The organism is Micromonospora sp. NPDC049081, from assembly GCF_040648835.1.
GTDB lineage: Bacteria > Actinomycetota > Actinomycetes > Mycobacteriales > Micromonosporaceae > Micromonospora > Micromonospora antibiotica.
Genome location: NZ_JBEZEK010000014.1, coordinates 1 through 57,671, shown reverse-complemented (window position 1 = coordinate 57,671; position 57,671 = coordinate 1). Strand labels below are relative to the sequence as shown.

Sequence of the window (57,671 nt, the reverse complement as noted above, 5' to 3'; positions counted from 1 at the left end):
CACCGGCGACCTGCGCGAAGGCATACAGAAGATCAAGGACGCGACCCCGGCCGGGATTCTCCTCGGCAGCGTCGGTCTCGCGGCCGAGCTGGACCGGCTGGACCTGATCGACGAGTACCGGATGCTCGTCCACCCCCGGATCGCCGGCCACGGCCCGACGCTGTACGAGAGCGGGCTGCCCGGCACGCGCCGGCTCGAGTTGATCTCGGCGCAGCCGCTCCGCAACGGCGCGGTGGCCATGCACTACCGCCGCGCCGGCTGATCACCGCAGTCCACGGGACCGTCCACGGCCACCGTCGCGTGGACGGCTCTCCTTGCGCCCCCGTCGTCTCGGCCCCGCGCCGCGACGACGGGGGCTTTTCGCGGTTCGAGCGAAAGTCCGCTGTGGTTCGACAGAAGGCATGGACAGCGGGATCGAAACAGCTTAATGTCTTCGCCATCACGGAAGTGTTTCAGCGAGGTGAACCGGCGGCGCGGTGACCCATCGCCCCCTCCCCCGCTACGGCATCCGGCGCGACGGCGCGCGCCCCGCCCTGGCAAACGCAGGTCAGGAAGGGACGGACAGCCAGTGTCCGCACACGATGGCGCAATCGGCCGGCGAACGGCGTCGGTCAGCTCCGCACTACTACTCGTGGCCACCGCCGGGCTGATCGCCCTCGGCAGCCCGACCCCCGCCCAGGCCCACATCATCAACCCCACCGACTTCCAGCAGGTCACTCTCGCCAAGGGCGAGCCCGAGGTCGGCGAGCCGATGACCATCGCGGTGCTGCCCGACCGGTCGGTGCTGCACACCGCCCGCAACGGCACGCTGCGGCGCACCGACGCCGCCGGCACCACCACCGTGGTGGGCACGATCCCCGTCTACACCCACGACGAGGAGGGCCTCCAAGGCGTCGGGGTGGACCCGAACTTCACCACCAACCGGCACGTCTACCTGTACTACGCCCCGCCGCTGTCCACCCCCGCCGGGGACGCCCCGGCCACCGGCACGGACTTCTCCGCCTGGCAGGGCGTGAACCGGCTGTCCCGGTTCACCCTCAACGCCAACTGGACGCTGAACACGTCCAGCCAGGTCACCATCCTGGACGTGCCGGCCGACCGGGGCATCTGCTGCCACGTCGGCGGGGACATCGACTTCGACGCGGCCGGGAACCTGTACCTGTCGACCGGCGACGACAGCAACCCGTTCGACTCCGCCGGGTACGCGCCGATCGACGAACGGACCAACCGTAACCCCGCGTACGACGCGCAGCGCAGCGCGGCCAACAGCAACGACCTGCGCGGCAAGATCCTGCGGATCAAAGTGAACGCGGACGGCAGCTACTCGGTCCCGGCCGGGAACATGTTCACCCCGGGCACCGCGCGGACCCGCCCGGAGATCTACGCGATGGGGTTCCGCAACCCGTTCCGGATGAGCGTGGACAGGGCCACCGGGGTCGTCTACGTCGGCGACTACGGCCCGGACGCCGGCACCACCGGCGCGCGCGGCCCCAGCGGGCAGGTCGAGTTCAACCGGGTGACCGGGCCGGGCAACTACGGCTGGCCGTACTGCACCGGCACCAACACCGCCGCCGAGACGTACGCGGAGTGGGACTTCGCCGCCGGCACCGCAGGGGCCAAGTACAACTGCACCGGCGGGCCGACCAACAACTCGTTCCGCAACACCGGCCTGCCCACCCTGCCAGGGGCGCAGCCGGCCTGGATCCGGTACGCCGGTGACGCCGGCACCCCGGCGGAGTTCGGCGGCGGCTCCGAGTCGCCGATGGCCGGTCCGGTCTACCGCTACAGCGCGTCGAACCCGTCCACCACGAAGTTCCCGCAGTCCTTCGACGGCCAGTTCTTCGCCACCGAGCTGGGCCGGGGCTGGATCAAACCGATCCACGTCAACGCCGACGGCTCCCGGGGCGCCATCGACGCCTCGTTCCCCTGGAACGGCAAGCAGGTCATGGACTCCGCGTTCGGCCCGGACGGCGCGCTGTACGTCCTCGACTACGGCACCGGCTACTTCAACGGTGACGCCAACTCGGCCCTGTACCGGTACGACTACGTCGGCGGTGGCAACCGCGCGCCGACGGCCGTCGCCGCCGCCGACCGGACCTCCGGGGCGGCCCCGTTGGCGGTGAACTTCTCGTCGGCCGGGTCCTCGGACCCGGAGGGCGGGGCGTTGAGCTACTCGTGGGCGTTCGGTGACGGCACCACCTCCACGGCGGCCAACCCCAGCAAGACGTTCACCGCCAACGGCACCTACAACGTCACCCTGACCGTCCGGGACCCGCAGGGCGCGACCGGCACGGCCAGCGTGCAGATCGGCGTCGGCAACACCGCCCCGACGGTCACCATCACCGGCCCGGCGAACGGTTCGCTGTTCTCCTACGGCGACACGGTGCCGTTCAGCATCACCGTCACCGATCCCGAGGACGGCACCATCGACTGCGCCAGGGTCAGGATGACCTACGTGCTCGGCCACGACCAGCACGGTCACCAGATCACCGCGAAGAACGGCTGCTCCGGCACGATCACCATCCCGGTCGACGGCGAGCACGACGACGCGGCGAACATCTTCGCGGTCTTCGACGCCGAGTACACCGACGCCGGTGGGCTGACCACCCACCGGCAGCACACCCTCCAGCCGCGCAAGCGCCAGGCCGAGCACTTCAAGACCTCGTCCGGGATCACCGTCTACGACAAGACCCCCGCCGAGGGCGGCCGGACCGTCGGCAGCATCGACAACGGCGACTGGATCGCGTTCGAGCCGTACCGGCTGGACAAGGCCACCTCGTTCAGCGCCCGGGTCTCCTCCAACGGTGTCGGCGGCACCGTTCAGGTGCGGACGGGTTCGCCCACCGGCACGGTGCTGGGTCAGGCGACCGTCCCGGTCACCGGCGGCTGGGAGACCTTCACCACCGTCACCGGCACCCTCTCCGGTGCACCGGCCAGCACCGGCACGCTCTATCTCACCTTCGCCGGGGGCACCGGGGCGCTGTTCGACCTCGACACGTTCACGTTCGTCACCGGCGGCACCCCCGGTACCGGCCCGATCGTCGGGCTCGGCGGCAAGTGCCTGGACGTCCGCAACGCCGCCACCGCCGACGGCACCCAGATCCAGATCTACACCTGCAACGGCACCGCCGCCCAGACCTGGTCGGTCACCCCGAACAGCACCGTCAAGGCACTGGGCAAGTGCCTGGACATCTCCGGCGGGGGCACCGCCGACGGCACCAAGATCCAACTCTGGACCTGCAACGGCACCGCGGCACAGAACTGGTCGGCGCAGGCCGACGGCACGCTGCGCAACCCGCAGTCGGGCAAGTGCCTGGACGTGTCCGACAACAGCGCCACCGACGGCCAGGCCGTCCACCTGTGGACCTGCCTGGCCGCCGCCAACCAGAAGTGGACCCTGCCGTAACACCGCCCGCCGGGGCACCTCACGGGGTGCCCCGGCACCACCCTCCACCCCCGTCCGGGAGAGTGACATGCGCAGACTCCTTCGATCCGTCCTCGGCGCGGTGACCGCCGCCGCCGCAGTGCTTGCCGTCCCGACGTCGGCCGGCGCGGCCGACGCCCCGTACGACGTGCTGGTGTTCTCCAAGACCGCCGGGTTCCGGCACGACTCGATCGCCGTCGGCACCCAGGCGATCCGGGAACTCGGTACGGCGAACGGTTTCACCGTGACCGCGACCGAGGACGCGTCCCGGTTCACCACTGCGAACCTGGCCCAGTACGAGGCGGTGGTCTTCCTCAACACCACCGGTGACGTCCTGGACGCCGCGCAGCAGTCCGCCTTCGAGTCGTACGTCAACGGCGGCGGCGGGTACGTCGGCGTCCACGCCGCCGCCGACACCGAGTACGGCTGGTCCTACTACGGCAGCCTGGTGGGCGGCTATTTCGCCTCCCACCCGGCCATCCAGCAGGCGAGCGTCCGCGTCGAGAACCGGGCCCACCCGGCTACCGGGCACCTGCCGCAGACCTGGACCCGCACCGACGAGTGGTACAACTACCAGACCAACCCGCGCGCGGGTGCCCGGGTCCTCGCCACCCTGGACGAGTCGTCGTACTCGGGCGGCTCGATGGGCGGTGACCATCCGATCTCCTGGTGCAAGACGGTCAACTCCGGCCGGTCGTTCTACACCGGCCTGGGGCACACCCAGGGGTCGTACGCGGAGGCGGCGTTCCGCAGCCACCTGCTCGGCGGCATCCGCTACGCGGCCGGTCGGGCGAAGGCCGACTGCCGTCCGGAGACCGGCTACGTCACCCTCTACGACGGGTCCACCACCGGCTGGTCGCAGGCCGGTCCGGGCAGCTTCGGCAACGCCGACGCGACTCTCACCTCCGTCGGCGGCATGGGCCTGTACTGGTACAGCGCCAAGCAGTTCACCAACTACTCGCTGAAGCTGGACTGGCGGATGGCCGGCGACGACAACTCGGGCGTCTTCATCGGCTTCCCGCCGTCGACCGACCCCTGGTCGGCGGTGGACAACGGGTACGAGATCCAGATCGACGCCACCGACGCCACCGACCGCACCACCGGCGCGGTCTACACCTTCCAGTCCGCCGACCTGGCCGCCCGCGACGCCGCCCTGAACCCGCCGGGAGAGTGGAACACCTACGAGTTGCTGGTCGAGGGGGAACGCCTCCAGGTATTCCTCAACGGGCGGAGGATCAACGACTTCACCAACACCGACCCGGCCCGCTCCCTCGCCGGCCACGTCGGGCTCCAGAACCACGGTACGGGCGACGACGTGTCGTTCCGCAACGTCCGGATCAAGGAGTTGGGCGGTACCCCGGGCGGCATCACCACCGTGCAGGCCGAGGCGTTCGGTTCGGCCAGCGGGGTCAGCGCGTTCACCAAGGCCGGGGCCAACGGGGGGCAGACCCTCGGCTACGTCGACCCGGGTGACTGGGCCGCGTACCCGGGGCTGGACCTGACCGGGGTCACCTCGCTGCGGGCCCGGGTGGTCTCCGGTGGCTCGGGCGGCACCATCGGCATCCGGACCGGCTCGGCCACCGGCCCGCTGCTCGGCCAGGTGGCGGTGCCCAACACCGGTGGCTGGACCACGTACGCCGACGTGAGCACCGCCCTGGCCGGGGTGCCCACCGGTGCGCAGACCGTGTACCTGACCTTCACCGGTTCCGGGGCCGGGTTGTTCGACGTGGACGACTTCACCCTGGTCCGGGGCGGCGGCACCCCCGGCACCCCGGGCACCGGGCCGATCGTCGGGCTGGCCGGCAAGTGCCTGGACGTCCGCAACGCGGCCACCGCCGACGGTACGCAGATCCAGATCTGGACCTGCAACGGCAGCGCCGCCCAGACCTGGTCGGTCACCCCGAACAGCACCGTGAAGGCACTGGGCAAGTGCCTGGACGTCTCCGGCGGAGGTTCCGCCGACGGCACCAAGATCCAACTCTGGACCTGCAACGGCAGCGGCGCACAGAACTGGTCCGCCCAGGCCGACGGCACCCTGCGCAACCCCCAGTCCGGCAAGTGCCTCGACGTGTCCAACAACAGCGCCACCGACGGCCAGGCCGTCCACCTCTGGACCTGCCTGGCCGCCGCCAACCAGAAGTGGACCCTCCCGTGACCCGGTAGACGTCCACCCGTGCCCCCGCTGCCGGTCCGGCAGCGGGGGCACGTCAGGTCCGACGGTGGCGTTCACCGCCGCCGCGATTCGCGGACACCCCGTGGTTCCCGGGTGACGGCCGGCCCCGCGCCACGGACCTGCACCGCGACGCGGATGGCCGGCCGCTCGCGTCGGGCCGACGAGACAGGAATCTCCGCCAGCACCCTGTCCCGGCTCGAAGCGGGCCTACGACGCCCCACCCTCGAACAGCTGCTCCCGCTCGCCCGCGCGCCAGCAGCTCCGGGCCTGTCGAGTTCCTCAGCCTCGTCGGCAGACAGGGCGAACGCGCCCACGTACGCGCCGTACCCCGGTCGGGCACGCCGCAGTGAGAACGACGGCACTCAGGCCACGACCGGGACCGCCGGCGAGAGTCGAGGGGAGCACGGGGGCTGAATACCAGATCCTCCGCTTGCGCGGAGTTCCCGAATCGAACGGAATAGCAGGAAGCACCCGCATGGCCTCGACTTCGCCGCTCACTCAGGGATCAACTCGCTGAGTCGGTCGAGAGTATATGTCTCCGATCCGTCCGGCAGACCCTCCGGTGCGTCGATGCCGACGAAGGTGACCGGCTGGTCCGGCAGTCGGCCGTCCCACGCCGTCACCTCGGCTCGCGCGCGCCACCGGTCCACGAGGTAGGACACGGTGAGGTACCGCCGCTCCATCAGCGCTCGTACCCGATCGGCCGTGGTGAAGGTGTTCCCCTCCACCCGGTTGAACGACGGCCATCCCCGCAGGTACAGGTGCAGCCACACCGCCTGCCAGCCACGCTCGTTCCTGGCGAACACCATCGGCAGCGCGACCCGCCCCTGGCCGCGCAGGTGCGAGCGCGCCCGGACGGTCCGGGCGTCGAACGGCGCACCGCCCTGGTCCCGCGCCCGGGTCTGGTACCCGAACATCGACTCGGCGACCTCCTCGAACGACTCACCCGCATAGATGTTGACCTGCGGAACCACGTAGTGCCCGGCGGCCGTCAGGGGCACGTCGACGAACTCGGTCGCACCGTCCTTCGCGTCGGTGACGTCACCGGAGTGCACCACGCCGTCGTGCCGGTAGTTGGTCCACGACACCTGACCCGCACCGTGGAACTCGTCGTCGAGCAGCAGCACCGACAGGTCGTAGTCGGTGCGGCGGCTGGTCTGACGCCAGTAGGTGAAAAAGCGCAGCAACTCACCGGACACCGACGCCCGCGAACCCCTCGGCATGACCGCGAAACCGGCCTCGGTCGCCTTGCCGGACAACGGCAGTGCGACGTCGAGCACCTCCGGATCCACCACCAGCGGCCGGTGCGACGCCGGCAGGCGAGCGCTGATCTCGGCGTCGAGTAGCGACGACAACTCGGCCACCAGGCCCGCCGGCAGCGGCGGCCGCTCGTCGGGACCGACCCACGCGGTACGTGAGCGGCTGGCATACATCCGGGCCGAGGCGGGCGTCAACCGGTTGTCGATGTGTTCCCGCAGCGAGAGCAGCACCCGGCCCGACGCCGAGCCGAGCGCACCCGTGACCGCGTCGACGACGGTGGTGCGTTCCGACGGTGACGCCAGCCGCAGCAGCCGGTCGGCAGATCGCAGGAGCAGGCCCGGCGCAGCCGACAGCACCGATGCGGCCGGACCGACGGCACCCGCGCGGATCGCCGCCTCCGCACGGCCGGCGAGGTTGGGCACCCGCCGCTCACCACGGGCGACCGTGAACACCTCCTGCGCGTGCGGCCACTGGGCGTACTCGTGCGGGTGCAGTCGTTCCCCGAGCCGCTTCCAGCGCTCCGCGTAGCGTCCGACGTCACCGAGCTTGCCCGCGTTGGCGGCGACGACCTCGTTCAGCGCGGCCATCAGCATCCGCCGCTCGGGACGTCGGAAGGCACGGAAGCGGGTGGGTGCGGCCAGCGAGACGTCCCCGCCGGAAACCTGGCAGGCGAGGCGTAGCACGTCGGTCGTCGTGTCGACGCCGACCAGCGGCCGGCCGAGGACGAGTCGGATCCCGTTGAGGACGGCACGGTTCTCCCGTACCGGGATCTCGGCCGGCTGCGCGCCGTCCGCGCAGGCCACCGCCAGCTCGCTGAGGATCATGAGGTCGGTCTCGCCGTGCGGCGTCGGGCTGCCGGCCAGGGCCAGATAGAGCCGTGCCGCCTCCACGTCGGTGGTGTCCCCGAGGTGCAGCAGGGTCACCCGGTCACCGGACCCGGTGACCAGCGTGTCGTGCGCGGCCAGCAGCTCCGCGTAGGTGTGCTGGTAGGTGCCGTAGCCCGGCAGGTCGAGCAGGTTCACCCCACCCGGGGCGACCGTGGCCCGCAGCTGCGCGTCGGTCGCCGTGCCCCCGCCGGGGAACACGGCCGCCCGCAGCCGGTCGGCCCAGAACTCGACGGTGTCCGGCACGTCGTGCGGGAATCCGATGAAGTAGGCGTTGTGCCGGACGTGGTCCCCGACCAGTTCGCGCACCGCCGAGACGACGGTGGCGGCGAGATCCGTCGCCGGCGCGGGAGCCAGGGCACCGATGTGCTCCAGCAGGGCCCGCGAAGCCGAGAATCCGACGTCGAGCAGCGCCGCGTCCAACTGCCGGGCCACCGAGGTGCCGTCACCGGGCGCGGCGGTGCTCGCCGGCACGCGCAGGGTCCTCTGGATGATCAGCTGTTCGAGCACGTGTTCCTCCGTTCCGGGCACCTCGGACGAGATTGGCGGCCTGTCGCCGTAGCACGGTGGGTCGCCGGGGACTCGAACCCCGAACCTTCCGATCCAACAGGGAGAAGGAAGCGCATCCATCGCCGCGCGAGCGGAGGGCGGACGCGCTACCAGTCGGATGCTCTAGCCAGTTGAGCTAGCGACCCAGATGTCGATCATCCATCAGCAGGGTCGCCACGGCTACCGGGATTCGCCGGCACCACCGGTGGGCGGGGATGGGCCGTCCGCCCACGCTGCCGTCGGCCCGGAGGCCGCCACGCTGCGGTCTCGGGGTGGCCGCCCGGTTGCCGGGTGGGGGTCGAGGAGCCCGGCGCGGCGGTGGTGATCCGCCGGCCCCCGGTCACCGGGTCGCGGCCGGCTCGGGGAGTTCCGTCAGGTGCAGGATCCGGCGCGGGAAGAACACGACGAACGCCAGGATCGACGCCCCCGCCGCCACCCACAGGGCGGGGCGTAGACCGATGACGGTGGCCAGTCCGCCTCCGACGGGGCCACCGAGCGCGGCGACGCCGAGCATCAGCATGCGCATGACCGCGTTCATCCGGGCCATCAGCGTGTCGGGGGTCAAGGTCTGCCGAAGGCTGACGACGATGACGTTCGTCGCCCCCATCGCCACCGCGGAGAGCAGGAACACCGCCACCAGCACGGCGGTGAGCACCACCGTCGGTCCGCCGGCTGCCGGGACCACGATCCAGCTGGAGAAGGACACGCTCGCGCAGGCCACGTACACCCGGCCGACGCCGAACCGCCGCGCTGCGGCCTGCGCCGACGCGGCGCCGATCAGGCCACCGACGGCGCCTGACGACAGGATGCCGCCGATGACGGCGGTGCTCAGGGACAGCTCCCGGACGGCATACACCAGGAACACCGTCTGGATGAACATGAGGAAGAAGTTGTAGCAGGCACCCAGGATCGCGAGGATGCGCAGCAGTGGGTTACCGAACACCCAGCGCAGTCCCTCGCCCAGTTCGGTCCGCAGGTTGCGGGGCGTGTCGCTCCGTTCCGGTTTCACCTCGCGGGCCCTGATCTGCAGCAGCATGGCGATCGAGACCGCGTACGAGGCGGCGTTCACGACGAGCGCGATGGGGGCGGTGAGGATGTTCACCAGTACACCGGCAAGGCCGGGCCCACCGATGTGGGCGGCGGCGTCCGCCGCGCCGATGCGGCTGTTCGCCTCGATGAGTCGGGTGTGGTCGGCGACGATGGTGGGCACGTAGGACACCCAGCACACGTCGAACATCACCGCGGCGACACCCACCCCTGCGGTGACGACGTAGAGCCAGCCGAGACTCAACTGCCCGGTGACGGCGAGGATCGGCACGAGGCCGATCAGCACGAGCCGGACCGCATTCGCCCCGACCATGAGCGGCCGTCGCGGCATCCGGTCGGCGAGGGCACCGAAGAGCAACGAGAGCAGCAGGTACGGCAGGAGCTGGGCCATCCGCAGCAGACCCACCTGCTCGGTACTGCTGTCGAGCACGAGGATCGCCGTCAGCGGCAACGCGAGTGCGGTGACCTGGGTCCCGACCATCGACACCGTCTCGCCTATCCAGAACAGGCGGAAGTCCCGGTTCTGCCACCACAGGCCCGTTCTGCTCCGCCGTTCACGCACTGGCAGTCGCTGGAACACGCTCACTCTCCCGCTGCGGCGAGGAGGGTGTCGATGACCGCCGCGAGTACGGGGCGGTGCTCGCCGGACCACATCGAGTGGTGCGTGCCGGGGGCGCGGTACTCGCGTACCGTGGCCGCCAGCGGGGCCCACTGCCCGGCCGGTACCGACCCCGGGGTTCTGAGCACGGAGAGCCGGCCGGGGTAGGTCCAGGTGGGCCGGTAGCGGAAGGTGGCCCGCACGCTGGCCCGGTAGACGGACAGGCGGCAACCGAGTTGATCCGGCCCGATCTCCGCCGGTAGCACCGTGTCCCGCAGGAGCGCGTACAGCGCGTCGAACTGGTCGGGAAGGCCCTGGTAGCCCGGGGGGAGTTCGGGGGCGTCCCGACCGGCCACGGCCGCGATGTCGGCGACGAACTGTTCGACGGTGCGCCGGTCGTCGGGTGTCCGGGACGGGTCCGGCAGCGGGGTGTCGACGACGGTCAGGAACGGCACCGGCGCACCGGCCTCCGTGAGCTGCCGCGCCATCTCGAACGCGACCAACCCACCCATCGACCAGCCGAGCAGATGGTACGGGCCCGTCGGCTGCCGTTCCCGGATCGCCGCTACGAAACGGCCGGCCAACGCCACCACGTCGGGCAGTGCGTGCTGACCCGGCTCCAGCCCCGGCGCTTCGAGACCGATGATCGTCCGTTCCGGGCTCAGTCGGCGGGCGACTCCGGCGAAGATGGACGGGGAGCCGGACGCGCCGGGGACGCAGAACAGCGGCGGGTATGTGCCGTCGTTGGGTGCGGCGGCCAGGGTCACCAGCGGCGACCAGGTGTCGGCCTGCTGGTCGGCGGCCCGTCGCGCCTGCACCGCTGCGGCGAGGACGACGGGCGTGTACAGGTCCCGGGCCGTGATCCGGGTGCCCAGGCGTTGCTCGATCAGCTGGAGCAGCTTCGCCGCGTGCTCCTCGTCGGCGCCGAGTGCGAACAGGTTGTCGGTGACGGCGGCCGGGGTGGCCGGTGACACCAGGACGTCGGTCATGGCCAGCGCGATCGTCTGCGCCAGGCTCAGCGCATCGGCGGGCGGGCCCGCCTGCTGGTGGGGCGGTTCGGCGGCCGGATCGGCGGCCGGTGGTGCGACGGCCTGCAGGTGCACCTGCTGGGCGAAGTCGCGCAGGTTGGGCGAGCCGTACAGGGTCCGGACGCCGAGTTTCGCGCTGAACGCCTGGTTGACCCGGCTGATGACCCGCATCGCCTGCAGCGAGTTGCCACCCAGTTCGAAGAAGTCGTCGTCGGCGCTGAGTCGCCAGGCGGCCATGCCGAGGACGTCGGCGAAGACGGCGGCGACCTGCCGTTCGGTCGGGGTGGCCAGCGCGACGACCGCCCGGTCGGCCTGGACGTACGCCGCCGGTGCGGGCAGTGCCCTCCGGTTGAGCTTGCCGCTGAGCGACATCGGCAGGCTCTCCAGCACCCGCCAGGCCTGCGGGACCATGTATGACGGCAGGAACTGGGCGGCGTGCCGGCGCAGTTCGGCGACCGATGGTTCCGTCGACCCGGTCAGGGTCACGTAGCCGGCGAGGATCTGCTGGCCCCGTGCGTCCTCGGCCAGCTTCACCGCCGCCGTGTCGACTGCGGGATGGGTACGCAGCACCGCTTCGATCTCCTCGACCTCGATCCGTAGGCCCCGCAGCTTGATCTGCGTGTCGATCCGGCCCAGGAACTCCAGGTGGCCCTCGCGGTTCCAGCGGACGAGGTCGCCGGTGCGGTACACCCGTCCGGTGGACCGGAACGGGTCCGGGATGAACTTCTCGCTGTGCAGGTCGGGGCGGTTGAGGTAGCCGCGGGCAAGCCCCTCGTCGCCACCGATCAGCAGTTCACCCGGCACCCCGACCGGCACCAGCGTCAACTGCTCGTCGACGACGTAGAAGCGACGTCGGGTGATGGGCCCGCCGATGGGCGGCGAGGTCCGGTATTCCCCGCGGGGTACGACGTGCAGCGTCACGCCGATCGCCGCCTCGGTGGGGCCGTAGCCGTTGACGAACGTCCGACCCGCGACGTTCCACCGGTTGGCCAGTTCGGCCGGGCACGCCTCACCTCCGGTGAACACGTGGCGCAGGTGCGGGTACGGGCCGTCGTCGAGCAGCGCCAGCAGCGTCGGAGGTGCGCCGACGAAGGTGATGTGCTCGTCGCGGATCAGCGCGGACAGCGACTCCGTCGAGTGCAGGGTCTCCCGGCGGGCACACACGAGCGTGGCGCCGCTGATGAGCGCGGTGTAGACCTCTGCCTGGCACAGGTCGAAGGCGAGTGACGCGAACTGCAGGATCCGGTCGCCGGGGCCGAACTTGAAGGTCTCGGCGAACGGGACCAGGTAGGACACCAGCGCCCGGTGCTCGGTCAGCACCCCCTTGGGGCGGCCCGTCGAACCGGAGGTGTAGATCACGCTGACCAACGAGTCCCCGGTGCTCACCTCGTCGAGCGGGTCGCCTGCTCCCCCGGCCCCGGCGGACTCGATGTCCGGCCAGTCGCGGTCCAGGCACAGGTAACGACGTGATCGGGGCTCGGGAAGGCTGGCGAGCAGGTCGCTCGTGGTCAGCACCACGTGTGCGTCGGTGTCGTCGAGAATGAACTCCAGGCGGCCGACCGGGTGGTCGATGTCGAGGATCACGTACGCGGCGCCCGCCTTGGCGACACCGAGGAACGCCACGAGGACGTCCAGGCCGCGGTCCATCGCGACCCCCACCAACTCTTCGTGTCTGACCCCGCACCGGTGCCTCAGGTGGGCGGCGAGGACGGCGGCACGTCGGTCCAGTTCCCCGTAGGTCAGCTCGACGCCCTCGAAGACCGCCGCGACGGAGTCGGGTGCCGCTGCGGCCCGTTCCGCGACGAGGACGTGCACGGGATCGGAGCGGACGGCGTCGTCCGGACCGCGACCCAGCCGCATCAGCTCGGCCCGGTCGTCGGCGGACAGCAGGTCGATCTCGGACACCCTGATGCCGGGGTCGGCGGCCGCACCGGTCAGGACGCGTTCGATGTGGGTGAGTAGTTGTTCGATGCGCCACCGGGCGAACAGCTCCGTCGAATACTCCGCCGACACCCGCAGCTCGGTCGCCGACTCGGCGAAGGTCAGCGACAGGTCGAACCGGGAGTGCATCGTCTGCTGGTCGACCACACTGATGGTGGCTCCGGGCAGGTCGAGGGAGCCGCTGCCGGTCTCCTCGCTGAGCACCTGGAGAAGGACGTCGAACAACGGATTGCGGCTGGGGTCGCGGGGGACGGCAAGGCGGTCGACCACCCGCTCGAACGGCACGTCCTGAAGCTCGTAGGCCCGCAGGGAGGTGTCCTTGACCCGATCGAGCAGCTCGGCGAAGGTGGGCTTTCCGGACAGGTCCAGCCGCAGCACCACCGCGTTGACGAAGATGCCGACGACCTGTTCCAGGTCGGGATCGGACCGGCCGAGTGCGGTGGTGCCGACGGCGAGGTCCTCCTCACCGGTGTAACGGGACAGGACCACCCCGAGGGCCGCGGTCAGGAGCATCGACAGCGAGACCTTCTGCGACCGGGCGAGGCGGCGCGCGGTGGCACCGGTCGATGCCGGAAAGACCCGGCTGAGGTGTTCGCCGCGGTGGACGGTGTACGGCGGTCGCGGGTGGTCAGCCGGCAGGTTCAACGCCGGCAGGCCCGACAGTTGGGACTTCCAGTAGGTGAGCTGCGCTTCGAAGGTGCCGTCTTCGAAGGCGACCCGCTGGGCCTTGACGAAATCGGCGTAGTCGGTGGCGGCCCGGCCGGCCGGGAGTTCGTGACCCTGCCGGATCGCCGCGTACGACCTGCGGATCTCGTCACTGATCAGGTTGATGGACCAGCCGTCACACACGATGTGGTGAATGACGATGGACAACAGGTGTCGTTCCGTTGCGACGCGGAACAGGCGGAACCTGTAGAGCGGGCCCACGGCCAGGTCGAACGGTGTCCGTGTCAGCGTGGTCGCCGCGTCGAGGGCACGGGTCTCCCCGAGTTCCCCCGCTTCGGTGAAGTCGTCGATCACGAGCGCCTGCTCCGGAGGAGCTGCGATGACCTGGTAGGGAACGCCGTCGTGCGCGTCGAAGCGCGCGCGGAGGATGTCGTGGTTGGCGACGACCCGGGTCATCGCGGTCTGTAGTGCCGAGTGATCCAGGTCGCCGTCGATCCGGTACAGCACGGCGACGTTGTACGTCGGTGTGCCGGGGGCGAGTTGGTCGAGGAACCACAACTGTTCCTGGGCGAACGACAGTGGCAGTTCAGCCGAATCCGTCGTGTGTGCCGAATCCACCGGGGCCTCGGTCACTACCTCTCCTTCCTACAGACACCCGCAATCTGTCGAAAAAGCGCAAACTCGTGTCGCGTAATCACAGAGATGTCAGTGCCCGGGAGCGAACCCGGCGCTGTTTCGCCACGGGGTGACCTACGGTGAATCAACTTGGACAGCGTCATCGGTCGGTGCCGGATATTGCTTCGATCTATTGCCACAGCTAGCGACCAGAGTATGACTGACGGTAACATTAGCGATGAGGTGCGTCAATACGTATCGATGGCCGGCCGGAAGTTCACCGGCGGGGGTTGCGGATGATTTGAGCTGGTCCGCATGGCTCATGGTCAGGTGTCCGTAGCGCTGCCCATCATGGTGAACCGTCCCGGTTTCGGCGCAGTCGGCGGTCACTGCGCGTGGCGGACGCCCGACCGGTGCCGGGTCGATGGACCCGAGGGGTGTTCCGCCGGAGGGCGGTGCACCACCAGGATCCCGCCGGGGACCGGGTGCGGACCTGGCCGGCCGGACAGCCCCGTAACGTCACGCCGACGCGCCGCCCGGCGTGGCGGCCGGACCGTCCCGCTGGGTGCCGACCCCCTCACCACGGGCGGCAGCCGGTGCGACGACCACGTCGTCGCGCTCCCCGCCCGACGCCGGCACCACCCACGGCACAGGTGAGGACAATTCCTTTCCGCATCGCGCGACACTACCCCGACAGGTGACCGGCAACAGCTTCCCCGAGCGAACACACAATCAGCCACGACACCATTTTCACCCTCGGGGAAATTGGCAGGTTCTTCGCGGCTGCCGCGTACGCCGGACTGCTAGCCTGCCGATCAGCGGAAAACGCCCGTCGACTCAGCGCGAAGGGAGCGCCCAGTCGTGACGACAATTCGCATTCTCGGCCGCGTCGCACCATGGAGGACGCTGTTCCTCGCCATTGCCGTCGCGGTGGCCCAGTTGCCGGCACCCGTCGCCGGTGCCGCCGTCAGGGGCGACCGACCCGCCCTCCGTTGGCGGGCCGACGACGCGCTGTCGAGTTCCCGCTTCGCGCTGGCGGCGGCCACGGCGCCGGACGGGTCGATCTTCGCGATCGGGGGTGCCGACGCGGCTTCGGTCACCACGGTGGTGGAGGTCTACACGCCTCGGACGCGGCGGTGGAGGGCCGGTCCGTCGCTGCCCCAGCCCCGGTACCGCCACGCGGCGGCCACCGGCGGGGACGGGCGCGTCTACGCGATCGGTGGCAGCTCTCCCGGTGCCGAGGGACCGTTCCTCAGCTCCGTGCTCGCCCTGACGCCGGGCGGCGACCACTGGGTGCCCGTCGCGTCGATGCCCAGCGGACGGCAACTGCTCGCCGCGACGGCCGGCACCGACGGCCGGGTCTACGCCGTCGGCGGGGACCGTCACGGCTCGCTGTCCACCCTGGAGGTCTACGAACCGACGGTGGACCGGTGGACCACCGCGGCGTCGATGCCCACACCGCGCAACGAGATGGGGGTGACCGGCGGACCAGACGGGCGGATCTACGCGATCGGCGGCTGCGGGGACGGCGTCCTGAACGTCCTCGACGTCGTCGAGGCGTACTCGCCCACCACCGACACCTGGGCGACTCTCGCGCCGCTTCCCAGCCGGCGGTGTCTGGTCGACGCCACGACCGGCCCGGACGGCCGGATCTATGCGACAGGTGGCTGTGAACTGGTCACCGACCCTTCGGGAAGACCGGTCGACTGCGTGGACACCACCCGGGTGGACGCGTACTCACCCGACACCGGCACCTGGGCGACGGTCACCGGCACCACCACCGCCCATCGTGAAGGCGCGGCGGTCACCAGCGGCAGGAGGATCTTCGCGATCGGCGGGCACACCGCCGGGGTGGAGTCCGCGCGGGTGACCGCCCGCCGCCCGCCGGGGGCGTGGCCGGCCTGCGTCACCGGCACGGGCTAGCATCGGCGGCGGCATGATCGTGCGAGGTGCCCCGCGGGTGCGGGGAGAATCGGGAAGCCGGTGTGATTCCGGCACGGGCCCGCCGCGGTGACCGGGGAGCGACCGTCCAGGCGCGAGGAGCGCAGCCACTGGCCGTACGGCTGGGAAGGCGGACGGGTTGGCGTCGATCCGGGAGTCCGAAGACCGGCCTCGCGTCGACCGCCCGCCCGTCCGGGGTGGGCCGAGCGCAGCGGGAGCCTGCCTGTGGAACTCTACGACGCCATCCACCGCCGCCGGGACGTCCGGGCCCAGTTCACCGGGGAACCGGTGCCGGACGGCGCCCTGCACCGGATCCTGGACGCCGCGCACGCCGCACCCAGCGTCGGTTACTCACAGCCGTGGGACTTCGTCCTGGTCCGGGACCCTGCCATCCGTCGTCGGTTCCACCGGCACGTGCAGGCCGAGCGGGCGACGTTCGCCGCCACCCTGGACGGCGCGGCGGCCGAACGGTTCGCGGGCATCAAGATCGACGGGGTGTTGGAGTCGACGCTGTCGGTCGTCGTCACGTACGACCCGCAGCGTGGGGCCCGGCAGTGCTCGGGCGGCACGCCATCGCCGACGCCGGTCTCTACTCGGTCTGCCTGGCCATCCAGAACCTCTGGCTCGCCGCCACCGCCGAAGGGCTGGGCGTCGGGTGGGTCTCCTTCTACCGGGAGTCGTTCCTGGCCGGACTGCTGGGCGTACCGGCCGGCATCCGGCCGGTGGCCTGGCTCTGCGTCGGGCCGGTCACCCACCTGGAGTCCGTGCCCGACCTGGAACGGCACGGGTGGCGTCGACGCCGACCTCTCGCCGAGGCGGTCCACCACGACCGCTGGCCGCACAGCTGAATCCTCATTTTTATTGTGGACGACAGTGCGCTTCGGCTCTGCAATACGGGTTTGGGTCGATCCCCCGTCGACTTCCTGAATACCCATTGATGGATTTTGACGGTGATGGGATTACCATTGGATCTGCGCAGGGTAGTAATCGGCAATCCGGAATACTGCCCGAGACAGGTAGACTTCATTGTCACCGACGACCGGCGAAGCACCCGGTGGTGTGGAGGACACGATGACACCTCGACCGTGTACGGACGGCACGTTCCACCACCTGTCGGTGGATCTCGCTCTCGAACGCGCCGGCGAGTACGGGAGTCGGGGATACACCTTGTGCTCCACTCCGGAGCGTCCGGTCTGGGGCAATGACCAGTGGGCGATCGACCTTGCCTACGAGGCGTACCGCAGGGACACGTACCTGGACATCACCACGTTGCCGCCGTGTGTGGAGTGCCGGCGGGTGGCGGAGTTGCTGACCGACCCCGACACCGCGCCGCCGTTGCACCGGAGGCCTCCCCCGCCGGACTTCGCTTCGGGGTTCACCGGTGACGAGATCCGGATCGCCCTGAGCACCGACATCGCCACCGGCGCCACGCTCGGCAAGCAGGCCGCCGTACACCTGCTGACCTTCACCGCGCTCCCCGACCAGCCGGGCTTCGGCGACCTCGTGCGGATCCTGGATCTGTTGTGGGACGACGAGGTCGTGCGGATGGGACAGGTCACCGACTGGGCGGCGGTGGTCGGGTTCGCGGCGACCGCCGACGTGCCGGACCGCGACCGGCGGCTGACCGCCGTGGCCGCGAGCCTCGCCGGCGGGCCACCGGTCGGCCTCGGAGCCACCAGCGCACTCGCCGGTGACCCGGCGGCGGCCCGACGACTGGTCGAGGCGGTCGTGATCGCCGCGGGTCACGGCGACCGGTGGCAGCTCACGGAGAAACCAGCCCCGAGCGCCCGCGCCTGACTGCGGTCGGATGTCCCCGGGCCGACGAACACAGCCTCGACGGGCGCGCTGAGTACGCCGACTCATGCCCGGTCGGGTCGGGCCGTCCACGCTGGACCGCATGACGTCTGAGGCGGCCGGCGCACGTCGGTGGGGTGGCCCGATCGTGGGGCTCCTGGTCCTGGTCTGGATCGGCGGGCTGATCGCGGCAGCCGCGTGGTGGCTGCGCATCGGCTTGGCGCAGTGGAACGCCAACTACGACGGCCGGCCCGACGAGTTGGTGGGCCTCGGACGCCAGGCGAGCCGGGCCCTGCTGGTCGCCGCGTTGGTGGCGGTCGCCGGCCCGGCAGTCATCGCGCTCGTCGCGTACCGGCTGCGGCTGGTCCGAACCGCGATCGTCTTCCTGGTGCTGACCGTCGTGATCGCCGTGCCCGCCCTACCGTTCGCCGCATCCGTCGGGCGGGGTCTCACTCCGGTGCCGGCAGACACGACGCCCGGCCCGCCAGGGCACTGCGTGGAACTCAGCGGCGGCGACAACCGCTGCCCGGGCGGCTGACGGGAGCGGGAGCAGCAGGGCGTGCCGGGCTGACCGGGCAGGCGGCCCACCCGGAAACGACGGAAGGACCGGGGTGGTGCTGGCTTCCATCCGGTCGGGGTGCCGGCCTGGCGTCAGCCTGCCGGGGGTACGCGGGTTTCGACCATCACCCCGTGACAGGATCCGCCCGCCCTCCTTGCCTACTGGTCGTGACGGGCCTTGACCGCAGCCGTACGCAGCGCGTCGATCGCGCCCATGTTCAGCTCGGCCCAGCGTTTGAGTTCGCGCAGAGGACCGACGAGCGTGTCGCCGAGCGCTGTCAACGAGTAGTGCACGGCGGGCGGACTCGTGGGTTCCACCCGGCGGTGGGCGAGGCCGTCGTCTTCGAGTTGACGCAGGGTGTGGGTGAGCATCTTCTGGGACACACCCGGCATGCGGCGGCGCAGCGCACCGAACCGCAGCTCCTGTCCGTCGGCGAGCAGCAACACGATCATGACGGTCCACTTCGATCCCACCCGGTCGAGCAGCAGCCGCGTCGGGCAGTTGGCGTCGAAGAGGTCACCGTGCCGTTCGGTGGTTACCTCAGGGTGACCAAGCGTGCCTGATGTGCCTTCTTTCGTGCTCACCCAAGCTCTCCTATCGTTTCCTGGTAACCAATGGTAACTAGGAGTCGTGATGAGGCGTGCCGCCCGGGTCCACCGTTCGACGATCGAGATGATCCAGCTCGATGATCTCCGGGTGAGCGTGCGCCGGGCCGGTGCCGGAAGCCCCGTCCTGTTGCTCCATGGTTTTCCGCACACCAAGGAGATCTGGCGGGAGGTGGAGCCGCTGCTGGTTGCCGCAGGCCATGAAGTGCTCATGCCCGACCTACGTGGCACCGGTGACACCGAGCGGACGGCGAGCGGCTACGACGCCGCGAGCCTCGCGACGGACCAGGTTCGCCTCCTCGACGCGCTCTACCTACAGTCGGCGCACGTCGTCGGCTTCGACGTCGGCGCCGCGCCCGCATTCGCGCTCGCCGCCGCCCACCCGAATCGGGTACTCAGCCTCACCATCGTGGAGGCGGTCATCAGCGGACTCGCCGGCGCAGAGGCGTTCCTCGGCTCCGGCGGACCGTGGTGGTTCGGGTTCCACCAGACACCGGGCAGCCTCGCCGAGAACATCCTGAACGGCGACGAGGACCGCTACATCCGGTTCTTCCTCACCATCGGGTCCCGCAGCGGGGTCCCGGAGGACCTCGCACGGCACTTCGTCCGCGCCTACACGGGACGAGACAGCCTGCACGCGGCCTTCGAGCACTACCGCGCGATGCCCACGAACGCCCAGTGGAACCGTTCCTGGGCCGAGCAGGGCCGACTGACCAGGCCCGTGACAGCCATCGGCGCCTCAACGGTGGGAGACGCACCCGCGCGCCAACTCACGCTGATCGCGGACCACCTCGACCAGCGCCTGCTCCCGGACAGCGGACACCTCGTCCCCGTCGACGCCCCTGGGGACCTCGCCTCGATCGTGGTGGCAACCGCAGCTCGGGCGACATCGGCACCACCGTCGTTCCACACCGACGACATGGATGAATGACAGATCCCGGACCGCCGGCCAGGTAGACGGGGGTTCGGGTTGAGGCTCAAATATCCATTCAGGCAAGGAGCCAGGGTGGCGAGCATCCCACGATCATGGCCAGCACCATCAATGAACTCGACACCATTGTTCCAATGACTGCGCCACGCCCGTAGGGCCTCGACCTGTCACTCTTGGTCAGCAGCCAGCCCGCGGCCAAGACCGCCGGCGCCACGAGGCATCCGGCAGACGCGAAATAGAACGTCCACTCAGGGGGATCGTCCGATCCCACCCAGAGCGCATCGGCAACGAATGCTCCGCATCCCAGCTGCAGTCCCGAGGAGAACAAGCCACCGATCAGGTATCTGGAAAGTTGCCACCCCAATGCGTCCCGCCCCAGCCCACTCCGTCACTTCCCACCCGGATCCTCAACAACCTGATCGACGGACCGTGTCCCAGTCGGTCTGCGGGCAGCATTCCAGGTTCTTGGTCAGCCAGTGCCGCCGACGTTCGTGTCCGCGCCGCACAAGGGCGACGTCAAGGTGTACGTGAGGTAGCCCGCCATGGTGTTCCAGCTCCTCGACCCGCTGCCCCATGGTGTCCGTCAGCTCCCGGTGAAGAGTGTCAACGGCCTCCCGGTATGCGGCGGTCGGGACGCCGAGCTGGACGGTGGGGTCGGCGGTGAAACCGATCTCACCGTCGTCCTCGTGCCGCCAATCCACGGTTATCTCGTCGCGATCGCCGCAGGTGGCCAGTCTTCCGGCGGAGCTGCGGCACCTTGGCAGCGGCGCCCCTGACCCTGTCGCTGGGAGGGCCCGGGGCCGGTCACCCCTCAGGCGCTGCGTCGCTCATAGATCTCGCGGGCAGCGAGCAGCTCGTCGAGGTGCTCCTCGGCCCAGTCGCACCAAACGCTGACCTGCTCCAGCAGGGACCGGCCGAGGTCGGTCAACTCGTACTCCACCCGGGGCGGGACACCGGGATAGGACGTACGGGTGATGATGCCGTCGCGCTCCATCGCGCGCAGTGACTCGACCAGGACCTTGGGCGTCACACCCTGCAGGGGAGCCTGCAGCTCGGAGAAACGGCGTCGGCCGTCCTTGAGGCACACCATGATTTTCGCGCTCCACTTGTTACTCATCCGCATCGGCAGAGTCGTGGTCCGGCATCGCGAAAACATGGCGGGATCCAGTGGCGCAGTCATGCCCGTGACGATAGCAATTTCCTTCGTATCGTTGCGGTAACCAAGGAGTCGGCCGCTACCGTTCGGGCTACGCCGACGGAAGGATTTCTTGATGAGCAGGATCGTGGTTTTCGGCGCCGGCGGTAAGGCGGGGCGCAAGGTGGTGGACGAGGCCGTCTCCCGCGGACACGAGGTGATCGCGGTCGTGCGTGACCCGTCCCAGTACTCGGATCTCGGCCGCGGCGGCGTCGCCGTGGTGACCGGTGACGTGACCGACGCTGACAGCGTCGCGGCTGCGGCAGCCGGTGCCGTCGCTGCCGTCTCCACCGTCTTCCGGCCCGACGTCCCGGCCGGTGACTTCTACCGGGCGGCCGCCGAGGCGCTCGTCGGCGGCCTGGGCAAGGCCGGCGTCAACCGGCTCGCGGTCGTCGGCGTGGGCACCGTGCTGGAGGTGTCGCCCGGCGTGGCCGTGCACGACACTCCGGGCTTCCCGGAGGCGGGCAAGGAGTTCTCACTCGGCCACGCCGCGGAGATCGCGGTCCTGGAGGGCAGCGACGCGTCCCTCGACTACGTCGTCGTGGTACCGCCGCCGGTCGTCCTGGACGCCGAGGCGGAGCGGACCGGCAACTACCGGGTGGGTGGCAAGGCGCTGCACCCGTCCGCCGAAGGTTCGCCGCCTTTCTCCTACGCCGACCTCGCGGTCGCCCTCATCGACGAGGTCGAGACGCCGCAGCACCACCGTGAACTGATCTCGGTGGCCTGCCCCCTCCCCCTGATCGGGAATCCGTCATGACGACCCGTAGCGTCCACAGCCGTGTCGTTGATTGTCAGAGACGGGCACCGAGCTGCATTGACATCATCAGCCGATAGCCTTCGACTGTCACTGATCATCAACCGCTAGCGGGATTTTCGGGGAGTGAACGGGTGCCGGAACCCGGGTGCAACGACCCGTGGGCCCGCCACCCAGAACCTCCCGATGCCACGAGAGGCGGGAGCTGTTCCCTCCCGTCGCATCCCGACCACCACCCCGCGCACACGCTCGGCCGCACCCTTTGGGGTCGGTCGGCTGCGGAAGCCGTCACTCGATGCCGTGGTCGCGGCGGTGCGCCGCCAACGCCCGCTGGTCCGGCCGGTGCGCGGGATCCGCCGTCGGCGGGAGGTCGACCCGGCGAACTCACCGTAGTGGTCGAGCCCCTCCGCACGCTGAACCCGGTACGAGTCGTCGATCCAGAGCAGCCCCTGGTCGAAGAGGTTGTGTAGGTCTGCTCGTAGTAGAGGGCCGTGGGAGACCCGGTTGGTGGCCGGTCCGTTGTCGGACCGTCACCTGCGCCAACCGTCGACGGCGGCCCTCCGGCAGCCCCTCGGGTTCGGGCGCCCGGGCCTCGTCCAGAAGCTTGGCCAGGCGGTCCGACTCTGCCGGCCGTACGGCGCGAACGCCCTGCACGACCTTCTCCAGTACGTCTGTACTCGCCACGCCGCGTCTGAGTAGGAAACGGGTCAGCGGCGGCCGACCTCATTCGACCAGTAGGCCGGTGCTGGTCCGCCGCCCCACTACTGCGGTCATTCCGTGTGTCGGTCCCCGTGCAGGTATCGGGTGACCATGTTTGCCAGCTCACGCTCGAATCGTTCGACCGGGATCGGCCGGGGATCGGCCATCAGCTTGTGCGTGTTGATCTCCACGGTGAGCACGATGAGTTCGGCTGCCGTGTCGAGGTCGGTCACGCGGACGTCCGGGTGCCGGGCGAGTAGGTCGCGGATCTGGGCGACGCGTTGCTTGCCGTGCCGGTCGACGGTGTCGAGCAGTTCCTGCGACAGCGGTGCCTCCTCGATCATGATGCGTAGCAGCTGTGGGTCCTCGCTGTGGTTGTCGATCGCGTCGCGGACCAGGGCCCGGACCGTCGCTGCGAGGGTGCCCGGGGACAGGTCGAGTTCGTCGGCCTGGGTCCAGGTGCCGCGGTCGATGTGCCGCACCAGCAGCGCGGCGAGGATCGCGTCCTTGTTCGGGAAGTACTGGTACAGCGATCCGATGGAGATCCGGGCCCGTTCGGCGATGCGGTTCGTGGTGCCGGCGGCGTAGCCGTACTCGCTGAAAATGTGAGCAGCGGCGGCCAGGATGCGCTCCCGGGTGAGCTCGGCCCGCACCTGGCGGGGCTCGCGACGAGGCTGAAGACGACGGTCGGCTGACGGCATCCGATGGTCCTTCCGGGGCACGGAAAGCGAGTAGGCAAAGAGCTGAGCTATTGCTCATAATATTACCCTGAGCTGCTGATACAAGGTTTCGTCGAGTCGGTGCACCGACAGCCGACGGCACCTTCGCCGGCTACGTGGTTCACCCCGCGCCTGGCTGAGAGGAACCGTGGTGCTGCATCGACTCACGACCGTGGACGAGGTCGAGGCGCTCGTCGGCCGCCCGCCGTCCATGGTCATGCTCAAGCAGGTCGGCGCCATCGACGCAGGTTGCCGCACCGTCCTGGCCCACAGCCCGATCGCGGCGTTCGGCTACCGCGACACCGGCGGCACGAGCCGGACGACGTTCGTCGGTGGCGTCGCCGGGTTCACCCACGTCCATTCCCCCACGCGGGTCTCGTTCGCCCTCCCCGAGGCCGACGCCGTCCCCGGGCCGGCGTCGATGTTCTTCCTGCTGCCTGGAGTCGGCGAGGTCCTGCGCGTCAACGGCACGGTCACCTCCCAGCAGGGAGCACGGACCACGGTGGTGATCAGGCAGGCGTGGGTCCACTGCGCGCAGGCCATCCTCCGGTCCGGCCTGTGGCAACCACCCGCGAAGGCCGCGCCGGCCCCGCAGCTCGCCGTCGACGAGCCGCTTGGGGCGCCCGGTGTGGCCGAGTTCCTCGCCGCAGCGCCGTTCCTCGCACTGTCGAGCTGGGACACCGAGGGTGGCAGCGACACCAGTCCCCGAGGCGACCGGGGAACGGTGGTCCGGATCCTCGACGGTCGGACGCTCGTGCTCCCGGACCGCAGGGGCAACAAAGGCGCCGACACGCTACACAACCTGCTGCAGGATGAGCGGCTCGCCTTCGCCGCGCTCGTGCCCGGCCGCAGCGGGGTGTTGCACGTACGCGGGCGCGGCGTGGTAACCGACGATCCGGCACTGCTACGGACCCTCGCGCTGCGCGGGCTGGCACCGCACGCGGCGCTCGTCATCGACGTCGAACACGCCGAGGTGACCGGCAACGACGCGGTGGCCCGGGCCCGGCTGTGGCATCCCGGCGCGCACCTCGACCGCAGTGCCGCGCCGGATCTCACCATGATCGCGTTGGAGCACCTCGCCACGAACTCGGCGGACGCGTCGGGCGGGCCGCCTGCGGCGCTGTTCAGGGTCATCGGCGCGATCCCGGGGCTGTCGCGGGCGCTGCGGGTGGTGATGCGCCGCGCCTACCGCTCAGCGCTGCGTAGGGAGGGCTACGCCGACGTCGCGGACGGGCGACGGACCGACGGCGACCGGGCCGGGAGTCCGCTGCGGGAGGTGCGCGTCGTGGAGATGCGCCGGGAGACGCCGACCACCGTCACGCTCGTCCTCGACGACGCCGCCGGACGGCCCGACCCTTTCGCGTTCCGGCCCGGCCAGTACTTCACGCTCGTCGTCGAGGTCGACGGCCGACCGGTCCGACGCGCCTATTCGGCCTCGTCCGCGCCGGGGGCGACGCGGCTGGAGGTCACCGTCAAGTATGTCGAGGGAGGGCGACTCTCCGGCCACGTGCACCGGATGCTGCGCGTCGGGGACCTCCTGGGCCTGCACGGCCCGTCCGGGACGTTCCACACCGAGACCGAGCCGCCGACCGAGATGGTGCTCGTCGCCGCCGGCAGCGGTGTGACGCCGATGATGAGCATGATCCGTACGCGGCTCGCCGACCGGGCCGGCCACGACCGGATCGCGCTGCTCTACAGCAGCCGGGACGCCGACGAGGTCATCTTCGCCGCCGACCTCGACCGGTTGGCCGCGGAGCACCCCGACCGGTTGTCCGTCACCCACGTCCTGACCAGCCGGGACGGCCGCCTCGACGCGGACCGTCTGGTGGACTGGTTCACCGGCCGTACGCCGGCCGCAGACGCCCGCTACTACGTCTGCGGCCCCGAGGCGCTGATGAGCACCGTACGGAAGGTGCTCGCGAGCCTCGGCGTGCCGGACGCGCGGGTGCACCATGAGACGTACAGCTCGGGTGCCGGCACCACGATCGCGACGACCACGCCCCGGCCGATGACCGTGGAGGCGGCCGGGCAGCCGGTCGGCACGGGGACGGTCGAACCCGGCCAGAGTCTGCTCGACGCGGGTCTGGCCGCCGGGATCGACCTGCCGTTCTCCTGCACCGTCGGCATCTGCGGCGAGTGCGTCGTGCGGCTTCGCCGCGGCGACGTCGTGGTGAGCGAGCCGAACTGTCTCACCCCACGGCAGCGGGCCGCCGGCTACACCCTGACGTGTGTCGCCCAGCCCCTGTCCGAGGTGACCATCGACCGCGCCGACCAGGAGCGTTCCACGATAAGTGGCCGAGGTTGATCTGGACACCGGGTGGCAGATCGACGGGTTTGCAGGTCGACGACGTGGTAGTCACGGCCCAGGCTGGGGAAACGTGTCGGCTCATCACCTCATCCCGAAGAGCGCAACGAGGTTCGCGAGGAAGAAACCGTGCTTGACGCGCACCAGCTCGGCCCCGCCGCTGAATGACAACCCCATTCACCAAGCCCCCTCCCACCGCGAATGCCCTGAGCCCCCCTCGTTAGGAGAATCGCTCATGCCTAAAGCACCGGCCCTCGTCGGCAGGATCGCCGAAGCCCTTATGGGACGTCGAGCGCGTGTGCTGCGTGCTGCGCAGGTCGCGCCTCACTTCCTGGAAATCGAGTTCCACGCTGAACCGCCGACGGGCGGGTGGCGGCCCGGCCACGAGGTGCAGGTTCGCGCCACTGCGACAGAAGGACGCCGCTACAACGTCCGCACTGTCGAGGCAGCCGACCGCATCACCATTCTCGGCATCCTTCACGGCGACGGACCGGGTGCGCGATGGCTGCAGAACCTGCGCCCAGGGGCGGAAACCACGCTGTTGGCCGGTCGCTACGTCCCGCTGAGGGTGACTGGCACTCGGCGGCTACTCATCGGCGACGGCTCCGCGCTCGGCACCCTCGATGCCGTCGCTAGCGCCGACCCTCACGCGCCGACCGTTCTGGTTGAGGCTCCGTCCGACGCGGTCGACCAACTCCGCGAGCGATGGCCGCATTACCGATTCCTCGCCGCGTTCGCAGACAGTCCTGGGGCCACGATCCGCTCATGGCTCGACGAGTCGATTCGCCGCGAGGAACTCACTGGTATCGACGGTGTGCTCCTGCTCGGGCATGCCCAGTCCATCCAATGCCAACGAGAAGCACTCGTCGGCGCAGGTCTCCTCGACCGACGCGCGATCACCACGCGGCCCTACTGGGCCACGGGCAAGGTCGGACTGTAGCCGGAAACGAGCAAGCGCGAGCTGGATCGCTGGCCGGCCACTCGTCGCCGGGCAACAGCGTCCCCCGCCGCACAGGAGAAGGCATCAGAGACCTCGACGACTGGATCGACCAGGCCCGGGGAAGGCTATCCCGAAACCCAAGCCCACTACACACGCCGTCTCGATCGCGAATTCCCGTCATGGTTCTACGGCGGTTGTTGCGCTCAACAGTGTGGTACTCGTCCTTTCCGTCGCGTCGCCAGAATGCCCGGTGCGGGTTACGCAGGCGAGAAACACGCCCCACGCGGCGATCAGCACCGGGACCAGTGAGTTCCACCAGTTCGGTGTCAACCAGGGGAAGGAGCCCACAATGAATGCGGCTGCGGCAACGATGCCGACAGCTCGCCCGGCCAGTCCGGCGCGTGTCGACCAGCCGAGCGTCACCGCAGCAACGGCGAAACCCAGGAGCGCCACGTGCAGTGCGCCGAATGTCGAGCTGACGAGCAGGGCTACGACCTCGGTTGACAGGTCGATCTCAAACACCGGGTAGACCAGACGCCCCACCGCGAGCAGTACGACGACGAGCGCGACGAGGGCGACTGTGAGAGCGGTCCTTCCCACGTCGATCCGCGCCGACGGGCCGGCCAGGCCCGCGCTGAAGAGACCGCGCGCACCGGCTCCCCAGCAGATGACCGCGAAGAACAGCAGTTCGTTGCTCCACATCAGCAACGGGTGGCCGCGTTCGACCCATGCCGTCATCGCGACCGCCTCGGCGGGCGGGTCAGGCAGAAGCGACAACAGCAGCAGGGCTGCGGCGGTGAGGAGCGCCCCCACGATCATCAGCCAGCGGTGCGCCCGTACGTCGACCGCTTGGCGCGGCGTCATGTCTCGTACCACCGGATCGCCTGCGGTAGCAGTCATCTCTCTACCGTGCCCTGCATGCTCTGCCTCCTGTGGACGACCAGCCATGATCCCGGACGGCGGTGCCGTACTAGGAGTCGCGCCTGCCCCAGTTGCCGAGTGCGACGATCGCCTCGCGCAAGGCGAACCCGCGATCGGTCAGCGCATAGGCCCGGGTGTTGTGTCGAAGGGGCAGGCGGATCAGCACGCCAGCCGCTTCGAGCTCGCGTAGGCGTATCGCGAGCATGTTTGTCGGCACGCCGAGGTCACGCTGCAGATCGCCGTAGCGTTGTGGCCCGTCGAGCAGCCGTTCCACAATGAGCAGTGCCCACCGTGCTCCGACGATGTCGAGGGCCGCGGCGAGGTCGCTCACGCGGTCGGATCGGCGTCCGTCTTCATCCAGAACGGTGAGTAGTGGTAGCCGTCGGGGTCGTCGAATTGGCGCTGGTACATGAAGGGGTAGTCGTCGGTGTCACCGATCCGCCCGCCAGCAGCGCCGGCGCGGTCGATGAGTTCGTCGACCGCCTCCCGGCTGCCCAGGTCGAACGAGACCGTGACCTTCGAGGGCGTCTGCGGTCCGCCGATCAGCTCTTCGACTCCGCCGACGCTCGCGTACATCTCGCGGCTGCCGAGCATGACGTACTGCTCGGGGGCGATCGCGAAGCACGACACGTTGTGGTCGGACATCTCGGCGTTGAGGGTCCAGCCGAGGGCGGTGTAGAAGGCGGTTGCGCGCTCGACGCTCTCGACCGGGCAGGTGATGAAGAGGCTCATGCGGTCCATACTTGCAAAATACAAGTGACCGGTCAAGCGGCGTGCGTCCGCCGTCCAGCCACGGAACCAGGAGTCGGCACCCGCCCACATGGCGAATTCGTCAGGACGGTCCCGCCATGGTGTGATCCCGGAGAAGGCACAGGGCGCCATGGCCGTCGTGCTCCTGGGTGGGCCTGGCGGCGGGTCGCCCCGATGATGCCGGTAGGTCGGGTCGACCCGGTGCCGGTGAGGTCTACGTGGTGACGGAGGGCCTGGCCGGGTAGGGCTTCCTCCCCGCTGCCGGGGTCAGCGATCACCTACCTGGTGGGTGGTCATGGCGTCGGACGGGCCGGTCGTCGCCGCCGGCCCGGGGCCGGCCCGGGAAAACCACCTCTGAGCTGACCGCACGGGCCTATTCTCGACCCGTAGGCACCGGAACCGGAGGATCGTCGCGGGGTCCGGCCTGCCGACCCGGCACACGTCACGGCCACGTGCTCCCGGCTGCCCGGGGCCCTGTGGTGGTGCTCGGACGAGACGACGGGTCACGTCGATGGTGGTGGAGCATGACGCCCAGCCCGGGACAGTCTCGGGAACTCACGACGACGGGAGCACGATGACCAGTTGCCCCATCGGATCACCCGGACGACGTGGTCGTGTCCGACGCGGATTCCCGCTCGTCGTGCTGCTGGTGGGGTTGTTGATCCCCGTCGCCCCGGCATGGGGTGCCGACGGTGGTCCGACCGGCACCGTCGAGATGACCGCCGACGGGGACGTGGTCGGCACCCCCACGCCGCTGCGTAACGTCCCCTCGGTGATCGCCGACGTGGCCGACGGTCAACTCGTCGTCTACCGCATGCCCGGTATCCGGGGCGGCCAGATCAACGCCACCGCCATGCTGTTCCTGCCCACGCAGGCACCACCGGCCGGCGGGTGGCCACTCGTGGTGTGGGGGCACGGCACCGTCGGGTGGGCTCCGGAGTGCGCGCCGAGCGTGCAACTCCAGGAGCACGGCCGGTGGGCCGACGGGCCGAACGCGGCCCTGCTGGCGTCCATCCTGAAGATGAACATCGCCGTGGTCGCCCCGGACTACGAGGGACTCGGCCCGGTGGCCGAGGGTGTCCCGGAGGGGCACGGCTACTACGAGCTGTCCAGCGACGGAAACTCGATGGTCTTCGCCGCGGTGGCCGCGCAACGGCTCCTCGGTGACCGACTGTCGGGTCAGTGGGTGCCGGCAGGCTGGTCGGAAGGTGGCTTCGCCGCCCTGGCCGCCGCGTACTACTCCGACCGGGCCACCATGGCCGACCCCGAACTGGACTACCGCGGCACCATCACCCTCGCCCCGGTACCGGACGTGCCCGCCATGAACCGGGTCCTGTGGAACGACATCGAGGCGGCCGCGCGATCGGGGCTACCGCCAACGGAGCACCAGATCGAGCAACTCGTCTTCGCCAACGCGGAGACCATCTACTTCACCAGGACCGAACGGTACGCGGGCTACGACATCGACCCCGCCACGATCTACGGCCCCAACATGCTGAGGTTCTACCGCGACAATTGGCGTACCTGCCTGGACGATCTCAACGCCCTGGTCAAACGGGACATCCAGCACTACCTGAACGCGTCGCCGGCACACCGGCTGACCACCTACCCCGGTGTTCGCGGCGACACCCCGAACTCGCTGCCCGAGAACAAACGGTTCTACGCGGAGAACCAGGGCAGACTGGAGAACTCGACCCTGCCCGGTTCGATTCTCTGGCTGTACGGCACCGACGACATCACCAGCCCCGCCACGGTCACCTACGACACCGTCAACAAGATGCTGATCAACGACAACGACATCAACCTCGCCGTTCTCGAAGGAGCCGGCCACTACGACGTGTCCGCCGCCGGCCAACCCCTGATCGAGGCCCGGCTGAGGCAACTGTTCGACATCACGTAGCGCCTCCTCGCCGTTGAGGCGTACGCCGGTGGGTTGAGGTGAGCCGCCCGGTGACGCGGGCAGCGGGACGGCCACCGGTGAGCGGGCCAGTGCCACGGCCGGCCCGGGGGCGGTGCGAACGGCACGTTCAGGCGGCTCGCCACCGGTTGCGGCTGTCCGTCGCTGACGGCCCACACCGCATCAGCTTCCCGCTGGAGGTCCGTCGAGGTAGGCAAGCATCGCTTCCCGGCTGCGTGGCAGACCGTAGTCGCCGACGAGCGAGGCGAAGTTGCCGAATGGCACGCCGTCGATCAGCCACGCCCCGGGCGAGCGGGCCAGCACCTCGACGAGCCGTCGTTGCCGGGGAGCCAACGCAGCGCCGGCCACCCCGGCGGGCAGCCGGCCGCCGGGGAAGGCCAGGCGCAGCGCCTCGGCCGCCACCGGCAACGCCTGTTCACCGACGGCGACGGACAGCCGGTCGAGCAGCGCGTCGAGCGCCCGATCGGTGTGCCGGGGGTCGAGCAGGCACAGCGACAGCCCCGCGTACCCGTTGAGGTCGCCGTCGAGGAAAGGCACCTCGGTCCCGCCATTGGCCGGCCGGTTGTCCGGCTCGGCGGCGGCCGTCCAGGCGAACAGCTCGTCGACCGAAGCCTCGTCGGCGTCGACGCCAAACACCCGGGCCCGGCCGATCGCGGCGGCCCAGCGGATCACCGGACGCGGATCAGTCAGCAGCCCGGCGTCGGGCGCGGCACCGAGCAACCCGGCCGCCACCAGGGCGGTCGCCGCCTCACCCTCATACGCCTCCATTGCGGCCCCGGCCGCCGCGACGAGCGCGGGGACGCTGCCGGCCGCGTCCTGCGGGAACCAGGCGAGCGCGTACGCCGCACCGGTGCGCAGTCCCGGGTCGGCGTCGGTGAGCAGGTCACGCATGACGGACACGCCGGCCCGCACCGCGTCGTAGACGGCCAGCTCGATGTACGCACACAGCCGCTGCTGATCCGCCTCGTCGAGCGACTCCACGTACGCGTACTCGACGTACTCCTTGCCACATGTTCCTCGAACGAGGCGGCGGTCGCCAGCGGCACCACCGCGATGGCCTCGGTGAGCACCGGGCTCGCCCCGAGCACCGGGGCCAACTCGGCCGCGGCGGCGGATGTCAGGTGCATGAACGCCGACAGCTGGACGTTCCACGCCTCGGCCAGCCGGTGCGCCCGCGCAACGAGTGCGGCGAGCACGGTCGCCCGCTGCGGCAGCGGCAGACCCGGCTGTAGCAGCAGTTCCCCGTCGTATCCGGTCCGCGTGCCGGCCAGTAGCGCCGGACGCCAGCGGTGGGCTTGCGCCGGGTCCGACCCGGCAAGGACGGTCGCCGGATCGTAGTAGCCGTCGGAGCCGGCAGAGGCGGTCCCCGACGACAGGTATACCGGCAACAGTCCGAGAAGGTCGTCCCGTTCGTCCTTGGCCGCCAGGTACCACACGTCGTGCCATGGGTCGTCCTCGAGTGACCGCAGCCAGGGGCGGGACGTGTAGAGGCCACCGCCGGCGGCCACTGTGGCCCAGTCGGTCTCGTCGATTTCGTCGATGTTGTCCAGCACCTGGACGCGGATGTTCCCCGGTGTCGTTTCCACTCGCCTCATCGCCCTTCTGCCTCGTCCGATCCGTCACCAGGACAGAGAACGTTCGGATCCTCGGCGATGCCTGTATCTGGCGGCGTTGCCCGACGCTCCATGTTGGTGTAGTCCGACGACCAGGAGGGGCAGATGTATCCGACCCAGGAACTGAGTGCCACGGCGGAGCGGTGGATCACCTACCCGAGCCCCGCGCCCGCTGCCCGGACCAAGCTGCTCTGTCTGCCGTACGCGGGCGGCGGGGCCTCGCTCTACCGTTCCTGGCCGGCTCTGCTGCCGGGGGTGGAGGTGGCCGCGGTGCAGATGCCCGGGCACGAGTCGCGTCTGGGCGAGCCCTCGCACGACCGCATCGAGCCGTTGGTGGACGCGCTCGCCACGGCCGCCGCACCGCACCTGGACAAACCCTATGCGATCTTCGGACACAGCCTCGGTGCACGTGTCGGGTTCGAGCTGGCCCGGGAACTTCGCCGCCGGTGCCTGCCCGGCCCCGTCATGCTCTTCGCCTCCGCCTGCCGGGCACCACACGTGCCCCGGATGCCCCATCCGCCGGTCCATGCGATGTCGGACCTGGCTCTGCGCGCATGCTTCGGCAGATGCAGACCGTGCCGTCGGAGGTTCTCGACGACCCCGATCTGGCGTCGGTGCTGCTCCCGGTGATGCGCGCCGACCTGAACATAGTCAACTCGTACGAGTACACCGACGAGCCGGCGCTGCCCTGCCCGATCCGGGTGTTCGGTGGTATGGGGGATCCAGAGGTCCGCGAGGACGACCTGTACGGCTGGCAGGCACACACCACATCGTCGTTCGCTGTGCGGATGCTGCCCGGCGGACACCTGATGATCCGGCAGCGGGCTCGCGAGATCACCCAGACGGTCGGTCAGGCCATGGCCGGAATCGGCTGCTGATCATGGAAGGACTGATGCGGGAGACGGAACTCCCGCCGACGACGGATCCCCTGACCCGGGACTACGTGCACCGGTGCCAGTCGGCCGCGGAACCGCTGCGCAGCGCCGTGGCGGACGCCGACCTGCCGCCGGCCCTGCTCGCGTCGTTCGGGGATCGCCTGCTGCCGCGACCGCTGTTCGCCGAGCGGACGCAGATGCTCCGGTTCGCCGAGGACGTCACCCGCCTGTTCCACCTGATCACGTCGCTACCCGATCGCCTGTACGACGGAGATCTTCGCCGCTACTGCGCCGACCTCGGTCTGCACGGCCGGGCCGCTGCGCTCATGTGCAGCCTCGGCGGGGTGGCGCCGCCGCTGTATGCCCGTGCCGACATGTACCACGACGGCGCGGAGTTCAAGCTGCTGGAGTTCAACATCGCCAGCGAGCTGGGCGGTGTCGACCGGGCCGGTGAGCTTCCCCGGGCGCTGCTGGGGGTCGACGCCTTCGCAGCCTTCGCCCGGGACCACGGCCTGGACTTCACCGACACCGGCCGGCAGGTGGCTCGGGCCCTGCGCCAGGCGGGCCGGGCAGTCACCGGGGACCGGGAACCGGTCGTCGCGCTGCTGGAGGGACGCGCCGGAATGGCCCGGTACGGCGGCGCGTGGCGTGCTTTCCAGGAGTTGATGCGGCGGCAGGGCCTGGGTGACCTGCTCCTCGGCGAGGTCTACGAGGCACGCCTACGACCCGACGGGCTGTACCTGCGCGATCGCCGGGTGGACGTGGTCGTACGGTGCTTCGCGGTGGACCAGATTCTCGCCGACCCGACGGGAGAGGCTGTCGTCGAGCCGATCCTCCGGGCGCACCAGGAGGGCCTGGCGGTGCTGTGGACGCCGATGGAGAGCAATCTCTTCGGCAACAAGGCGTGCCTGGCGATGCTCTCCGATCCCCGTAACCGTCACGCGTTCTCAGCTGATGAGCTGGAGACCGTCGATCGGGTTCTGCCATGGACGCGTGCACTGTACGGCGACGTTCCCGACGAGGTCATGACGGACTGCCTCCGACGGCGGGAGCAGCTCATCCTCAAGCCGAACTATCGCTACGGGGGTGCTGGCATCGTCGCCGGCTGGGAGACCGACGCCGCCGGTTGGTTGCGGGCGTTGGAGGACGCGGCGGACTACGGCTGTGTCGTTCAGGAGCGGGTCGTCCCCCGTGCCGAGCCGGTCGTGGACCCGCGCACCGGCGACCTCGGGCAGTGGCAGGCCGCCTGGGGGCTGTTTCTCACCCCGGAGGGGTATGCGGGGGCGTACGCCAGGGCGTTGCCGGCTGACACCAGCGCGGTCATCGGGATCAGCGCCAATTCGGACACGCACACCGCCGGCGTCTTCCTCTACTGATGGTCTTTCGATAGCGGCAGCAGGGCCACGGCACGTCGGTCGGGGCGAACCGCCTGGTCGAGACGGCGGCCCGCGTCGCACGCAGGATGGCCATCACTCTCGTGGCCCAGGACCGATGACGACACGTACTCATCACCGCCAACCGTGAGCCATACCTTGACCGGCAGATTGCCGGTGCGGGCGTGGACCATGTACTCGGCGCGCTTGAAGCCGGGGGTGGACCGTTCGGTGGACGCTTCCGCCCGCTCCCCCGCACCCCTGCGCTGCGCCGGCGGGAGTCATGTCCGTGACGTGCTGGGTCGTGAAGTGCCCCTGTCGGCCGGACACCTACCTGGCAGACCCGGATTCAGGGGAGCGACGGTGCCCACGACCTGATCGTCATGACCTGGAACGTGGAAAATCTGTTTCGACCCGACGGCACCGGCCACAGCGGCGGCCCTGGGGCCCGTGGTGCTCCGGGGCCGCCGCTGGTTGAGAGCACGGTCTCCGACTGCTCGTTGACGGTGCCTGGTGCGGGCCTTCGGCGTGCTCGTTTCGGTCGGGTGGCAAGTCGTGGCGGTGACCTCGTGGCGGGCCGGATCGGTGGGGCCCATTGTCCTTACCGGCGGCTGCCAGATGATGCCGTGACCGTCACCTCCGCCAGGGCTTCCATCCGGGTCCGGCCGGCTCCCGATGCGTGTCTCGCGAGGGTTGCCGGACGGTGAGCACCGCCGTACGAACGATCAGGAGAATTTGATCGAGCCAGCCCGGTTGTTCCAGCCGTCGCCGATGGTCCCGAGGTTGGAGGCTTCATCGATCCAGACCGACTGGGCACCGCCGAAGTTGATCCCGTCGAAGAACTTGACGTCGCACTGGTTGTAGGTGCGCACAGACTTGATTCGGTTGTTCCAGTTGCCCCCGCTGGTGGTCCGCAGGTCGTCCCACTGCAACTCGGCGTCGTACTCGGGGCTGCAGCTGCCGCTCTGAGCCCAGGTCAGCAGCGCGCCGCCGAAGCCCGTACCGTCGTAGGTGCGGGCGATGACAACGCTGGCCTGCGTGGCCCCCACCGCGCGCAGCGCCTGCGTCTCGGTATCGGCGCAGCGCAGCACGCGGGTGTCCACGTTGACCGCGCAGTTACGCGGCTGCTCCTTGGCGAGGGCCGGCGAGCCGGGTGCTCCGAGCAGGCCCAGCACACCAAGCACGGCACCGGTCGCGACGATCATTCTTGCGTCCACCGTCTCCTCCTTCAGGTTGACTGCGGCGGCAACCAGCACGGCGCCCACCTCATCACATTGATGATCGTCGATAACATTACCGGAACCGCGGCCTCCTCGCCCCAGTACCCGGTCGGGTAGTCGGTACCGTCCGTGCGGTGCCACGTGCTGACAGCGGACATGACAACCAACGCTCTGGTCATGGTCGCTCTTCTCCCCGGCAGGCGTCGTGGGCGGAAACGTGGTTCAGGCGCTGGGGTGATCAGTGGCAGCCGCGGTGTCGCGGGCGGCATCGAGATTCGCTCGCAGGGCTTCAACCTTCGCTGTGGCGTACGCGTGGGAATCCGATCCCAGCACCAGGCGCAGGGGCCCTCCCCCGGCGACGACCTTCTCGATCATCCGCTCGGCGGCTTTGACGGGGTCGCCGAGCTGGTTGCCCTGCAGATCGAGGTGACTCTGCACCATCTCGCGGATGGCCGGGTAGGCGTCCGAGGGCGCCGCGGGCAGTGCCAGTGCGTCGGTGGTCAGGAAATCGGTGCGGAGATAGCCCGGTTCGACGATGGTGACCTCGACGTTGAAGTCCGCGACCTCGGCCGCCAACGCCTCGCTGATCCCTTCCACGGCGAACTTGCCGGCGCAGTACAGCGCCCAGCCCGGCACGGCGGTGAGACCCAGCACGGATGACACGGTGACGACATGACCGCTGCGCTGGCCCCGCATGACCGGCAAGGCGGCGCGCAGGACGTTCCAGACTCCGACGACCTGCACGTCGAGCATGTCGCGGACGTCGGCCGGGCTGGCCTCCTCAACGGCACCGAGGTAGCCGTAGCCGGCATTGTTGACGACGACGTCGAGGCCGCCGAAGCGAGAGACGGTCTCCTCGACCGCGCGTCCGACGGCGTCGGAGTCACGGAGGTCGACGTTGAGGGCGAGCAGCTTCGAGGTGTCCACGCGGCCGTCGAGCGCAGTCGTCAGGCGCTCGACGGTACGGGTGGTGGCGGCGAGGTTGTCACCGCGCTGTAGTACCTGAACAGCCAGTTCCAGGCCGAGGCCGTGCGACGTGCCGGTCACGAACCAGGTGGCCGGGCGATCGGTGGGGATGCTCATGGGGGTCCTTCCGGGAGGTGTCGTCTCGCCGAGCCGTTCGGCGGAATCGGTATGAGTTCGACTGTGTCCGTTGTGCGGCCGTCGTGGGCGGTCATCTCGGGCCCTTCGAGACCTGGGAACGCGTTGCCTAGGACTCCTAGGTCCACCCGGCCCGCCGGCGCGCGAGGCAGAATTGGCCCATGCCCGCCATCAATCGCGAGCTCGCCGACTTCCTGCGACGGGCGCGCAGCAAACAGGACCCGCAGCGAGCCGGACTACCGACGGACGCCCGCGTGCGCCGCGTGCCTGGCCTGCGCCGCGAAGAAGTGGCGCTGCTCGCCGGGGTCTCGACGGATTACTACGCCCGCCTCGAACAGGGACGTCGCATCGTGCCTTCGCCGGCGGTGATAGATGCGCTCGCACGCGCGCTCAACCTCGATCCGGCCGGCCGGAGCCACCTCGAGAACCTCATCGGCGTCGGCTCGACCGAATCGCCGCGCGGTCGCACAAGGGGAGTCGTGCCGGGGGTGCAACGGATTCGGCCCGGCGTGCAGCAGCTCCTGGACAACCTCGACACGGTGCCGGTACTCGTCCTCGGCCGCGGCAGCCACGTGCTGGCCGCGAACCGGCTGGCTCGGGCGCTGTTCGCCGACTTCGAGCGGATGCCAGCACGCGAACGGAACTACGCCCGCTGGATACTCCTCGACCCCGCAGCCCGGGAACTGTTCGTCGACTGGGACCAGCAGGCAAAGGCCGCCGTGGAAAGCCTGCGCCTCGAGTTCGGCGCCCGTCCGAACGACCGAACGCAAACCGAGCTCATCGACGAGCTACGCACTCAGAGTCACGAGTTCGACCAATGGTGGAACGAGCACCGGGTCTACCAGCGCACTTACGGGACCAAGCGACTTCGCCACCCGGTCGTCGGCGACCTGTCGCTCGACTACGAAACACTCACTTTGCCCGGCGACAAAGAGACCACCATGTTCCTCTACAGCACCGAACCCAATTCACCCTCCCAACGCGCCTTGAATCTGCTCGCGAGCTGGTCGCTGAGCCCTGCATCAATCCGACACGCCCCGCCGACCTGAAACACCATCGGGACCTGTTCGGAGGTGGAACGCGCCCGATCTCACCCGGACGGCCGACACCCTCGCCACCGCCGCTACTGGCTCGCCGAACACCACGCCCCAGCATCGATCGCCGGCCCGGCCCCCGAGATCATGATCGCGCGACGACCCACCACGGAGACGACCAGCCTGCGCATCGGCAGCGGCGGCGTGCTGCTGCCGCACTAGGAGCCGGGCATACGCTCACCGCCTCAGTCGACGATGGTCGCCGTGCGCGGCTCGCGGCCCAGCGCAGGGTCGAGGTAGCGGCCGTGGCCGTAGTCGCCGAGCAGGGTGGTGCGGTGCGCGCGACGGCGCACGTCCAAGGGCACGCCGGCGGCGCTGTGGACCACGCGCCAGTTGTCCCAGACGATGACGTCGTCCTTGCTCCACTTGTGGAAGTAGGCGTAGCGCTCGTCCACGAGGGCGCGAGCGCCTAGTCTAGCGACCTGCGGGTTCACCTGGGGTGGCAGGGAGTGGCCCACGTTCACCCACGGCACCCGGACCCCCGTTCGTGCAGCCCAGGACCACAGCTCGAGCACACGAACCCCCGTTTGCGACCACGAGCGGCTGCGGTGGCCCGCGTCGGCGCCGGTTGACCCGGGTTGGCATCCGCTGGCGAGCACACGTCGCGCACATCATCGAAGATCAACGACGTCCGTCTGTGTGCCCACCGTCGCCGCCGTAGAAGCACGGAGTGCTTACCCCGGGGTCGCGCTCGTGCCCCGAGGCCATACCGACTACGACGGCCTCTACCGGGCGTCCGCTCATGCCGACCTGCGCGAGTCGGTCAGGTCGCTTGGATGGACGAGGTAGCGCATTCGATTCGCACGTAGTAACCCGCGGCGGCGTTGATGACCAGCCCGCGATAATGGCCGGCGTGGAAGAGGTCTCGGTTGTCGTCGCCCATCGCGAGCGCGCGACCCTGCGCGTCGGCGACGTGTTCCTGAAGGTCGACAGCGATCAGGCGCGCGTCGATGTCGAAGTCGAGGCGATGCGGCTGGCGCCCGTCCCAACCCCCGAGGTCCTGTGGCGCAGGCCGCCGGTCCTCGCGATCGCCGCTGTCCCCGGCCAGGCACTCGGCCGTCTCGGCGAGTCGTCGCCCGCGTCACCGGCGGCCTGGGCCGCGGCGGGCGCTGCGATCCGGAAACTGCACGACGCGCCACCACCGCCGTGGACGGGCAAGAAGCTCGTCGGGCTGGACGCGGAACTGGAACGCGAATGCGCCTGGCTCGTCGACAACGGCGTCCTGCCGGTCGACCTGGTCGACTGCAACCGCGAGATTGCCGAGGCCGCGATTCGGCCATGGACGCCGGTGTTCATGCACGGTGATCTGCAGATCACCCACATCTTCACCAACGGCGACGAGATCACCGGCGTGATCGACTGGTCCGAGGCGGCGCCCGGCGACGCGCTGTTCGACCTGGCCGTTCTGACCCTCGGGCACGAGGAACGGCTCGACGATCTCCTCGCCGGTTACGGCGCCGACGTCGATCGGGACGTGATCCGCGCCTGGTGGTCGCTGCGCAGCCTGCTGGTGTCACGCTGGCTGATCGGACACGGCTTCGACCCGTCCTCGCCAGGCTGCGAGTTCGACGTACTGAGATCCCGGATGTAAGGCTGCACGAGCCCGACGGCCACGGGCCGAGGGGGCGCGGCTGTCGTGGCTCACGAACGGTGCCATCGCCATGACGCACGCGACGCCGAGCGTGGGCATCCGGACTTGCCGCGAGTGGATCGTCATCCTGAGTGAGGGTGGTGGTCGCCAGCTTCCGGGGAGCCGATGACAGTGTTCCGCTTGCCTCTTTCAGGAGTTTCTCGAAGGACTGGCCAGATCGTCGAGCGTGTTCTCGATGGCCATAGCCAGACCCGGGTCGCGGCCGCCGGTCCGGATCCCCTTGAGCGCTGCGGTGGCGATTGCCGTCAGGCGCGGGTCGTCGAACGCCAGTATGTCCATGAGATCGATGCAGGAGTAGAGGTCGGTTTCCGAGGAGGATTCCGTCTGGAGCACCGCGACGTAGTGCCGGAAGCCGCCCGCTACCGCCTGCCGGATCTCGGCGACGTCGACCGCGCCGATCTGTTCGTGTGCTGGTCCGGTGATTTCGGCAGCTCCGATGAGTGATAGGAGATCAAGGGCTACGCTGCGCCCGGCCGGCGTCATCTCGGGCAGCGTCGCGACCAGGACGGTGGCAACTGGCGTACAGCCCTCGCAGGGGCCGGCCACGGACAGGAGAATGCGCTCGATCCACTCACCGAGCCGTACCGCTTCCTTCGTATCTGGAGCCGCTACGAGCCCGCGTACGGCATGCGGCACCATCTCGGCGTAGCCCTGGTACGTCTGGATCCGAGACCAGTCGAAGCGGCCGAGCTCATCATCGATACCCTCCACGGAACGATCCTGCCACTGCAAGCGTATGAACATCACCAGATACCTTGTCCGGACTTGCGTAGTCAGGAAGGTGAACTGTGCACCACAGCATCCGTCCGACGGGCGCCGACGTGATGCTGGTCGGCTTGTTCTCCGCCAAGGACAAGCAGATTGACGCGAAACTTGACCTTCTGGCGGCTTCGGTGGAAGCACGTGGTGGACGAGTGGTTGGCCGGCAGATTCAGAGGCGGGGTATCTCTCGCGGCGGCGCGAGCAGGATGGCGTTGCCGTTCTCTCGGCGAACCCTGCTCAGCTCGGGCAAGGCCCACGAAGTCGCCGACGCATGCCAGTCAGCCGCGGTCGCCATGGCCGTCTTTGTCAACCCGTTGACCGAGCATCAGCGAACAGTTCTCAGCGATCTATTCGGCTGCCCGGTCATCAGCGGCGACGATCTAAACTGAACATCCGCCCATGCCGTTCTCGCGCCACGGAAGATCATCGGCCGCTGGCGTCGGTGGTCCGGACCGCCCGTCACGGCACGGTTCCGCAGTGCCCGCCAGCGCCAGACGACCATTGATCTTTGTCGACATCGACGGCGTGCTGATCCTGCTACGGCACGACCGCACCAAGTCGGTATTCGTTGGAGCGACAGAGCGGCGGACGGTCCCGACCGCCACGGCAATCCTCTGTAGGACCGGCTCGATCCCGCCGACGGTCAACGGCTACTCGCCCTGCCAGGTGAGCTGGCCCGGTCCAGTACCTGCATGGCCGAACACGGTGCCGCCGACGCGGGCGTCACCGCATGACGCCAGAGACCCGCACCCGCCGCCCCGGGCAGCCCTCCCGGCGCGGCTTCGGGTGCGGCAGGCCTACTCGTCGTCGGGGTCCTCGATGTGGACGCCCAGTGCTCCGGCGAGGGCGTAGGACAGGGCGATGAGGTCCTGGTGGGCGAGGATCGCGCCGGTCATGCTGGTCACGCCGCCGATCCCGGTGAGGTCGCAGCGGGCGAAACGGGTGCCGTCCATGCTCGCCTGGGAGAACTGCGCGCCGGTCAGGTCGCAGTCGGTGAAGCGGGCGCCGCGCAGGTCCGCGTGCTGGAAGTCGGCGCGGGTCAGGTTGCAGCCCTCGAACGCCACGTTCGCGAAGGTGGTGAACCGCCACGACGACAGGTCCAGTCGGCAGTCCGCGATCGTGATGTCCCGGAGGTGTTGTTCTGCTTGATCTCGCCGTTGTCGCGGCCGCGCTGGGCGCTGCACTCCTGCTCGCTGCCGGCGGTGTCGGTCACCTGCGCAACCGTCCGGCCTTGACCGCCGCGCTCGACGCCCACCTGCTGCCACGGCCGCTGCGGGCCTGGTTGGCAATCTTGCTCGGACCAGCGGAGGTGCTCGTCGGGGCGGCGACCTGGGTGACGTGGCTCGCCGCCCCGGTGTACGCGGCACCCGCTGTCGCGCTTCTCGACGCAAGCTACTGCGCGCTCGGGCTGTACACCACGGTGCTCCGGATCCGTGTCCCGACGGCACCTTGTGGTTGCTTCGGGACACCCCGCCCGGTCACATGGTTGGTGGTAGGCCGGGGGTGGTTGTTTGCGGGGGTTGCAGGTGCCGCGGTGCCGGTGCTGTGGACGCCACCCGACCTCTCGTTCGGGACGAGGTTGTTCCTGCTATTGCCAGCGGTCCTGGTGGTGGCGGTGGGCGGATTGCTGTCCACGGAGGTCTTCGGCGTCACTCAACCTATCTGATGGCAATCGGCGTTGTTCTAAGTACGAGCACCACACGAGGAAGAGGGCCCGATGCCAGCCCAGGATCGTTATAGCGGCTTCCGAGAGTTTGTGGTGGCCCGGAGCGCAGCGCTGTCAAGCGCGGCCTACCTGCTTACCGGCAACCACCAGACGGCCGAGGACCTGCTGCAGGAGGCGCTGGCAAAGACGGCGGTGCGATGGCGTCGGGTGGAGTCAGGAGGTAACCCGGAGGCTTACGTCCGCCGGGTCATGCTCAACCAGCTGCGGTCCTGGTTGCGTCGTCGCCGGTATCCCCAGGTTCCGCTCGACTCAGCGGCAGACCCTGCCGCTGATGTCGACATGGCGGGCCGGGCGGCGCAGCGCATAGCCATGTCCCAGGTCCTGGCATCGTTGCCCCCTCGGCAGCGTGCGGTTCTCTACCTGCGTTTCTACGAGGATCTGTCCGAGACGGCCACCGCCAACCTGCTCGGCTGCAGGGTCGGAACAGTCAAGCGGCACGCCCATGACGGACTTGCCGCCCTCCGCCGGGCATACCCACACCTGTCTGACACCTCTACGACGTCGGAGGTCGTACCGTGAGTGACCCCATCCTGTCCGCCTACCGAGAGTTGGGCACCGAAGCGCGCAGCTACGCCGATCCCGACCGGGCGCTCGCCGCAGCCCGGCGACGCCGGCGCACCAGGCTGACCGCGAGCGCCGTGGTCGCCCCGTTGATAGCCGGCTCACTGGTGGCTAGCATGACGCTACAGCCGGCTGCGGATCCGGAGGTGCCACCGACCGCCATCGTCGCTGTCTCCTCTCCTGGCCTGCTCCAAGCACCCGGGACCACCCCCCCACTGCCGACCGATGCGGTCCGTCCCGCCGTGCTCGCATACGCGCCTTGTGCCCACGGCTGCAACGCATTGGCGGTGCTTACCGACGGCCGGCAGTTTGAAGTGCCGCCCGACCCCGACGGTGTCTTCACTGGCGCGCTCTCGCTGTCGCCGGACGGCACCTGGCTCGGATACCCGTCCAGTGGCGAGTACCTGATCCGCAACCTCACCAGCACCCAAGTGCGCCGCCTCGCACCCCCGTCGGAGGGACGCCGAATCGGTGCTGTGGCGTGGTCCGCCGACTCCAGCAAACTCCTGCTCTTCAACGAACCACGGCTCGGTGGCGACGCGACCTACACCATGCTCGATGTGGCCACCGGCAAGGTGACAACGCCCCGCGTGCCTGCCGGTGATCGCGCGGTTGGGATCCTGCCCGGCGGGGCCGTGCTGCACCGCCCGGGGACCCCCACCGGCCAGACCTTGGCCCTGTCCGCCACCGATGGTCGAGCCTTCCCGATCGACCTGGGCGACCGCCTAAGGGGCGGCGAAACCGTGCTGGCCGTCCAGGTGGCCCCCGACGGCACCAGGGTGTACGTCACCGTCGGCACCCTCGTACCAGGAGGCCTGTCCACTGCGGTCATTGCGGCCACGCTGACCGGCGAGGTGCGGCCCCGCCAGGACCTCGCCGGACCGGTCGGCTTCTGGGAGCTGGTCGGCATCGGCCCCGACGGCCCCGTCTTCAGTCTTCACGCCGACCGCATCGACGCGAAGGAGACCACCTTAGTCACCATCTCCGAGTCCGGCCCACGCCAGGGCCTGGTGATCGCCGGCACAGGCCCGGCGGAAGCAGGTGCCCCGATGGTCCGGACCCCCGGCTGATCCCCGGGCAGCAAGCCGGACGGTTACGGGTCGGCAGCGCGGAAGGTTCGCGACGGCTTGTCGTCTGGGAGCCTGAGTTGAACAGGTCCTCAGCGCCCAGCGTTCATCTCTGCTGGAAGTCGTTGCATAGCGACGCGGGCTGTGCAAGCACCTCGGCGGTCCCTTGCCACCAGCGAGCATCCGCAGGGCGTCGAAGGCATCCTGTCCTACGCTGACGGTGTGGCCGAGCACATCGTGACCGTGCTCGATGGTGATGCGATGCATCGCATAGCATCTTCGAATCTGAAGCCGCCATGGTTCGAGCGGTGCCCCAGGTGCCGGGTCTCGTCCCACTTCAGCTGGGCGCAGCGTCTGACCGGCCTCGTCCTCGAAGACCAGCCACGCCTGCCGCTGCGCCGCTACCGTTTTCCCGCCGGCCACGTCTCCCGCCGCCAGGTGGTGATCGCGGCTTCGTCCCGCTCGACCGCACGGTGCTTGGGGACCTGCACCGACCAGCCCAGCCGGTACATGATGTCCGCCGTGCCCCGCAGCGTGTACCGGGTGTGGAACTTCCGGGCGATCAAGTCCGACACCCGGCCCAGGGTCCACCGCTGATCACTACCGAAGCCGTGTGCCGCCGGCCCCTCGTCCAATGCCCCGGCCAGCCGTCGCAGCCGACCCTCATCCGGACGGCACCGAGACCCACCGGGCCCCTTTCGAGGCCAGGGCCTGCTCACCACCGGCCTTCCACCGTTTACGCCACCCGTACACCGCGGTCTGCGACACCCGCAACCGCGCCGCGATCTCCGGCACCGACACATCCTCGACGAACCACCCGGCCGCCTGCCGTTCTACCGCCTCACGCTTCGCCCGCCCCCGCGCGGACAACCCACCTCCATCGGGATACCTCATTCCATCGATCAACCCCAGCCCGAAGCCGTCACGCAGACCACATCGGACGAACCTGGCCACTCAAGATCTGTATCTGCTCTACGCCCACACCCTGCCCGATCCCGCCCCCTCGCACGTGCTCGTCGCCGATCAGCTGCGGGAACGGCTCGGGTTGGCCGGGGCCGACGCGTTCGCGGTGACCCAGCAGTTCTGCGCCAGCGGACTCGCCGCCATCGACATCGCCGGTGAACTGGTCCGCGCCGACGGCGACCCGGCGGCGAAGGCCCTCGTCGTCACCGGCGACAAGGCATTCAACAGCGTGCTGCGTTACGTACTGCAGGTATCGGTCACCGGCGAGGCGTCAACGGCCTTTTTGGTCGGCCTGGACACGCCGGGCGGCCCGGACGGCTTTCCCCGCGCCGACGGCGGCGTCCACGGTGCGGGCAGCCGGGTGCTCTCCTACGCGGCCCGCACCGAGGGCGAATTCGCCGGCGGCTTCCGGATGTCCGCCGAGAAGTTGCGCCGCTTCGGCGACACCTACTGCACCCACCTGTGGGCCGCGATGTCGGACACCCTCAGCTACGCCGGACTGAGCCTGTCGGACATCCACCTGGTGATCCCGCACAACGTCAACGCCTCGCTCTGGTTGTGGCTCTGCGCGGAGGTCGGCCTGGACCGGCGACGGATCTTTCTGGACAACATCCCCCGGTACGGGCACTGCAACTGCTCCGACCCCTTCCTGAACCTGGCCTCGATGCGGGAGCGGGGCCTGGTGCGCAGCGGCGAGTTGTACATGCTCACCTCGGTCGGGATCGGTTCCAGCTACGCCGCCATGGTCATCGAGTACTGAGGGGACGACGTGGACACTGGTTACCTCCGCTCGCTCAAACACCGCCTGCTCGGCCGCCCCGTCCTTGCCACCCGGCGGGGACTCTCCAGCGCGGCCCCATGGCCCGTGTAGCAGGCACGATCGAAGCGGGGCAGCCAGCTGTATTGACGACGATCCGGGAGTTCGTGACGATCAACGCATGACGGTGACACCGCGACGGCGACGGCGACCGAGCGCTATCTGCGGAACACAGCGCTTGTGCCGTTCACAGCCGGCGGACTCACCGACTGGGGCTCGGTTGCCGCCGTGGCCCCCGAGAAGCCCTTCGGCGGTGTCGACCGGCTGCCCGACACGCGCCGCGAACCGGTACCTGCGGATCGCCATCTCCCCTACACGCAGCAGCTGAGAGGCCAGGCGGCACGCCGTGTCTCCCGGATGCAGGAGTGCTTCTGCACGTGAGCCTCCGTGGCCTCTGGACAACCTGCTGTGGCGGGATCAACCGGGCGCAGTGAAGCGACCCGGTGCCGCGGGCGACACGCGAACCATGGGACTGGGACGACCGGCTCACCGAACTGAGCATGACGGTGCCGCACGACCGCCGCATCGGTCGGCGGCGAGCGGCCGGCAATGGGCGCTACCCAACCTCAAGATCCTCCACCCGTGTACAGGAGCTGAGTTCCATGGAAGGCATCAGCGATGTCGTGTCGGGTCATGCCCGACGCATCCCCGACCGGGTGGCCCTGCGTTTTCTGGGCACCGGCGATGCCGACGGGCGGGTCGAGGAGTGGACCTACGGGGAGTTGGAACAGCAGATCCGTACGGTTGCTGCGGGCCTGGCGCGCACGAGAGCCTCCGGCCCTGTCCTTCTGCTTCAATCGTCGGGACTGGGCTGCGCCGCAGCGTTCCTCGGTACTCTCCGGGCGGGTCGTGTCGCCGTTCCCGTACCACCGCCGGACGAGCGACGCCACCAGCCCACGCTGACCCGGCTCGAGCGGATCGCCGCGGACTGCGGCGCCACGACGGTCATCGTGACCGCCGACGTGGCGCGGCGCGACCTGGGGAGCCTCACCGGCCTCGAGCGGGTTCTGCTCGATGCAGGCGACCAGTCTGTTCCGGAGGGGACCGTCGATGGTGGCTCAGCCGACGGCATCGCCTTCCTGCAGTACACGTCAGGGTCGACCGGCGATCCGCGCGGAGTGGTCGTGGGTCACGACCAGCTCGCGCACAATCTCTCCTGCCAGCAGAGGATGTGGGAACTGGGATCGGACGACGAGTTCGTCAGCTGGCTCCCCACCTACCACGACATGGGACTGATCGCGGGAATCCTGTTGCCGCTGTCGTTGGGCGCGACCGTGACGATGATGGCCCCCGAGGCGTTCGTGCAGCGGCCGATGCGTTGGCTGGAGGCCATCGCCCGGTACCGCGGCACCTTCAGCATCGCGCCGAACTTCGCCTACGACCTGTGTGTCAGGCGCAGTGAAGCGACCCGTGTCGCGGGGCTCGACCTCTCGTCGTGGCGGGTGGCAGCAAACGGTGCCGAGCCGGTGCACGGGCCGACCCTCGACCGGTTCGCCGAACGGTTCGACGCTGCGGGCTTCGATCCGGTGGCCCTCACTCCGGCCTACGGTCTAGCCGAAGCGACGTTGATGGTCTCGTCCGTACCGCCCAGGCGGACCGCCCGTCGGGCCGCCGACCGCCGCCGCAGCGTGTCCTGCGGCGTCCCGGCGCCCGGTGTGGAGGTCCGTATCGTCGACCCGGTCACGGCCGAGCCGTGCGCCGACGGAGTCACCGGCGAGATCTGGGTCGGCGGTCCCAGCGTCGGTCGGGGGTACCACAACCGCCCGGAGACGACCGAACAGATCTTCCACGCTCGTACGGCGGACAGGAGCGGTGGTCGATTCCTCCGGACCGGGGACCTGGGTTTCCTGGATGATGGTGAGCTCTTCGTGACCGGCCGGCTCAAGGATCTGGTCATCGTCGGTGGTGCGAACCACTACCCGCAGGACATCGAACGGGTCGTCGAGGCGGCTCATCCTGGGTTGCGGGCGGGATGCAGCGCGGCGTTCGCCGTCGAGGAGGCTGCCGAGGAGCGGCTCGTCGTTGTCGCCGAGGTCGCCGGTGGGCACGACGACGATCACGAACAGATCGTGCACGCCATCCGTGACGCGGTGTCCGACGCCGAGCGGATCCCGGTGCATGCGGTGGCGCTGATCGCGCCGCGGTCGATCCTCAAGACGTCCAGTGGCAAGATCCGGCGCGCGGAGATGCGGGAGCGTTATCGGGACGGGCTCCTGCATCCGGTTCACGACTGGACCGCGAGTGAACGCACCCCGACGGCGATCCGCACCTGGCTTCGCTGGCACGTCGCGCTGCGCACCGGTCGTGATCCGCAGCAGATCGCCACGGACGTCCCGTTCCGCGCACTCGGCCTGACGTCGGTTGCCACTGTGGAGCTCGCAGCCGCACTGGCAACCTTCCTGGAACGCGAGATAGCGCCGACGGCCCTGTACGAGTTCTCCACGATCGAGGCGCTCAGTGCGCACCTGACCGGTTCCCATGCCGCTGCGGCCATCGTGCCGGTACCCGGCCGGGAGCAGGAGCCGATCGCGATCGTGGGCATCGGCTGTCGTTTCCCCGGCGCTGCCGGCCCACAGGAGTACTTCCGCCTGCTCGCCTCGGGTACGGAGGCCATCGGCGACATCCCACCGGACCGCTGGGACGTCGAGGCGCACTACCACCCGGGCACTCCCCGGCCGGGCAAGATGTACGTCCGGCGCGGTGGCTTCCTTGACGAGGTCACCGGCTTCGACCCCGAGTTCTTCGGGATGTCGGATCTTGAGGCGCGTTACCTGGACCCGCAGCAGCGCCTCCTGCTCGAACTGACCTGGGAGGCGTTCGAGGACGCGGGCGTACTCCCCCCGGACGTCGCGGGTACCACGGCCGGAGTCTTCGTCGGCATCACCACGAGCGACTACGCCGATCTGATGCGCACGCAGGGGGTGCACGCCGGTCCGTACTCGGGCACGGGCAACGTGTTCAGCCTGGCCGCGAACCGTATTTCGTACACCTTCGACCTGCGCGGCCCGAGCATCGCGCTGGATACCGCCTGCTCGTCGTCGCTGGTGGCGATTCATCAGGCATGCCACAGCCTGTGGCGCGGCGAGAGCGCCCTCGCCCTGGCCGGTGGGGTCAACCTGATGCTGTCTCCGGCGACGACGGCCGCGTTGTGCCAGAGCGGTGCGTTGTCACCGGACGGACGCTGCCACACGTTCGACTCCCGGGCGAACGGATACGTGCGCGGCGAGGGTGCCGGGCTGGTCCTGCTGAAGCCGCTGAGCCAGGCGGTCGCCGACGGCGACCGGGTGCACGCGGTGATCCGCGGCACCGCGGTCAACCAGGACGGCCGCTCCAACGGCCTGTCCGGGCCCAACCCGGAGGCGCACGTGCGGGTGATCCGGTCGGCGCTCGACGCGGCCGGTCTGCGCCCGGGTGACGTGCAGTACGTCGAGGCCCACGGCACCGGTACCGCGCTGGGCGACCCGATCGAGGCTGGCGCCATCGCGGCCGCCCACGCCCCGGCGTCGATGCGGGTGGGGTCGGTCAAGACCAACATCGGTCACCTTGAGGCCGCGGCGGGCGTCGCCGGCCTGATCAAGATAGCGCTGGCCATCGAGCACGGCGTGTTGCCGCCCAGTCTGCACTTCGCACAGCCGAACGAGCACATCGACTTCGCGAAGCTGCGCATGAGCGTGCCCGTCACGGCGGGGCGGTGGCCGCAGTCGCCCGGCGAACGGTCGGCCGGCGTCAACAGCTTCGGCGTGGGCGGTACGAACGCGCACGTCATCGTGGCCGAAGCACCGGCGCCGGCCACCGTCGCGAACAGCGGTCAGGCTCGCCTGATCGTCCTGTCGGCCCGCTCGCCGCAGGCCCTCGAAACTCTGGCCGAGCGCACCGCGCGTAGTGCCGCAGGCAGTCCCGCATCGATCGACGACCTCGCCTACACGGCCGGGCTGCGACGCACGCACCACGAGCACCGCATGGCCGTGGTCGCGCGAACGCCGGAGGAACTGGCCGAGCGGCTCACGCCACCGCACCCGGAAGCGGTCACCGGCAGGGTCGTCGCCGACCGGCGCGTCGTGTTCGTCTTCCCCGGCCAGGGCTCTCAGCACCTCGGTATGGGGCACGGGCTCTACCGGGCCGACCCGGCTTTCCAGAACGCGTTCGACGACTGCGCAGCCGCTCTGCAGCCACACCTGGCGTGGCCCGTACGGGACCAGTTCTTCGCTGTCACCGAGCAGGATTCGATGCTCGACCGCGACGACGTCGTCCAGCCGTTGCTGTTCGCCGTGCAGGTCGCTCTGGCCGCAAGCTGGCGTTCCCGCGGCATCGAACCGGCTGCCGTGGTCGGACACAGCATGGGTGAAGTGGCCGCAGCCTACGTGGCGGGCGCGCTCACCCTCACCGAGGCCGCCTGGGTGACCGGCCTGCGCGCGAATGGGCTGGCCACGCTGCGTGGCCAGGGGGCGATGGCCGTCGTCGGGCTCGCCGGAGACGACCTGACCCGGGCCATCGAGCCGTACGCGACGCTCCTGTCGTTGGCGGTCTGTAACGGGCCGGAGATGTCGGTCGTCTCCGGTGACGTCGACGCCATCGAGCAGTTGATCGCCGATCTGGCCGAGCGCGACGTGTTCGGCCGCCGGGTCAAGGCCAACGGTGCCGGCCACTCGCCGGTGGTGCAGCCGGTCGCGGACGAGCTGCGAACGGTCCTGGCCACCCTACGGCCCCGGCCGGTCACGGTTCCGATGTACTCATCGGTTACCACGGCGTCGCTCACCGGCACCGAGCTCGACGGCGCCTATTGGGCGGCGAACATCCGCGAGCCGGTCCTCTACCACCAGACCGTTCAGCGGCTCTGCGCCGACGGCTTCCGCCTCTTCGTCGAGATGAGCCCCAACCCGACCCTCACACTGCCGACTGAGCAGGTGATCGGACCCGAAGGCCACGCGGTCGCCTCCCTGAGGCGCGGGCGGCCTGATCCCGAATCCCTGCTGGAGGCGCTGGGGGCGCTGCACGTGTACGGCGTACCGGTCGACCTCGGCCAGTTCTTCGACCGTCCGCGCCCGGTGGTCTCGATGCCTTCCGGACCCTGGAAGCGCACACCGCACTGGTTCGGGCCCCTCGCAGCGCACGCGCCCGCCGAGGCCGTCGACCAGTCGCCGAAAACCACCACCGAGGTGGTCCGCGCCGCGTTCTCGGGCGTGCTGCGAACGCGCGTCACCGGCGGCGACGACAACTTCTTCGCCCTCGGCGGGAGCTCGCTCATGGCCGCGCAGATGATGCACGAGCTGCGCGCGACGCTCGACTGTGACATCCCGGTGCGGCTGCTGTTCGACAACCCCACGGTCTCCGCGTTCACCACCGCGCTCGACAGCTTGCGCGTGACCGGGCCGGCAGCCGTGCCACGGCCCGTGCGCGTTGACCAGGACGACTTCCCCCTGACCATCAATCAGGAGCGCTACCTGCAGGCCGAACGCGCCGGAGGAACACCGTTTCTGGTCACCCAGCATCTCGACCTGGCCGGCCCGGTCGACCCGGACGCCCTGGCCCGTGCCATCGACCGACTCATCGCTGTGCACGACGGGCTGCGCACGGTGTTCACGGCCGGGGACGTGGTCCGACAGCGGCACGCGACGGCGGACCCGGTGGCGTTGCCGATCACCGACCTCACCGCCGCGGCCGACCCGCAGGCCGAGCTGGCGCAGGCCCTCACCGAGGCCGAACGACCGTTCGACCCGTTCACCGGGCCGATGTACCGGTTCGGGCTGGTGCGTCTGACCCCGGATCGGCACGTCCTGACCGTCGTGCTGCACCACCTGATCACCGACGGCTGGTCGGCCGGCGTGCTGTTCCAGGATCTGGTGCTCGGCTACGAGGACGCCTCCCCGCCCGCCGCGCCGCCGCTGCGCCTGGCCGACTACGCGCAGTGGGAGCGATCGTTCTACTCCGGAGTCGTCCTCGACCAGCAACTGGAGTACTGGCGAAAGAAGCTGGTCACGACCAGCGTGCCCGCGCTGCGTCTGACGCGGGACGAGCAGCGCGTTCCCGGCCGGCAGCGGGAGCTGGGGCTGCGAGAGGTGGAACTGGACGGCGAGGTGGCCACCGGAATCGAGCAGACCGCCCGTGAGGCCGGGGCGACCACGCAGATGGTGATGCTGACGGCGTTCATGCTGGCGCTGCACCGGCAGTCCGAGCACGACGAGATCACAGTGCCGATCAACGTGACCGCCCGCGAGGTGCCCGAGCTGCAACGGGTCGTGGGTTTTCTCTCCCAGCTGCGGCTGATCACCGTCGACCTCGGCGGCGGGCCCGACCTGCGCGAATGCCTGCGGCGGGTTCGCGAGGCCGTATTGACCGCCGGGGAGGAACAGGGACTGTCGATGAGCCAGTACTTCCACCTGGCCGGACGGCCACAGGAGGACATCCCGTACCGGATCTCCTTCAACCACCTGCCCGAGGTCGCGCTGCCCACCACGGTCGGGGCGGCCACGGTGACGCCGCTGGCCCGGCAGAGCGGCTACGTGTTACCCCGCGATCTGGTCGTGGTTGTCCGGACGATAAACGGGCGACTGCGCCTGTCCTTCGGGTACGACCGCGGTGTCATCGTCGAGGAGAGGCTGACCCAGTTGATGGCCGACACCCAGCAGATCGCGACCGCGATGACGAGCGACCTGGAAGGGGCGGCCCGATGACCGCCGACGAGGTGCGTACCCGGATCGCGGAGCTGGACTCCCGGCTGGCCGATACGCGAGACGGCGGGTCACCACGTGCCGTCGCCCGGCAGCGGGAGGCCGGCAAACTGACCGTGCGCGAACGGATCAGTCTGCTGTTCGACCCCGGCAGCTTCGCCGAGATCGACGCACTCGTGCGCAGCCGCCCGGACCCCGACTCGACGCGCGCCCGGCCGTACGGCGACGGCATGATCATCGGGCACGGCCTGATCGAGGGACGGCCCGCTTTCACGTACGCGCACGACTTCACTGTGCAGGGCGGCAGCATGGGTGAGGCCAGCGGCGGAAAAGTACTCAAGGCCATGGATCTCGCCCTCCAGACCGGCTGCCCGATCATCGGCCTCAACGACTCGGGTGGGGCACGCATCCAGGAGGGTGTGGCCGCCGTCGGCTTCTATGCCGAGCTGGTGCGGCGCAACGTCGCCGCGTCCGGCATCGTGCCCCAGCTTTCGCTGATCCTGGGCCCGTGCGCCGGCGGGGCCGCGTACTCACCGGCGATCACCGACTTCGTCATCATGGCCGAGCGGACCGCACACATGTTCGTCACCGGCCCCGATGCCGTGCGCGCTGCCCTCGGTGAGGACACCGACATGGACACACTGGGCAGCGGCCGGGTCAACGCCACCATCTCCGGTAACGCCCACCACCTGGCGGCCGACGAGGCCGACGCCATCGCCTTCGCGCGGCGGCTGCTCAGCTACCTGCCCAGCAACCACACCGAGCCGCCACCCGCAGGTCCAGCCTACGACACCAGCGCCGACGTACCGGCCCTCGCGGAGCTGATCCCGGGCTCCTCCCGGAAACCGCTGAACGTGGCCGCGGTCATCGAGAACCTCGTCGACCCCGGCTCGTTCCTGGAGATCCAGCCCCGCTACGCCCGCAACATGCTCTGCGGCCTCGCCCGCATCGGCGGACTGTCCATCGGGATCGTGGCCAACCAGCCCACCCACAAGGCGGGCGTCATCGACGGGCGCGCCGCCGAGAAAGCCGCCCGCTTCATCCGCTGCTGCGACGCGTTCAACGTCCCCATCGTGACCCTGGTCGACGTCCCGGGCTTCATGCCGGGCACCACCGAGGAGCATGCCGGAATGATCCGACGCGGGGCGAAACTCGCCTATGCGTTCGCCGAAGCCACCGTCCCGCGAATCACCCTGGTGCTGCGCAAAGCATACGGCGGCGGATACGGTGTCATGGGCTCCAAACACCTCGGCGCCGACATGAACTTCGCCTGGCCCACCGCCGAGATCGCCGTGATGGGCGCCCATGCCGCGGTTGACATCCTGCACCGCGCGGAACTCGCCACCGCGACTGAGCCGGAACAGGCCCGCGCCAAACTGATGGAGGACTACCAGGCCAAGTACGGCTCGCCGTACCTGGCCGCCGAACGCGGCTTCATCGACGCCGTCATCCCACCGGCGGAGTCCCGCAGGCAGATAGCGGCCGCCCTGCGCCTGCTCAGCCGGAGGCCACTCGCGGAGCGGACCACGAAGCACGGCAATATTCCGCTCTAGGGTCTCTCCACGGGGTTACTCGACGCCGACGGCGCTGACCGGCTCAACACCCGTACCGACGAGAACACACGGTTCTTCGGTATTGAGATCAGTGCGGTACGCATCGGCGAGTCAGTGCCGGCGCCTCTCATGCGTCTGGTCGACCGGACTTGCGGCAGCCCGTCCTCAGTCAGCACGATCGTCACCGGGACCTCACGCGGTAGCGGTCTCTCGGTGCTCTCGCGCAACGTGCGGTGCGCGGGACAATCGCAGGATGGCTGCAGCGGGTCCGGGCACCCGGCGAGGGTAGACATCAGCCGCTGAACCCCGTCGTCGTCGACCGGCCAAGACCAGTCCATGTCCCACGGCTCCTCCCACGGCGGGTGGAAGCAATCGTGATCAAAGCGCACCACAAGGCCAGCCCCACACTCCAAGCAGGCCACCACGTCGCTCCAGCGATAGTTGACCTGATGCCCCGAGGCACCGTGCGGGACACCCCAGCAGCTGATGAGCACAACCGTGCGCTGATCCGACCGACACACGACACAGATGCCCATGACCGCCCCTCCCCTGCCGTACACCCGCAACCCACCGTAGAGATCGACGACAACCCTTGGGGCGGCAGAGGACGCGAGCGCTGAAGGATCGAGATCGGGTGGGCTCGGTACCGTGGAAAGGTGATTCCGAGTTGTCCCGACTGCCATGCGGCGGGCGTCCCTCTGCTCTTCGGCCTCCCGTCGCCGGAAGCCAGGGAGGCCGCAGCCGCAGGCGAGCTTGTGCTCGGCGGGTGCTTCTTCCCCGAAGAACCGGTACCGAACTGGCAGTGCCCACGGCAGCACCGATGGCGCGACGCCGATGAGCGGACCTGGGACACGCAGCTCCTGGCCGCGCTACTCGCACACGGCTACACCGGTCGGGGCGCCGACACTTGAGCCGGCGGCGAGAGCAGGCGCCGGCAGGTGCGGCGCTTCGGCACCGTTCGTGGCCGAGCGCGAGGGCATCGCGGTCGCCATTACCCCCGGTGCCGAAGGCTGACCCTGTCCGCCGAACCGGGTCAATCCCCGCTCACCCTGCCCGGGTCGATTGACGATCAGTTGCGAAGGGGTTGCCGTTGACCACAATGGACGGAATGACTAGCCATTCCGAAGGGACCCCCGTGAAACGCCGACTTCTGTCCGTACTGACGATCGCGGCCGTCAGCCTCACCAGCGCGGCCGTGGTGGCCGCGCCGGCCCATGCCAGCGACGCGCCCGGCTTCGTCTGCAACCTGACGCAGAACACCTGGCTACGGGCCGCACCGCACGGCCCCGTCCTGCGTACCCTGACCGCCGGTCGCGGGTTCCGCGCGCACGCGGGCTGGGGCGAGGACAACGACAACTGGGTCTACGGCCACGGCGCCGAGGACCCGTCGCTGGACGGCTGGGTCCCGCTGGGCAACACCACCTGCTGAACGGGCACGCCGGCACAGGGGTGGTCACGGAGCACATGTGACCACCGCTATCCGTCTTCGAGGCTGGCTGCACCGGCACCTGCCCGGTTTACCGGAATAGCCGGTACCGCGCCGGGCGTCAGCGACCTCCTGCCTGGTCGGGGGCCTACGCCTGGTCGGCGTTCTGGGGTTTGGTGGCTTCGGCGGCAGCGCGTTGGCGGACCCGGGCCACCTCCGTCGAGCTGGCGAACTGCCGGGCCACCCGGGCCAGCCAGGCGCTCTCCGAGGCCAGCGAGGCATCCACGTCCTGGAACGGGTGCTCGGCGCGGTAGTCCCGGCCGTGCGCGTGACCGACGAGGGCGGCGGCGATCACCGCCGCTTCCACGGTGGCCGGGTCCGCCGCCGGGCCGACCCAGCGGGGCACGTCCGGATGGGCGTAGGGGCGCAGCGTCAACTGTGCGTCGCGGATTTCGATCACCCGTCGATAGAGCGCGAACTCCGCGCCGGGCAACGGCCAGCCGCCGCTGGTGTTGAGGGCGATCTGCGGCAGCGCGGCCCGCAGCGCCCGCCAGAGCGGGTCGATGCGGTACAGCCGGCGTAGCGCCCGCAACCAGCGCAGCGGCGCGGTGATCCGGTCGCCCCAGGCGGTCAGGGTCGCCCCGATCAGCCAGAGCAGCATGCAGACCGAGCCCAGGGTGGCGCCGACCGGCAGCGTGGTGGCCAGGGACCGGCCGGTGAGGAGGGTGACCACCGGCCGGACCCCGGACCAGGCCGCCCAGACGATACCCAGCGCGGTGCCGGTGACCACGAAGCTGAGCCCGGTCCGCAGTACGCCGGCCGCCACGTGCCGCAGGTAGCCGCCCACGCTGGTGATGAAGGTGACCAGGCAGGCCGCGATGTAGCTGAAGAACACCAGGAGGTAGCCGACGACGACCGGATCCCGCGAGTACGCGTTGACGAAGTTCAGGGTGAAGGTGGTGTCGGCGTTCGCCAGCAGCACCGCCATCACCAGGACCGCGCCGACCAGCAGGACACCGTGCCGGCGCAGCCAGCGCCGGGTGCCGGCCGGGCGGGCGATGCTCTGGCCGAGCGCGCCGAGGAAGTACGCGGCGAGCATCTCCAGGCTGTTGCCGAGCAGCCGGCTGAGGTTCGGCACCGGCTCGACGTGGCTGATCGCGATCAGGACCGGGTGGGCCATCACCGCCAGGCCGAGGCCGATGCAGAGGAAGAAGGCGGCGAGGTACCGGGTGCCGGCGGCACGCCGACGGCCGGGTACCGGGATGAGTTTGTAGGCGGCGACCACGACTGCGAGCGCCAGGGCGGTGAAGTTGAGCCAGGTCAGCATGGTGCCCGGCCCCGGTCAGCCGGTGTCGAAAATCGAGCCGAGTCGGGCCAGCCCGTCGGCGACCTCGGGGGTGACCGGGCCGGTGCCGCCGGTCGGACTCCGGCGGGCGCGGTGGGCGATCATCGAGGCGACCAGTTCGGCTTCCTGCTCCTGGGCGGCCGAGTAGTCGGAACGGCCGAGTACCCGGCGGACCAGGTCGGTGGAGAGGTTCGGCAGCAGCAGGGCGGGCAGGGCGGCCAGCGAGCGGTCGTCGACGTGGCCGCAGAGCAGGTGTCCGACCTCGTGCAACAGGATGTGCTCCTGGTGCAGCCGGGTGGTGCTGGTGGCATAGAAGAGGTAGTCGGCCTGGTCGGTGGCGACCAGTGCACCGCACTGGCTGGCCCCACCGGGCATCGGCACCAGCTCGACCGGTCGGCCCCGCTGGTGGGCCAGCGCGTCGACGAACCGGGTCGGCTCGAACGGCGTCGGGATCGACAGCGCATCCACGATCCGCTGACACCGGCGCCACATGCCCCGATCAACCGCCATCGCGCTGCACCGGCCCGCCCGTACCGGCCCCGGGCAGCTCCACGCCGGCCGGCCCGGCGCGGCGTGCCTCCCGCCGCCCGATGGCTTCGATCATGTCGCTGATGGTGTCCAGCCCCTCCGGGGAGAGGGTGACCGCACGTAGCGCGATCTGCCGGACGGCGCTGTCGCGCAGCGCGCCGAGCAGCTCCAGCTCCTCGACGATCCGCGCGCTCTGCGCGTCGTCGAAGAAGTACGCCGCCGGCACCTGGAAGAACTGGGCGAGGGCCTCCAGGTGCCGCTTGGTGGGGTTGGTCCGCCGGCCGTTGCGCAACTGCCACAGGTACGTGGTGGAGAAGCTCTCCCCGGTGGCCGCGCGGCAGGCGGTGGCCACCTCCTCGTTGCGGTACTGCTCCCGGTCGGGGCGGCGGACCACCTCGAAGAGTCTGTTGATCTTTTCGGCGAGGGTGCCCGTGGTCGGGTGGTCCATGTGGTGCCCTCCCCTCGTCGGATCGGGTGGACCCCGTTTCCCGTGGTTGACGGCGGCGACCCCCTCGGACATCCTAGCGATTCATGATTTTTAGCTGAGATGAACGGCGTGCGCGCCGCCTTTCACACTGGCTGCGAGTTTCCGAAGGAGGTGAACCAGATGACCGCACTTGTCGACCACACCAACGACATCTCCCTGGAGATGTTCGGTGAGCTCACCGAGGCCGACCGGACCGCCCACGGGCTGGCCGGACTCACCCCGGTGCTCGCCACCCCGACGGCGGTGGCGCTCGGCGTCGCCGTCGGCGCCGTGGCGTTCCACGCCGGCTACATGGTGGGCATCGCCCGCAACATGGCCGAGGGCACCAGGCCGGTACCGAAGTAGCCGCCCGACCCGTACCCCCAGTCAGGAGGTGATCCATGTCCGTTCTCGCCAACAGGGTGAACGCGGACCCCGCCCTCGCCGCGATCCCGATCCACAGCGACGAGGCATGCAACCAGGTCGGCGGGATGCCGGTGCTGGCCACTCCGGCGACCATCGTCACCGTGGCGGCCGGGGTCGGCCTGGTCGGCACAGGGCAACGGCTTCGGCGCGATCGGCCGGGGGATCGTCGTCGCCATGCAGGTGGGCGTGCAGATCACCTTCTGGCTCACCCTGACCTTCG

Annotated in this window: 48 protein-coding genes, 1 tRNA gene, 2 pseudogenes and 1 riboswitch (1 of these 52 running past the window's edge); of the genes and pseudogenes, 28 read left to right on the top strand and 23 right to left on the bottom strand. The window is 69.8% G+C overall.

The window, feature by feature from the left end; all coding sequences use genetic code 11:
• From AB0B63_RS20500 to AB0B63_RS20485, 4 genes and pseudogenes are all read left to right on the top strand, one after another.
• On the top strand, nucleotides 1-262 hold the end of the coding sequence (locus AB0B63_RS20500; protein WP_357020945.1) for a dihydrofolate reductase family protein. The gene continues 296 nt to the left of window position 1, outside the view; the window shows 262 of its 558 coding nt (coding positions 297-558); its start codon lies off the left edge, out of view; the stop codon is at nucleotides 260-262.
• A gap of 369 nt (nucleotides 263-631) precedes the next feature.
• Nucleotides 632-3,406 carry a PQQ-dependent sugar dehydrogenase gene (locus tag AB0B63_RS20495; RefSeq protein WP_357021215.1) on the top strand — a complete coding sequence of 925 codons (2,775 nt, stop codon included), beginning with the start codon at nucleotides 632-634 and terminating at the stop codon, nucleotides 3,404-3,406.
• Nucleotides 3,407-3,473: 67 nt separating this feature from the next.
• The gene (locus AB0B63_RS20490) at nucleotides 3,474-5,579 is read left to right on the top strand and encodes a ThuA domain-containing protein (RefSeq protein ID WP_357020942.1); all 2,106 of its coding nucleotides are present in this window, start codon (nucleotides 3,474-3,476) and stop codon (nucleotides 5,577-5,579) included.
• A 180-nt stretch (nucleotides 5,580-5,759) separates the two neighbouring features.
• Nucleotides 5,760-5,846 (top strand): annotated as a pseudogene (locus tag AB0B63_RS20485) (helix-turn-helix domain-containing protein); the annotation flags it as partial.
• 245 nt (nucleotides 5,847-6,091) lie between these two features.
• On the opposite strand, the gene AB0B63_RS20480 reads toward AB0B63_RS20485, so the two are convergent.
• The 5 genes from AB0B63_RS20480 to AB0B63_RS20460 form a co-directional block, all read right to left on the bottom strand.
• Nucleotides 6,092-8,251 (bottom strand): hypothetical protein, encoded by a 2,160-nt coding sequence (locus tag AB0B63_RS20480; protein ID WP_357020939.1) that lies wholly within the window; start codon nucleotides 8,249-8,251, stop codon nucleotides 6,092-6,094.
• A 57-nt stretch (nucleotides 8,252-8,308) separates the two neighbouring features.
• Nucleotides 8,309-8,436: transfer RNA gene (locus tag AB0B63_RS20475), tRNA-OTHER, on the bottom strand.
• A 194-nt stretch (nucleotides 8,437-8,630) separates the two neighbouring features.
• Nucleotides 8,631-9,899 carry an MFS transporter gene (locus AB0B63_RS20470; protein ID WP_357020936.1) on the bottom strand — a complete coding sequence of 423 codons (1,269 nt, stop codon included), beginning with the start codon at nucleotides 9,897-9,899 and terminating at the stop codon, nucleotides 8,631-8,633.
• Nucleotides 9,900-9,919: 20 nt separating this feature from the next.
• Entirely contained in the window at nucleotides 9,920-14,203 is a 4,284-nt protein-coding gene (locus AB0B63_RS20465) for an amino acid adenylation domain-containing protein (RefSeq protein WP_357020933.1), read from the bottom strand.
• Between the two features lie 501 nt (nucleotides 14,204-14,704).
• On the bottom strand, nucleotides 14,705-14,848 hold the full coding sequence (locus tag AB0B63_RS20460) for a hypothetical protein (protein ID WP_357020930.1): 144 nt from the start codon (nucleotides 14,846-14,848) through the stop codon (nucleotides 14,705-14,707).
• Nucleotides 14,849-15,046: 198 nt separating this feature from the next.
• Here AB0B63_RS20460 and AB0B63_RS20455 point away from each other — a divergent pair, with 198 nt between their 5' ends.
• From AB0B63_RS20455 to AB0B63_RS20440, 4 genes and pseudogenes are all read left to right on the top strand, one after another.
• A complete protein-coding gene (locus AB0B63_RS20455; RefSeq protein WP_357020927.1) occupies nucleotides 15,047-16,108 on the top strand; it encodes a kelch repeat-containing protein in 1,062 nt (353 codons plus the stop codon).
• A gap of 7 nt (nucleotides 16,109-16,115) precedes the next feature.
• Nucleotides 16,116-16,315, top strand: a riboswitch (cobalamin riboswitch).
• A gap of 36 nt (nucleotides 16,316-16,351) precedes the next feature.
• Nucleotides 16,352-16,974: pseudogene (gene bluB / locus AB0B63_RS20450) on the top strand (5,6-dimethylbenzimidazole synthase).
• A 223-nt stretch (nucleotides 16,975-17,197) separates the two neighbouring features.
• Entirely contained in the window at nucleotides 17,198-17,923 is a 726-nt protein-coding gene (locus AB0B63_RS20445; protein WP_357020924.1) for a hypothetical protein, read from the top strand.
• Between the two features lie 100 nt (nucleotides 17,924-18,023).
• Complete coding sequence (locus AB0B63_RS20440; RefSeq protein WP_357020921.1) at nucleotides 18,024-18,458, top strand: hypothetical protein; 435 nt, start codon at nucleotides 18,024-18,026, stop codon at nucleotides 18,456-18,458.
• 179 nt (nucleotides 18,459-18,637) lie between these two features.
• Here AB0B63_RS20440 and AB0B63_RS20435 read toward each other — a convergent pair whose 3' ends face one another.
• The gene (locus AB0B63_RS20435) at nucleotides 18,638-19,063 is read right to left on the bottom strand and encodes a helix-turn-helix domain-containing protein (RefSeq protein ID WP_357020919.1); all 426 of its coding nucleotides are present in this window, start codon (nucleotides 19,061-19,063) and stop codon (nucleotides 18,638-18,640) included.
• 49 nt (nucleotides 19,064-19,112) lie between these two features.
• On the opposite strand from AB0B63_RS20435, the gene AB0B63_RS20430 reads away from it, so the two are divergent.
• Nucleotides 19,113-20,015: an alpha/beta fold hydrolase gene (locus tag AB0B63_RS20430; protein ID WP_357020916.1), complete on the top strand. Its 903-nt coding sequence runs from the start codon at nucleotides 19,113-19,115 to the stop codon at nucleotides 20,013-20,015.
• Between the two features lie 407 nt (nucleotides 20,016-20,422).
• Here the strand turns inward: AB0B63_RS20430 and AB0B63_RS20425 are convergent, their stop codons facing one another.
• Together AB0B63_RS20425 and AB0B63_RS20420 are read right to left on the bottom strand one after the other, a co-directional pair.
• Nucleotides 20,423-20,716, bottom strand: coding sequence for a DUF5984 family protein (locus tag AB0B63_RS20425; RefSeq protein ID WP_357020913.1), 294 nt, complete (start codon nucleotides 20,714-20,716; stop codon nucleotides 20,423-20,425).
• Between the two features lie 110 nt (nucleotides 20,717-20,826).
• Nucleotides 20,827-21,132, bottom strand: coding sequence for a helix-turn-helix domain-containing protein (locus AB0B63_RS20420; RefSeq protein WP_357020910.1), 306 nt, complete (start codon nucleotides 21,130-21,132; stop codon nucleotides 20,827-20,829).
• A gap of 154 nt (nucleotides 21,133-21,286) precedes the next feature.
• Here AB0B63_RS20420 and AB0B63_RS20415 point away from each other — a divergent pair, with 154 nt between their 5' ends.
• Nucleotides 21,287-21,967, top strand: a complete 681-nt coding sequence (locus AB0B63_RS20415; RefSeq protein WP_357020907.1) for an NAD(P)H-binding protein — start codon at nucleotides 21,287-21,289, stop codon at nucleotides 21,965-21,967.
• Between the two features lie 767 nt (nucleotides 21,968-22,734).
• On the opposite strand, the gene AB0B63_RS20410 is transcribed toward AB0B63_RS20415, so the two are convergent.
• The gene (locus AB0B63_RS20410; RefSeq protein WP_208570230.1) at nucleotides 22,735-23,364 is read right to left on the bottom strand and encodes a TetR/AcrR family transcriptional regulator; all 630 of its coding nucleotides are present in this window, start codon (nucleotides 23,362-23,364) and stop codon (nucleotides 22,735-22,737) included.
• A gap of 169 nt (nucleotides 23,365-23,533) precedes the next feature.
• Between AB0B63_RS20410 and AB0B63_RS20405 the strand changes: the two genes are divergently transcribed.
• Both AB0B63_RS20405 and AB0B63_RS20400 read left to right on the top strand, forming a co-directional pair.
• On the top strand, nucleotides 23,534-25,687 hold the full coding sequence (locus AB0B63_RS20405; RefSeq protein ID WP_357020904.1) for a 2Fe-2S iron-sulfur cluster-binding protein: 2,154 nt from the start codon (nucleotides 23,534-23,536) through the stop codon (nucleotides 25,685-25,687).
• A gap of 235 nt (nucleotides 25,688-25,922) precedes the next feature.
• Complete coding sequence (locus tag AB0B63_RS20400; protein WP_357020901.1) at nucleotides 25,923-26,627, top strand: hypothetical protein; 705 nt, start codon at nucleotides 25,923-25,925, stop codon at nucleotides 26,625-26,627.
• Between the two features lie 177 nt (nucleotides 26,628-26,804).
• Here the strand turns inward: AB0B63_RS20400 and AB0B63_RS20395 are convergent, their stop codons facing one another.
• The 3 genes from AB0B63_RS20395 to AB0B63_RS20385 form a co-directional block, all read right to left on the bottom strand.
• The gene (locus AB0B63_RS20395) at nucleotides 26,805-27,527 is read right to left on the bottom strand and encodes a hypothetical protein (RefSeq protein WP_357020898.1); all 723 of its coding nucleotides are present in this window, start codon (nucleotides 27,525-27,527) and stop codon (nucleotides 26,805-26,807) included.
• A gap of 70 nt (nucleotides 27,528-27,597) precedes the next feature.
• Entirely contained in the window at nucleotides 27,598-27,879 is a 282-nt protein-coding gene (locus AB0B63_RS20390; RefSeq protein ID WP_208570228.1) for a helix-turn-helix domain-containing protein, read from the bottom strand.
• Nucleotides 27,876-28,280, bottom strand: coding sequence for a VOC family protein (locus tag AB0B63_RS20385; protein WP_357020895.1), 405 nt, complete (start codon nucleotides 28,278-28,280; stop codon nucleotides 27,876-27,878). The genes AB0B63_RS20390 and AB0B63_RS20385 overlap by 4 nt, the downstream gene beginning before the upstream one ends.
• 667 nt (nucleotides 28,281-28,947) lie before the next feature.
• Here AB0B63_RS20385 and AB0B63_RS20380 point away from each other — a divergent pair.
• Complete coding sequence (locus tag AB0B63_RS20380; RefSeq protein ID WP_357020892.1) at nucleotides 28,948-30,198, top strand: hypothetical protein; 1,251 nt, start codon at nucleotides 28,948-28,950, stop codon at nucleotides 30,196-30,198.
• A gap of 180 nt (nucleotides 30,199-30,378) precedes the next feature.
• Here the strand turns inward: AB0B63_RS20380 and AB0B63_RS20375 are convergent, their stop codons facing one another.
• Nucleotides 30,379-31,197 carry a hypothetical protein gene (locus AB0B63_RS20375; protein WP_357020889.1) on the bottom strand — a complete coding sequence of 273 codons (819 nt, stop codon included), beginning with the start codon at nucleotides 31,195-31,197 and terminating at the stop codon, nucleotides 30,379-30,381.
• Between the two features lie 737 nt (nucleotides 31,198-31,934).
• On the opposite strand from AB0B63_RS20375, the gene AB0B63_RS20370 reads away from it, so the two are divergent.
• Genes AB0B63_RS20370 through AB0B63_RS20360 form a run of 3 tightly spaced genes read left to right on the top strand, consistent with a single transcriptional unit; the run spans nucleotide 31,935 to nucleotide 34,080 of the window.
• Nucleotides 31,935-32,459: an alpha/beta fold hydrolase gene (locus tag AB0B63_RS20370; protein ID WP_357020887.1), complete on the top strand. Its 525-nt coding sequence runs from the start codon at nucleotides 31,935-31,937 to the stop codon at nucleotides 32,457-32,459.
• Nucleotides 32,384-32,707 carry a thioesterase domain-containing protein gene (locus AB0B63_RS20365; RefSeq protein ID WP_357020884.1) on the top strand — a complete coding sequence of 108 codons (324 nt, stop codon included), beginning with the start codon at nucleotides 32,384-32,386 and terminating at the stop codon, nucleotides 32,705-32,707. Before AB0B63_RS20370 ends, AB0B63_RS20365 begins: the two co-directional genes overlap by 76 nt.
• 2 nt (nucleotides 32,708-32,709) lie before the next feature.
• Nucleotides 32,710-34,080, top strand: coding sequence for a hypothetical protein (locus tag AB0B63_RS20360; protein ID WP_357020881.1), 1,371 nt, complete (start codon nucleotides 32,710-32,712; stop codon nucleotides 34,078-34,080).
• A gap of 722 nt (nucleotides 34,081-34,802) precedes the next feature.
• Here AB0B63_RS20360 and AB0B63_RS20355 read toward each other — a convergent pair.
• Nucleotides 34,803-35,342 (bottom strand): peptidase inhibitor family I36 protein, encoded by a 540-nt coding sequence (locus tag AB0B63_RS20355; protein ID WP_357020878.1) that lies wholly within the window; start codon nucleotides 35,340-35,342, stop codon nucleotides 34,803-34,805.
• Nucleotides 35,343-35,519: 177 nt separating this feature from the next.
• Entirely contained in the window at nucleotides 35,520-36,380 is an 861-nt protein-coding gene (locus tag AB0B63_RS20350) for an SDR family oxidoreductase (RefSeq protein WP_357020875.1), read from the bottom strand.
• A gap of 179 nt (nucleotides 36,381-36,559) precedes the next feature.
• Between AB0B63_RS20350 and AB0B63_RS20345 the strand changes: the two genes are divergently transcribed.
• Nucleotides 36,560-37,447 carry a helix-turn-helix transcriptional regulator gene (locus tag AB0B63_RS20345; protein ID WP_357020872.1) on the top strand — a complete coding sequence of 296 codons (888 nt, stop codon included), beginning with the start codon at nucleotides 36,560-36,562 and terminating at the stop codon, nucleotides 37,445-37,447.
• Between the two features lie 230 nt (nucleotides 37,448-37,677).
• Here the strand turns inward: AB0B63_RS20345 and AB0B63_RS20340 are convergent, their stop codons facing one another.
• The gene (locus AB0B63_RS20340; protein WP_357020869.1) at nucleotides 37,678-37,887 is read right to left on the bottom strand and encodes a TauD/TfdA family dioxygenase; all 210 of its coding nucleotides are present in this window, start codon (nucleotides 37,885-37,887) and stop codon (nucleotides 37,678-37,680) included.
• Nucleotides 37,888-38,336: 449 nt separating this feature from the next.
• On the opposite strand from AB0B63_RS20340, the gene AB0B63_RS20335 reads away from it, so the two are divergent.
• Nucleotides 38,337-39,083 carry an aminoglycoside phosphotransferase family protein gene (locus AB0B63_RS20335; RefSeq protein WP_357020866.1) on the top strand — a complete coding sequence of 249 codons (747 nt, stop codon included), beginning with the start codon at nucleotides 38,337-38,339 and terminating at the stop codon, nucleotides 39,081-39,083.
• Between the two features lie 189 nt (nucleotides 39,084-39,272).
• On the opposite strand, the gene AB0B63_RS20330 is transcribed toward AB0B63_RS20335, so the two are convergent.
• Nucleotides 39,273-39,854 carry a hypothetical protein gene (locus AB0B63_RS20330; RefSeq protein ID WP_357020863.1) on the bottom strand — a complete coding sequence of 194 codons (582 nt, stop codon included), beginning with the start codon at nucleotides 39,852-39,854 and terminating at the stop codon, nucleotides 39,273-39,275.
• A gap of 77 nt (nucleotides 39,855-39,931) precedes the next feature.
• On the opposite strand from AB0B63_RS20330, the gene AB0B63_RS20325 reads away from it, so the two are divergent.
• Nucleotides 39,932-40,294 carry a hypothetical protein gene (locus AB0B63_RS20325; protein ID WP_329018711.1) on the top strand — a complete coding sequence of 121 codons (363 nt, stop codon included), beginning with the start codon at nucleotides 39,932-39,934 and terminating at the stop codon, nucleotides 40,292-40,294.
• A 408-nt stretch (nucleotides 40,295-40,702) separates the two neighbouring features.
• On the opposite strand, the gene AB0B63_RS20320 is transcribed toward AB0B63_RS20325, so the two are convergent.
• On the bottom strand, nucleotides 40,703-41,089 hold the full coding sequence (locus AB0B63_RS20320; protein WP_357020859.1) for a pentapeptide repeat-containing protein: 387 nt from the start codon (nucleotides 41,087-41,089) through the stop codon (nucleotides 40,703-40,705).
• Between AB0B63_RS20320 and AB0B63_RS20315 the strand changes: the two genes are divergently transcribed.
• From AB0B63_RS20315 to AB0B63_RS20305, 3 genes are read left to right on the top strand one after another with little or no spacing between them, the layout of a single operon-like run.
• The gene (locus AB0B63_RS20315) at nucleotides 41,047-41,571 is read left to right on the top strand and encodes a MauE/DoxX family redox-associated membrane protein (RefSeq protein WP_357021212.1); all 525 of its coding nucleotides are present in this window, start codon (nucleotides 41,047-41,049) and stop codon (nucleotides 41,569-41,571) included. The genes AB0B63_RS20320 and AB0B63_RS20315 overlap by 43 nt on opposite strands.
• A gap of 51 nt (nucleotides 41,572-41,622) precedes the next feature.
• A complete protein-coding gene (locus tag AB0B63_RS20310; RefSeq protein ID WP_357020856.1) occupies nucleotides 41,623-42,150 on the top strand; it encodes a SigE family RNA polymerase sigma factor in 528 nt (175 codons plus the stop codon).
• Nucleotides 42,147-43,262, top strand: a complete 1,116-nt coding sequence (locus tag AB0B63_RS20305; RefSeq protein ID WP_357020853.1) for a hypothetical protein — start codon at nucleotides 42,147-42,149, stop codon at nucleotides 43,260-43,262. Before AB0B63_RS20310 ends, AB0B63_RS20305 begins: the two co-directional genes overlap by 4 nt.
• Before the next feature lie 398 nt (nucleotides 43,263-43,660).
• On the opposite strand, the gene AB0B63_RS20300 is transcribed toward AB0B63_RS20305, so the two are convergent.
• Together AB0B63_RS20300 and AB0B63_RS20295 are read right to left on the bottom strand one after the other, a co-directional pair.
• A complete protein-coding gene (locus AB0B63_RS20300; RefSeq protein ID WP_357020850.1) occupies nucleotides 43,661-43,834 on the bottom strand; it encodes a winged helix-turn-helix domain-containing protein in 174 nt (57 codons plus the stop codon).
• 88 nt (nucleotides 43,835-43,922) lie between these two features.
• Nucleotides 43,923-44,129, bottom strand: coding sequence for a helix-turn-helix domain-containing protein (locus AB0B63_RS20295; protein ID WP_357020846.1), 207 nt, complete (start codon nucleotides 44,127-44,129; stop codon nucleotides 43,923-43,925).
• A 139-nt stretch (nucleotides 44,130-44,268) separates the two neighbouring features.
• Here AB0B63_RS20295 and AB0B63_RS20290 point away from each other — a divergent pair, with 139 nt between their 5' ends.
• The 4 genes from AB0B63_RS20290 to AB0B63_RS20275 all read left to right on the top strand — a co-directional run bounded on the left by AB0B63_RS20290 (nucleotide 44,269) and on the right by AB0B63_RS20275 (nucleotide 54,689).
• Nucleotides 44,269-44,982, top strand: a complete 714-nt coding sequence (locus AB0B63_RS20290; protein WP_357020842.1) for a 3-oxoacyl-[acyl-carrier-protein] synthase III C-terminal domain-containing protein — start codon at nucleotides 44,269-44,271, stop codon at nucleotides 44,980-44,982.
• 659 nt (nucleotides 44,983-45,641) lie between these two features.
• Complete coding sequence (locus AB0B63_RS20285; RefSeq protein WP_357020839.1) at nucleotides 45,642-51,710, top strand: beta-ketoacyl synthase N-terminal-like domain-containing protein; 6,069 nt, start codon at nucleotides 45,642-45,644, stop codon at nucleotides 51,708-51,710.
• Nucleotides 51,707-53,260 carry an acyl-CoA carboxylase subunit beta gene (locus AB0B63_RS20280; RefSeq protein WP_357020836.1) on the top strand — a complete coding sequence of 518 codons (1,554 nt, stop codon included), beginning with the start codon at nucleotides 51,707-51,709 and terminating at the stop codon, nucleotides 53,258-53,260. Before AB0B63_RS20285 ends, AB0B63_RS20280 begins: the two co-directional genes overlap by 4 nt.
• Nucleotides 53,261-54,395: 1,135 nt before the next feature.
• Nucleotides 54,396-54,689 (top strand): hypothetical protein, encoded by a 294-nt coding sequence (locus tag AB0B63_RS20275; RefSeq protein WP_357020833.1) that lies wholly within the window; start codon nucleotides 54,396-54,398, stop codon nucleotides 54,687-54,689.
• A gap of 145 nt (nucleotides 54,690-54,834) precedes the next feature.
• On the opposite strand, the gene AB0B63_RS20270 is transcribed toward AB0B63_RS20275, so the two are convergent.
• The 3 genes from AB0B63_RS20270 to AB0B63_RS20260 are packed head-to-tail and all read right to left on the bottom strand — an operon-like array spanning nucleotide 54,835 to nucleotide 57,007.
• Complete coding sequence (locus AB0B63_RS20270; protein WP_357020830.1) at nucleotides 54,835-56,013, bottom strand: MAB_1171c family putative transporter; 1,179 nt, start codon at nucleotides 56,011-56,013, stop codon at nucleotides 54,835-54,837.
• A 15-nt stretch (nucleotides 56,014-56,028) separates the two neighbouring features.
• On the bottom strand, nucleotides 56,029-56,541 hold the full coding sequence (locus AB0B63_RS20265) for a hypothetical protein (RefSeq protein ID WP_357020827.1): 513 nt from the start codon (nucleotides 56,539-56,541) through the stop codon (nucleotides 56,029-56,031).
• Entirely contained in the window at nucleotides 56,531-57,007 is a 477-nt protein-coding gene (locus AB0B63_RS20260; RefSeq protein WP_357020824.1) for a helix-turn-helix domain-containing protein, read from the bottom strand. Before AB0B63_RS20260 ends, AB0B63_RS20265 begins: the two co-directional genes overlap by 11 nt.
• Before the next feature lie 159 nt (nucleotides 57,008-57,166).
• Between AB0B63_RS20260 and AB0B63_RS20255 the strand changes: the two genes are divergently transcribed.
• Nucleotides 57,167-57,391, top strand: a complete 225-nt coding sequence (locus AB0B63_RS20255; RefSeq protein ID WP_208566890.1) for a hypothetical protein — start codon at nucleotides 57,167-57,169, stop codon at nucleotides 57,389-57,391.
• A 35-nt stretch (nucleotides 57,392-57,426) separates the two neighbouring features.
• Nucleotides 57,427-57,671: hypothetical protein (locus AB0B63_RS20250; RefSeq protein WP_357020821.1), on the top strand; the 245-nt coding region annotated here is incomplete at its 3' end.

Coding starts and splice junctions, on each gene's coding strand:
- AB0B63_RS20345 (WP_357020872.1), top strand. CDS start 36,560: ATGCCCGCCATCAATCGCGAGCTCGCCGACTTCCTGCGACGGGCGCGC.
- AB0B63_RS20350 (WP_357020875.1), bottom strand. CDS start 36,380: ATGAGCATCCCCACCGATCGCCCGGCCACCTGGTTCGTGACCGGCACG.
- AB0B63_RS20445 (WP_357020924.1), top strand. CDS start 17,198: ATGACACCTCGACCGTGTACGGACGGCACGTTCCACCACCTGTCGGTG.
- AB0B63_RS20285 (WP_357020839.1), top strand. CDS start 45,642: ATGGAAGGCATCAGCGATGTCGTGTCGGGTCATGCCCGACGCATCCCC.
- AB0B63_RS20335 (WP_357020866.1), top strand. CDS start 38,337: ATGGCCGGCGTGGAAGAGGTCTCGGTTGTCGTCGCCCATCGCGAGCGC.
- AB0B63_RS20260 (WP_357020824.1), bottom strand. CDS start 57,007: ATGGACCACCCGACCACGGGCACCCTCGCCGAAAAGATCAACAGACTC.
- AB0B63_RS20400 (WP_357020901.1), top strand. CDS start 25,923: ATGCCTAAAGCACCGGCCCTCGTCGGCAGGATCGCCGAAGCCCTTATG.
- AB0B63_RS20385 (WP_357020895.1), bottom strand. CDS start 28,280: ATGAGCCTCTTCATCACCTGCCCGGTCGAGAGCGTCGAGCGCGCAACC.
- AB0B63_RS20360 (WP_357020881.1), top strand. CDS start 32,710: ATGGAAGGACTGATGCGGGAGACGGAACTCCCGCCGACGACGGATCCC.
- AB0B63_RS20430 (WP_357020916.1), top strand. CDS start 19,113: ATGAGGCGTGCCGCCCGGGTCCACCGTTCGACGATCGAGATGATCCAG.
- AB0B63_RS20310 (WP_357020856.1), top strand. CDS start 41,623: ATGCCAGCCCAGGATCGTTATAGCGGCTTCCGAGAGTTTGTGGTGGCC.
- AB0B63_RS20265 (WP_357020827.1), bottom strand. CDS start 56,541: ATGGCGGTTGATCGGGGCATGTGGCGCCGGTGTCAGCGGATCGTGGAT.
- AB0B63_RS20410 (WP_208570230.1), bottom strand. CDS start 23,364: ATGCCGTCAGCCGACCGTCGTCTTCAGCCTCGTCGCGAGCCCCGCCAG.
- AB0B63_RS20365 (WP_357020884.1), top strand. CDS start 32,384: ATGCTTCGGCAGATGCAGACCGTGCCGTCGGAGGTTCTCGACGACCCC.
- AB0B63_RS20280 (WP_357020836.1), top strand. CDS start 51,707: ATGACCGCCGACGAGGTGCGTACCCGGATCGCGGAGCTGGACTCCCGG.
- AB0B63_RS20490 (WP_357020942.1), top strand. CDS start 3,474: ATGCGCAGACTCCTTCGATCCGTCCTCGGCGCGGTGACCGCCGCCGCC.
- AB0B63_RS20440 (WP_357020921.1), top strand. CDS start 18,024: ATGACGTCTGAGGCGGCCGGCGCACGTCGGTGGGGTGGCCCGATCGTG.
- AB0B63_RS20370 (WP_357020887.1), top strand. CDS start 31,935: ATGTATCCGACCCAGGAACTGAGTGCCACGGCGGAGCGGTGGATCACC.
- AB0B63_RS20395 (WP_357020898.1), bottom strand. CDS start 27,527: ATGACTGCTACCGCAGGCGATCCGGTGGTACGAGACATGACGCCGCGC.
- AB0B63_RS20415 (WP_357020907.1), top strand. CDS start 21,287: ATGAGCAGGATCGTGGTTTTCGGCGCCGGCGGTAAGGCGGGGCGCAAG.
- AB0B63_RS20255 (WP_208566890.1), top strand. CDS start 57,167: ATGACCGCACTTGTCGACCACACCAACGACATCTCCCTGGAGATGTTC.
- AB0B63_RS20270 (WP_357020830.1), bottom strand. CDS start 56,013: ATGCTGACCTGGCTCAACTTCACCGCCCTGGCGCTCGCAGTCGTGGTC.
- AB0B63_RS20420 (WP_357020910.1), bottom strand. CDS start 21,132: ATGAGTAACAAGTGGAGCGCGAAAATCATGGTGTGCCTCAAGGACGGC.